Source organism: Pseudomonas sp. NPDC087342 (assembly GCF_044744265.1).
GTDB classification, from domain to species: Bacteria; Pseudomonadota; Gammaproteobacteria; order Pseudomonadales; family Pseudomonadaceae; genus Aquipseudomonas; species Aquipseudomonas nunensis.
In genome coordinates, this window is the sequence record NZ_JBIUXZ010000008.1 from 140,328 (window position 1) to 197,998 (window position 57,671).

The 57,671-nt window shown below is 59.1% G+C and carries 50 protein-coding genes, 4 tRNA genes and 1 pseudogene (1 of these 55 only partly in view); 32 read left to right on the forward strand and 23 right to left on the reverse strand.

The genetic code is table 11. The features are described 5' to 3' along the window. The 4 genes and pseudogenes from ACIOYV_RS18525 to ACIOYV_RS18540 form a co-directional block, all read left to right on the forward strand. A pseudogene (locus ACIOYV_RS18525) lies at positions 1-113 on the forward strand (ureidoglycolate lyase); the annotation flags it as partial. Positions 114-163: 50 nt separating this feature from the next. Beyond that, a complete protein-coding gene (locus tag ACIOYV_RS18530; protein WP_401325811.1) occupies positions 164-1,465 on the forward strand; it encodes a urate hydroxylase PuuD in 1,302 nt (433 codons plus the stop codon). 227 nt (positions 1,466-1,692) lie between these two features. After that, positions 1,693-3,051 carry a nucleobase:cation symporter-2 family protein gene (locus tag ACIOYV_RS18535; RefSeq protein WP_401325813.1) on the forward strand — a complete coding sequence of 453 codons (1,359 nt, stop codon included), beginning with the start codon at positions 1,693-1,695 and terminating at the stop codon, positions 3,049-3,051. A 578-nt stretch (positions 3,052-3,629) separates the two neighbouring features. Next, positions 3,630-4,415, forward strand: coding sequence for an outer membrane protein OmpK (locus tag ACIOYV_RS18540; RefSeq protein ID WP_265044243.1), 786 nt, complete (start codon positions 3,630-3,632; stop codon positions 4,413-4,415). Positions 4,416-4,531: 116 nt separating this feature from the next. On the opposite strand, the gene ACIOYV_RS18545 is transcribed toward ACIOYV_RS18540, so the two are convergent. Together ACIOYV_RS18545 and ACIOYV_RS18550 are read right to left on the reverse strand one after the other, a co-directional pair. Next, positions 4,532-5,704, reverse strand: a complete 1,173-nt coding sequence (locus ACIOYV_RS18545; protein WP_401325816.1) for a patatin-like phospholipase family protein — start codon at positions 5,702-5,704, stop codon at positions 4,532-4,534. A 35-nt stretch (positions 5,705-5,739) separates the two neighbouring features. Further along, a complete protein-coding gene (locus tag ACIOYV_RS18550; RefSeq protein ID WP_401325819.1) occupies positions 5,740-6,672 on the reverse strand; it encodes a lipid A biosynthesis lauroyl acyltransferase in 933 nt (310 codons plus the stop codon). A gap of 118 nt (positions 6,673-6,790) precedes the next feature. Between ACIOYV_RS18550 and minC the strand changes: the two genes are divergently transcribed. From minC to ACIOYV_RS18590, 8 genes are all read left to right on the forward strand, one after another. After that, a complete protein-coding gene (gene minC, locus ACIOYV_RS18555) occupies positions 6,791-7,528 on the forward strand; it encodes a septum site-determining protein MinC (RefSeq protein ID WP_265044240.1) in 738 nt (245 codons plus the stop codon). A gap of 201 nt (positions 7,529-7,729) precedes the next feature. After that, entirely contained in the window at positions 7,730-8,542 is an 813-nt protein-coding gene (gene minD, locus ACIOYV_RS18560; protein WP_054049606.1) for a septum site-determining protein MinD, read from the forward strand. Continuing rightward, entirely contained in the window at positions 8,542-8,796 is a 255-nt protein-coding gene (gene minE, locus ACIOYV_RS18565; protein WP_007898843.1) for a cell division topological specificity factor MinE, read from the forward strand. Before minD ends, minE begins: the two co-directional genes overlap by 1 nt. Before the next feature lie 183 nt (positions 8,797-8,979). Next, on the forward strand, positions 8,980-9,615 hold the full coding sequence (locus ACIOYV_RS18570; RefSeq protein WP_054615679.1) for an RluA family pseudouridine synthase: 636 nt from the start codon (positions 8,980-8,982) through the stop codon (positions 9,613-9,615). Between the two features lie 44 nt (positions 9,616-9,659). Continuing rightward, positions 9,660-10,763, forward strand: a complete 1,104-nt coding sequence (locus ACIOYV_RS18575; protein WP_401325823.1) for a hypothetical protein — start codon at positions 9,660-9,662, stop codon at positions 10,761-10,763. Between the two features lie 76 nt (positions 10,764-10,839). Continuing rightward, entirely contained in the window at positions 10,840-12,129 is a 1,290-nt protein-coding gene (locus tag ACIOYV_RS18580) for a M18 family aminopeptidase (protein WP_401325826.1), read from the forward strand. Positions 12,130-12,383: 254 nt separating this feature from the next. Then, positions 12,384-12,560 carry a hypothetical protein gene (locus ACIOYV_RS18585; RefSeq protein WP_177331444.1) on the forward strand — a complete coding sequence of 59 codons (177 nt, stop codon included), beginning with the start codon at positions 12,384-12,386 and terminating at the stop codon, positions 12,558-12,560. A 77-nt stretch (positions 12,561-12,637) separates the two neighbouring features. Beyond that, positions 12,638-14,803 (forward strand): mechanosensitive ion channel domain-containing protein, encoded by a 2,166-nt coding sequence (locus ACIOYV_RS18590; protein ID WP_401325829.1) that lies wholly within the window; start codon positions 12,638-12,640, stop codon positions 14,801-14,803. Positions 14,804-14,903: 100 nt separating this feature from the next. Here the strand turns inward: ACIOYV_RS18590 and ACIOYV_RS18595 are convergent, their stop codons facing one another. Then, positions 14,904-15,617 (reverse strand): UTRA domain-containing protein, encoded by a 714-nt coding sequence (locus tag ACIOYV_RS18595; protein WP_401325832.1) that lies wholly within the window; start codon positions 15,615-15,617, stop codon positions 14,904-14,906. 360 nt (positions 15,618-15,977) lie between these two features. Between ACIOYV_RS18595 and ACIOYV_RS18600 the strand changes: the two genes are divergently transcribed. From ACIOYV_RS18600 to ACIOYV_RS18625, 6 genes are all read left to right on the forward strand, one after another. Next, a complete protein-coding gene (locus tag ACIOYV_RS18600; protein ID WP_054049595.1) occupies positions 15,978-17,045 on the forward strand; it encodes an ABC transporter substrate-binding protein in 1,068 nt (355 codons plus the stop codon). 145 nt (positions 17,046-17,190) lie between these two features. Next, positions 17,191-17,997, forward strand: a complete 807-nt coding sequence (locus ACIOYV_RS18605; RefSeq protein ID WP_401325834.1) for an alkaline phosphatase family protein — start codon at positions 17,191-17,193, stop codon at positions 17,995-17,997. Further along, entirely contained in the window at positions 17,994-18,839 is an 846-nt protein-coding gene (locus tag ACIOYV_RS18610; RefSeq protein ID WP_054049591.1) for an ABC transporter permease subunit, read from the forward strand. Before ACIOYV_RS18605 ends, ACIOYV_RS18610 begins: the two co-directional genes overlap by 4 nt. Continuing rightward, positions 18,826-19,626: an ABC transporter permease gene (locus ACIOYV_RS18615; RefSeq protein ID WP_054049589.1), complete on the forward strand. Its 801-nt coding sequence runs from the start codon at positions 18,826-18,828 to the stop codon at positions 19,624-19,626. The genes ACIOYV_RS18610 and ACIOYV_RS18615 overlap by 14 nt, the downstream gene beginning before the upstream one ends. Next, complete coding sequence (locus ACIOYV_RS18620; protein ID WP_290025335.1) at positions 19,623-20,612, forward strand: ABC transporter ATP-binding protein; 990 nt, start codon at positions 19,623-19,625, stop codon at positions 20,610-20,612. The genes ACIOYV_RS18615 and ACIOYV_RS18620 overlap by 4 nt, the downstream gene beginning before the upstream one ends. Before the next feature lie 116 nt (positions 20,613-20,728). Next, entirely contained in the window at positions 20,729-21,382 is a 654-nt protein-coding gene (locus ACIOYV_RS18625) for an HAD family phosphatase (RefSeq protein ID WP_054049585.1), read from the forward strand. A gap of 139 nt (positions 21,383-21,521) precedes the next feature. On the opposite strand, the gene ACIOYV_RS18630 is transcribed toward ACIOYV_RS18625, so the two are convergent. Further along, positions 21,522-22,484, reverse strand: a complete 963-nt coding sequence (locus tag ACIOYV_RS18630; RefSeq protein WP_401325839.1) for a zinc-binding dehydrogenase — start codon at positions 22,482-22,484, stop codon at positions 21,522-21,524. Between the two features lie 140 nt (positions 22,485-22,624). Here ACIOYV_RS18630 and ACIOYV_RS18635 point away from each other — a divergent pair, with 140 nt between their 5' ends. Both ACIOYV_RS18635 and ACIOYV_RS18640 read left to right on the forward strand, forming a co-directional pair. Further along, entirely contained in the window at positions 22,625-24,706 is a 2,082-nt protein-coding gene (locus ACIOYV_RS18635; RefSeq protein WP_177332725.1) for a carboxy terminal-processing peptidase, read from the forward strand. 135 nt (positions 24,707-24,841) lie between these two features. Then, on the forward strand, positions 24,842-26,632 hold the full coding sequence (locus ACIOYV_RS18640) for a bifunctional diguanylate cyclase/phosphodiesterase (protein ID WP_401325842.1): 1,791 nt from the start codon (positions 24,842-24,844) through the stop codon (positions 26,630-26,632). Positions 26,633-26,770: 138 nt separating this feature from the next. Here the strand turns inward: ACIOYV_RS18640 and ACIOYV_RS18645 are convergent, their stop codons facing one another. After that, positions 26,771-27,097, reverse strand: coding sequence for a hypothetical protein (locus ACIOYV_RS18645; protein WP_401325845.1), 327 nt, complete (start codon positions 27,095-27,097; stop codon positions 26,771-26,773). 1,049 nt (positions 27,098-28,146) lie between these two features. Here ACIOYV_RS18645 and ACIOYV_RS18650 point away from each other — a divergent pair. Next, the gene (locus ACIOYV_RS18650) at positions 28,147-29,577 is read left to right on the forward strand and encodes a hypothetical protein (protein ID WP_401325848.1); all 1,431 of its coding nucleotides are present in this window, start codon (positions 28,147-28,149) and stop codon (positions 29,575-29,577) included. A 333-nt stretch (positions 29,578-29,910) separates the two neighbouring features. On the opposite strand, the gene ACIOYV_RS18655 is transcribed toward ACIOYV_RS18650, so the two are convergent. The 7 genes from ACIOYV_RS18655 to ACIOYV_RS18685 all read right to left on the reverse strand — a co-directional run bounded on the left by ACIOYV_RS18655 (position 29,911) and on the right by ACIOYV_RS18685 (position 35,410). Next, positions 29,911-30,945 carry an alpha/beta hydrolase family protein gene (locus ACIOYV_RS18655; RefSeq protein ID WP_401325971.1) on the reverse strand — a complete coding sequence of 345 codons (1,035 nt, stop codon included), beginning with the start codon at positions 30,943-30,945 and terminating at the stop codon, positions 29,911-29,913. 76 nt (positions 30,946-31,021) lie between these two features. Continuing rightward, positions 31,022-32,566: a class I SAM-dependent methyltransferase gene (locus ACIOYV_RS18660; protein ID WP_401325851.1), complete on the reverse strand. Its 1,545-nt coding sequence runs from the start codon at positions 32,564-32,566 to the stop codon at positions 31,022-31,024. 147 nt (positions 32,567-32,713) lie between these two features. Further along, entirely contained in the window at positions 32,714-33,121 is a 408-nt protein-coding gene (locus ACIOYV_RS18665; RefSeq protein WP_401325854.1) for a sel1 repeat family protein, read from the reverse strand. Continuing rightward, entirely contained in the window at positions 33,122-33,493 is a 372-nt protein-coding gene (locus ACIOYV_RS18670; RefSeq protein WP_003223109.1) for a hypothetical protein, read from the reverse strand. Beyond that, entirely contained in the window at positions 33,490-33,831 is a 342-nt protein-coding gene (locus ACIOYV_RS18675) for a helix-turn-helix transcriptional regulator (protein WP_054049562.1), read from the reverse strand. The genes ACIOYV_RS18670 and ACIOYV_RS18675 overlap by 4 nt, the downstream gene beginning before the upstream one ends. Positions 33,832-33,935: 104 nt before the next feature. Beyond that, the gene (locus ACIOYV_RS18680; protein WP_054049560.1) at positions 33,936-34,400 is read right to left on the reverse strand and encodes a YkvA family protein; all 465 of its coding nucleotides are present in this window, start codon (positions 34,398-34,400) and stop codon (positions 33,936-33,938) included. A gap of 296 nt (positions 34,401-34,696) precedes the next feature. Next, positions 34,697-35,410 (reverse strand): FKBP-type peptidyl-prolyl cis-trans isomerase, encoded by a 714-nt coding sequence (locus tag ACIOYV_RS18685; protein ID WP_054615693.1) that lies wholly within the window; start codon positions 35,408-35,410, stop codon positions 34,697-34,699. A 271-nt stretch (positions 35,411-35,681) separates the two neighbouring features. Here ACIOYV_RS18685 and ACIOYV_RS18690 point away from each other — a divergent pair, with 271 nt between their 5' ends. Beyond that, the gene (locus ACIOYV_RS18690) at positions 35,682-37,490 is read left to right on the forward strand and encodes a di-heme-cytochrome C peroxidase (RefSeq protein ID WP_401325858.1); all 1,809 of its coding nucleotides are present in this window, start codon (positions 35,682-35,684) and stop codon (positions 37,488-37,490) included. Between the two features lie 28 nt (positions 37,491-37,518). Further along, positions 37,519-38,655 carry a catalase family protein gene (locus tag ACIOYV_RS18695; RefSeq protein WP_401325860.1) on the forward strand — a complete coding sequence of 379 codons (1,137 nt, stop codon included), beginning with the start codon at positions 37,519-37,521 and terminating at the stop codon, positions 38,653-38,655. A 249-nt stretch (positions 38,656-38,904) separates the two neighbouring features. Here the strand turns inward: ACIOYV_RS18695 and ACIOYV_RS18700 are convergent. The 4 genes from ACIOYV_RS18700 to ACIOYV_RS18715 form a co-directional block, all read right to left on the reverse strand. Continuing rightward, positions 38,905-38,981 (reverse strand) — tRNA-Asp (locus tag ACIOYV_RS18700). Positions 38,982-38,995: 14 nt separating this feature from the next. Next, positions 38,996-39,071 (reverse strand) — tRNA-Val (locus ACIOYV_RS18705). Between the two features lie 199 nt (positions 39,072-39,270). Continuing rightward, positions 39,271-39,347, reverse strand: a tRNA-Asp gene (locus ACIOYV_RS18710). A gap of 14 nt (positions 39,348-39,361) precedes the next feature. Then, positions 39,362-39,437 (reverse strand) — tRNA-Val (locus ACIOYV_RS18715). Between the two features lie 159 nt (positions 39,438-39,596). Between ACIOYV_RS18715 and rdgC the strand changes: the two genes are divergently transcribed. The 3 genes from rdgC to sugE all read left to right on the forward strand — a co-directional run bounded on the left by rdgC (position 39,597) and on the right by sugE (position 42,062). Continuing rightward, positions 39,597-40,517 carry a recombination-associated protein RdgC gene (rdgC, locus tag ACIOYV_RS18720; protein ID WP_054049554.1) on the forward strand — a complete coding sequence of 307 codons (921 nt, stop codon included), beginning with the start codon at positions 39,597-39,599 and terminating at the stop codon, positions 40,515-40,517. A gap of 145 nt (positions 40,518-40,662) precedes the next feature. Beyond that, complete coding sequence (locus ACIOYV_RS18725; RefSeq protein ID WP_401325863.1) at positions 40,663-41,628, forward strand: bile acid:sodium symporter family protein; 966 nt, start codon at positions 40,663-40,665, stop codon at positions 41,626-41,628. 119 nt (positions 41,629-41,747) lie between these two features. Continuing rightward, positions 41,748-42,062 (forward strand): quaternary ammonium compound efflux SMR transporter SugE, encoded by a 315-nt coding sequence (sugE, locus tag ACIOYV_RS18730; RefSeq protein WP_010456757.1) that lies wholly within the window; start codon positions 41,748-41,750, stop codon positions 42,060-42,062. Positions 42,063-42,161: 99 nt separating this feature from the next. Here the strand turns inward: sugE and ACIOYV_RS18735 are convergent, their stop codons facing one another. From ACIOYV_RS18735 to ACIOYV_RS18750, 4 genes are all read right to left on the reverse strand, one after another. Further along, complete coding sequence (locus ACIOYV_RS18735; protein WP_054615695.1) at positions 42,162-44,036, reverse strand: MFS transporter; 1,875 nt, start codon at positions 44,034-44,036, stop codon at positions 42,162-42,164. 112 nt (positions 44,037-44,148) lie between these two features. Further along, positions 44,149-45,300: a TDT family transporter gene (locus ACIOYV_RS18740; RefSeq protein ID WP_401325867.1), complete on the reverse strand. Its 1,152-nt coding sequence runs from the start codon at positions 45,298-45,300 to the stop codon at positions 44,149-44,151. Between the two features lie 105 nt (positions 45,301-45,405). Continuing rightward, complete coding sequence (locus tag ACIOYV_RS18745; RefSeq protein ID WP_401325870.1) at positions 45,406-45,717, reverse strand: cupin domain-containing protein; 312 nt, start codon at positions 45,715-45,717, stop codon at positions 45,406-45,408. Positions 45,718-45,751: 34 nt separating this feature from the next. After that, complete coding sequence (locus ACIOYV_RS18750; RefSeq protein WP_401325873.1) at positions 45,752-46,651, reverse strand: LysR substrate-binding domain-containing protein; 900 nt, start codon at positions 46,649-46,651, stop codon at positions 45,752-45,754. 160 nt (positions 46,652-46,811) lie between these two features. Here ACIOYV_RS18750 and ACIOYV_RS18755 point away from each other — a divergent pair, with 160 nt between their 5' ends. Next, positions 46,812-47,561 carry an SDR family NAD(P)-dependent oxidoreductase gene (locus tag ACIOYV_RS18755; RefSeq protein ID WP_401325875.1) on the forward strand — a complete coding sequence of 250 codons (750 nt, stop codon included), beginning with the start codon at positions 46,812-46,814 and terminating at the stop codon, positions 47,559-47,561. Positions 47,562-47,603: 42 nt separating this feature from the next. Here ACIOYV_RS18755 and ACIOYV_RS18760 read toward each other — a convergent pair whose 3' ends face one another. Continuing rightward, positions 47,604-48,788, reverse strand: a complete 1,185-nt coding sequence (locus ACIOYV_RS18760; protein ID WP_401325878.1) for an MFS transporter — start codon at positions 48,786-48,788, stop codon at positions 47,604-47,606. Between the two features lie 91 nt (positions 48,789-48,879). Between ACIOYV_RS18760 and ACIOYV_RS18765 the strand changes: the two genes are divergently transcribed. Beyond that, complete coding sequence (locus ACIOYV_RS18765; protein WP_401325881.1) at positions 48,880-49,422, forward strand: TetR/AcrR family transcriptional regulator; 543 nt, start codon at positions 48,880-48,882, stop codon at positions 49,420-49,422. 193 nt (positions 49,423-49,615) lie between these two features. Continuing rightward, a complete protein-coding gene (locus tag ACIOYV_RS18770; protein ID WP_401325884.1) occupies positions 49,616-53,086 on the forward strand; it encodes a NahK/ErcS family hybrid sensor histidine kinase/response regulator in 3,471 nt (1,156 codons plus the stop codon). Positions 53,087-53,212: 126 nt separating this feature from the next. Here ACIOYV_RS18770 and rmuC read toward each other — a convergent pair whose 3' ends face one another. Both rmuC and ACIOYV_RS18780 read right to left on the reverse strand, forming a co-directional pair. Then, positions 53,213-54,577: a DNA recombination protein RmuC gene (gene rmuC / locus ACIOYV_RS18775; RefSeq protein WP_163910401.1), complete on the reverse strand. Its 1,365-nt coding sequence runs from the start codon at positions 54,575-54,577 to the stop codon at positions 53,213-53,215. A 175-nt stretch (positions 54,578-54,752) separates the two neighbouring features. After that, positions 54,753-55,076, reverse strand: a complete 324-nt coding sequence (locus ACIOYV_RS18780; protein ID WP_054049535.1) for a hypothetical protein — start codon at positions 55,074-55,076, stop codon at positions 54,753-54,755. Positions 55,077-56,039: 963 nt separating this feature from the next. Here ACIOYV_RS18780 and ACIOYV_RS18785 point away from each other — a divergent pair. The 3 genes from ACIOYV_RS18785 to ACIOYV_RS18795 all read left to right on the forward strand — a co-directional run. Then, positions 56,040-56,264: a hypothetical protein gene (locus ACIOYV_RS18785; protein ID WP_003214941.1), complete on the forward strand. Its 225-nt coding sequence runs from the start codon at positions 56,040-56,042 to the stop codon at positions 56,262-56,264. A 274-nt stretch (positions 56,265-56,538) separates the two neighbouring features. Further along, on the forward strand, positions 56,539-57,021 hold the full coding sequence (locus tag ACIOYV_RS18790) for a hypothetical protein (RefSeq protein ID WP_054049533.1): 483 nt from the start codon (positions 56,539-56,541) through the stop codon (positions 57,019-57,021). A 146-nt stretch (positions 57,022-57,167) separates the two neighbouring features. Next, on the forward strand, positions 57,168-57,671 hold the start of the coding sequence (locus tag ACIOYV_RS18795) for an OmpP1/FadL family transporter (protein ID WP_401325888.1). It continues 768 nt past the right edge of the window; only the first 504 of its 1,272 coding nucleotides appear in the window; it begins with the start codon at positions 57,168-57,170; the stop codon falls past the right edge of the window.

Here is a 57,671-nt window from a genome sequence, read left to right on the forward strand (position 1 = left end):
CGATCGAAAAGCGGGATGACTTCCTGGTGGTTGATCGCAGTGGCACAGGCAATAACTGCGATGAGCATTTTTTCAAAGAGGATGAGCGTTTGATCCTCGCCCCCCACCAATAAGAGAAGGTCTGATCACTCGACAACAGAGTGACAGGCGAGAGGTAAAGACTGTGGAAGCACATCTGTTGGAATGGCTGAACCTGAGCGTGCGCTGGGTTCACATGATTACTGGCGTGGCCTGGATCGGTGCGTCGTTCTATTTCGTCTGGCTGGAAAACAACCTCAATCGGGTCAACCCGAAAAGTGGTCTGGCGGGCGATCTGTGGGCGATCCATGGCGGCGGTATCTATCACCTGGAAAAATACAAACTGGCTCCACCGACCATGCCGGACAACCTGCACTGGTTCAAATGGGAAGCCTACTTCACCTGGATGTCGGGGATCGCGCTGCTGTGCGTGGTGTTCTACTCCAATCCGACGCTGTATCTGCTGGCACCGGGCAGCACCCTGAGCGGTCCTGAAGGTGTGGCCATCGGTATCGGCTCGCTGTTCATCGGCTGGTTCATCTACTCCTTCCTGTGCGACTCGGCCTTGGGCAAACGCCCTGCCCTGCTGGGTTTCATCCTGTTCGTGCTGATCATTGGCGCCGCTTACGGCTTCAGCAAAGTGTTCAGCGGTCGGGGTGCGTACCTGCACGTCGGCGCGATCATCGGCACCATCATGGTCGGCAACGTGTTCCGCATCATCATGCCGGCGCAACGCGCCCTGGTCGCGGCGATTGCCGAGAACCGCACACCGGATCCGGCGCTGCCGGCCAAAGGTTTGCTGCGTTCGCGACACAACAACTACTTCACCTTGCCGGTGCTGTTCATCATGATCAGCAACCACTTCCCGAGCACCTACGGCAGCCAATACAACTGGCTGATCCTGGCCGGGATCGCGGTGCTGGCGGTGTTGGTGCGTCACTACTTCAACACCCGTCACGACAGCCACAAGTTTGCCTGGACCCTGCCGGTCGCCGCTGTCGGCATGATCAGCCTGGCCTACGTGACTGGCCCGGCGCAGATGCCGAGCGCACCGGAAGTGGCCAAGGCGTCTGGCACCATCGAGTACCAGCCGTTGCCGGAAACCGCCCTCGGCGGTGGCGCCAAACCTGCTGAAGCCAAGCCTGCCGCGCCTGCCGCTGCACCGGCCCAGGCGTCGAATCAGGGCCCGGCGTTCGACAAGGTGCACAGCGTGATTCAGGAACGCTGCGCCGTGTGTCACTCGGCCAAACCGACCAGCCCGCTGTTCAGTGCAGCCCCGGCCGGCGTGATGTTCGACACCCCGCAACAAATCCAGCAATTGGCCCCGCGGATCCAGGCGCAAGCCGTCGCCAGCCAGATCATGCCACTGGGTAACATCACACAGATGACCCAGCAAGAGCGTGACCTGATTGGTGCCTGGATCAATCAGGGAGCCCAGACCAATTAAGTAAAAAGCCATTGTGGCAGTAGGGCTTGTGTGGCGAGGGGGCTTGCCCCCGTTCGAGCGCGAAGCGGTCGTAAACCCTGCGGATGCGGTCCCACAGACGGAACGCAACTGCTGAGTTTGGGGCTGCTTCGCGGCCCAACGGGGGCGAGCCCCCTCGCCACAGGCCCGCTCCCACAGGTTTGCCTGTTGCACAAAATCACAAGAATAAAAAAGATCCGAGGTGTTGCATGTCCGAGCTATCCGAAGCGCGCATCCCCGACGCACCCGCCATTCAGCGTTTGCCCCTTTTGCAACTGATCCTGGTCGGTCTGCAACATGTTCTGCTGATGTACGGCGGTGCCATCGCGGTGCCGTTGATCATCGGACAGGCCGCTGGCCTGAATCGTGAAGAAATCGCCTTCCTGATCAACGCCGACCTGCTCGTCGCCGGCATCGCCACCATCGTGCAATCCTTGGGCATCGGCCCGATGGGCATTCGCATGCCAGTGATGATGGGCGCGAGTTTCGCCGCGGTCGGCAGCATGGTGGCCATGGCTGGCATGCCGGGTATCGGTTTGCAGGGGATCTTCGGCGCAACCATCGCCGCCGGATTCTTCGGCATGCTGATCGCGCCGTTCATGTCCAAAGTCGTGCGTTTCTTCCCGCCACTCGTGACCGGCACGGTCATCACCTCGATCGGTTTATCGCTGTTCCCCGTCGCCGTGAATTGGGCCGGCGGCGGTGCTGGCGCGACGCAATTCGGTTCCCCGATTTACCTGGCCATCGCCGCGCTGGTGCTGGCGACCATTCTGTTGGTCCATCGCTTCATGCGCGGTTTCTGGGTCAACATTTCCGTGCTGATCGGCATGTGCCTGGGCTACGTCGTCTGCGGTCTGATCGGCATGGTCGACCTCAGCGGCATGGCGCAGGCGCCGTGGCTGCAGATCGTCACCCCGCTGCACTTCGGCATGCCGAAGTTTGAACTCGCACCGATTCTTTCCATGTGCCTGGTGGTGGTGATCATCTTCGTCGAGTCCACCGGGATGTTCCTCGCCCTCGGCAAAATCACCGACCGCGAAGTCTGCCCACGCATGCTGCGTCGTGGTCTGCTGTGTGATGCCGCCGCCTCGTTCTTCGCCGGTTTCTTCAACACCTTCACCCACTCCTCCTTCGCGCAAAACATCGGCCTGGTGCAGATGACCGGCGTGCGCTGCCGCTCGGTGACCATCGTCGCCGGTGGCTTGCTGGTGGTGTTGAGCCTGTTGCCGAAAGCGGCGTTCCTGGTGGCGTCGATTCCGCCGGCGGTACTCGGTGGTGCGGCGATTGCGATGTTCGGCATGGTTGCCGCCACCGGCATCAAGATCCTGCAAGAAGCCGACATCGGTGATCGTCGTAATCAGTTGCTGGTGGCGGTGAGCATCGGCATGGGCCTGATCCCGGTGGTGCGTCCGGAGTTCTTCGCGCACCTGCCGATGTGGATGAGCCCGATCACCCACAGCGGCATCGCCATGGCGACCTTGAGTGCGCTGGCGTTGAACCTGCTGTTCAACATTCTCGGTGGACGTGACCGCGCCGCGATAAACGACTGCGCCGCCCACACGCACTAACTGGAAAAACACAAACCCCCTGTGGGAGCGGGCTTGCTCGCGAAAGCGGTGTGTCAGAAACACATGAGTCGACTGATCCGACGCTTTCGCGAGCAAGCCCGCTCCCACAGGGTCAGCACTGCCTGCGCCTCAACAATAAAAACAAGAGGAAGCAACAGATGATTTCTATCCTCTCAAGCCTGTCGTTCAACGACGCCAGGCCCACTACCGCCAACCGTGCCCCAAACCTGTCGTCGGTGCGCTGTTGCGGGGCACTTGAGACCTGGCCAAGGAGTCAGTATTCTCCGCGGCCGCCCGAATCTGGTCTAAAAAAAAGCCCGGATTTAATTCCTGACCAAAAAGCCAACTTATCCCGGCTCTGGCCAGTACCAAGGCACCCCCGAATCGCTCTCAATCGACTGTTTTCGAACAGCCGAACGGGAGTTTTTTTGCTTTTCGAAAGCCTTGGCTCAGCTCTTGCTAACAGCATCAAAGCTGACCGATTGGATGAATTTTTACAGCAGCAACAAAAGGCGCCACACCAGAGCGCCGACCTAAGAAAAAAAACGTGGAACCACCTACTTTTTGGGAGCAACCGAATGAAACGTACGTGCACCAGCCTGATGCTTGCGGGATCTTTGCTGGCCGGGGGCCAGGCAATGGCCGGCGACCTGCTGCAATGGCAAAACAACAGCCTGACCTACCTGTATGGCAAGGACTTCAAGGTCAACCCGCACATTCAGCAGACCGTCACCTTCGAGCACGCCGATGGCTGGAAGTACGGGGATAACTTCTTCTTCGTCGACAAGATCTTCTACAACGGCGACAAGGATTTCAACGTCGGCCCGAACACCTATTACGGTGAGTTCAGCCCACGTATTTCCCTGGGCAAAGTCCTCGACCAGAAGATCGAGTTCGGCCCGATCAAAGACGTCCTGCTGGCGATGACTTACGAGTTCGGTGAAGGCGATACCGAGTCTTACCTGATCGGTCCAGGCTTCGACCTGGCGATTCCAGGCTTCGACTACTTCCAGCTGAACTTCTACCAGCGTCACACCGAAGGCCCGCGTGCGGGTGACAACGTCTGGCAGATCACTCCGGTCTGGTCCTACACCATTCCAGTGGGCGACTCGAACATCCTGATCGACGGTTTCATGGACTGGGTGGTCGACAACGATTCGAATTCCCACGGCGACTACCACGCCAACCTGCACTTCAACCCACAGGTCAAATACGACTTGGGCAAGGCGCTGAATTTCGGCGAGAAGCAGTTGTACGTCGGTGTGGAATACGACTACTGGAAAGACAAGTACGGGATCGACGACACCCGTGCGTTCACCACCAATCAGAACACCACGAGCTTCCTGGTGAAGTTCCACTTCTGATCTTAAAAGCTTCGCGGGCAAGCCTCGCTCCTACAGGATTGTGTCGTTCGCTGATGATGTGAACGACACAAACCCTGTAGGAGCGAGGCTTGCCCGCGAAGGCTACACCGCTAATCTCAAGCCGGAATCACAGGCTCCGCCAACCCGAGAAACCGACACAACTCATCCCGCTTGGCCAACGCATCTCGTCGCCCGAGATCAATCAACTCGCTGCAATACCCCGCCTCGAACAGCAGATAACTCAACACCCCCGCCCCACTCGTCTTCGTCGCCCCCGGTCCGCGCAGGAACAGGCGCAGCGCCGCCGGTAATTCCTGGCGATGTCGCGCGGCGATTTCGTCGATCGGCTGGCTCGGTGAAATCACCAGCACCTCTACCGGCGCCACGCCCAACGCACGGGTCGGCGTACCGTCCGGCATCAAGTGGCTGAACTGGTTGAGTCGTTGCAGCAGCTCGATATCGCTTTCCAGGCTGTCAATGAACGTGCTGTTGAGCATGTGCCCGCCGATCTGCGCCAGGGTCGGCTGCTGGCCGGTATAGGCCCGTTGCAGCGGTTGTTCCGGATCGACCCCGCGCGGGTTGCCGCTGACGCCCACCACCAGCACCCTGCTCGCGCCCAGGTGTAGGGCCGGACTGATCGGTGCCGACTGACGCACCGCGCCATCGCCGAAAAACTCCTCGCCGATTTTCACCGGGGCGAACAACAGCGGAATCGCCGAGCTGGCGAGCAAGTGGTCAACGGTCAATTGGGTCGGCACACCGATCCGGCGATGGCGTAACCAGGCGTCGATGGTGCCGCCGCCCTGATAGAAGGTGACGGCCTGGCCGGACTCGTAACCGAACGCAGTCACCGCCACCGCCTGCAACTGCTTCTGCGCGATGGCCTCGGCGATGCCGTGCATTTGCAGTTTGTCATTGAGCAGGTCACGCAGCGGCGAACTGTTGAGCAACGCCACCGGCACCTGGGCGCCGATGCCGAGCAAACTGTGGCTGACGAAGCGGCTGGCCTGATGGATCACTCCCGGCCAGTCGCTACGCAGCACCAGATGACTGCGAAAGCCTTGCCAGAACGCGGTCAGGCGTTCGATAGCACTGCGGAAGTCCAGCGCGCCACTCGCGAGGCTGACCGCGTTGATCGCCCCGGCCGAGGTGCCGACGATCACCGGAAATGGATTGTCCGCGCCCACCGGCAGCAATTCGGCAATCGCCGCCAGCACCCCCACCTGATACGCCGCCCGAGCCCCGCCGCCGGAAAGAATCAACCCTGTAACCGGTTCAGCTGGGCTCATCGCAACACTCCATGGTGCCTAAAGGGATCGCTGGTTCAACCGCGTTTTGCGTACAACTTGGGCTCGCCCGGCGGACGGCTCTTGAAGCGGCGATGAGCCCAGAGGTATTGCTCCGGGCATTCGCGCAAGGCGCCTTCGACCCACTGGTTGATGCGAATGCAATCCGACTCGTCGGTCTCGCCGGGGAAGTTATCCAGTGGCGCGTGAATCACCAGCCGATAACCGCTGCCGTCCGCCAATCGTTCCTGGGTGAACGGCACCACCAGCGCCTTGCCCAAACGGGCGAATTTGCTGGTAGCGGTGACTGTCGCGGCCTGAATCCCGAACAACGGCACGAAGATACTTTGCTTGGCGCCGTAGTCCTGATCCGGTGCGTACCAGATTGCCCGACCGGCGCGCAGCAACTTGAGCATGCCGCGCACGTCGTCGCGCTCCACCGCCAGCGAGTCGAGGTTGTGCCGCTCACGGCCACGTCGCTGGACAAAGTCGAACAACGGATTTTTGTGTTCGCGGTACATGCCGTCAATCGTGTGCTGCTGCCCGAGCAGCGCCGCGCCGATTTCCAGGGTGGTGAAATGCAAGGCCATCAGAATCACGCCCTTGCCGTCACGCTGGGCTTTTTTCAGATGCTCCAGGCCTTCGACATGCGCCAATTTGGCCAGGCGCTTGCGCGACCACCACCAACTCATGGCCATTTCGAAGAAAGCGATGCCGGTGGAGGCGAAGTTTTCCTTGAGCAGACGCTTGCGCTCGGCAGCGGTTTTTTCAGGAAAACACAGTTCCAGATTGCGCTTGGCAATGCGCCGTCGGTCGCCGGCCACTCGATACATCAGCGAGCCCAAGACACGACCGATAAACAGCAATGCCGGATACGGCAACTGGACAATCAGCCACAACAGCCCCAGCCCGCACCACAGCGGCCAGAAACGCGGAGAAAGAAATGCTGTACGAAAACGCGGGCGATCCATTAAAGGTTCCGGAAAGACAATGGCCGCGCATTCTACATCGTTCGACCCGGCTTGCGGCTCGCGGGCGTTCTCGTTATAAGTCTCGGCACTTTTAGTGACAAGCCGTTGTATGCCGACCATGAGCCAAACCGAACCGCTAGACCAAGATCCCGTGTTCCAGTTGAAGGGCAGCATGCTCGCCATTACGGTGCTGGAGCTGGCCCGCAACGACCTCGAGACCCTCGATCGGCAATTGGCCGCCAAGGTCGCCCAGGCGCCGAATTTCTTCAGCAATGCGCCGCTGGTGCTGGCCCTGGACAAACTTCCGGCCAGTGAAGGCGCCGTTGATCTGCCGGGCCTGATGCGCGTTTGCCGTCAGCACGGCCTGCGCACCCTGGCGATCCGTGCCAGCCGCATCGAAGACATCGCCGCCGCCATCGCCGTCGACCTGCCGGTGCTGCCGCCGTCCGGCGCCCGTGAGCGTGCGCTGGACCCGAACGAAGGCGTGGTGGTGAAAAAACCGGAAAAACCACCGGAGCCAACCGTCAAACCGACGAAGATCATCACGTCGCCAGTACGTGGTGGCCAGCAGATCTATGCCCAGGGTGGCGATTTGGTAGTGATTTCCTCGGTCAGTCCGGGGGCGGAACTTCTCGCCGATGGGAACATCCATGTATACGGCCCGATGCGCGGTCGTGCACTGGCCGGGGTCAAAGGCGACTGGAAAGCCCGGATTTTCTGTCAGCAAATGAGCGCTGAACTGCTGTCCATCGCCGGCCATTACAAGGTTTCCGAGGACCTGCGACGCGATCCGTTGTGGGGCTCGGGCGTACAAGTCAGCCTGTCGGGCGACGTGTTGAACATCATTCGGCTTTAACGGATACTGCCGCATTTTCCAAGCATCTCTAAAACGTAGCGAAAACGGCTCAAACGAAGTAGGAAAAAGGCCGAAAGCAGTGTTTACCGAAGGTACGCGCCGCCCAGGACCGGATTCCAGCCAAGGCTGTCCGACTGCAGTAGTTTTTCAAGAGATGTTTTTCAGGGGCTAAAAGTCCTTTTTCCTTAGGGGTGAAACACCTTGGCCAAGATTCTCGTGGTTACATCCGGCAAGGGTGGTGTGGGTAAGACCACCACCAGCGCCGCTATCGGTACCGGCCTCGCACTGCGCGGTCACAAAACAGTTATCGTCGACTTCGACGTCGGTTTGCGGAACCTCGACCTGATCATGGGTTGCGAGCGCCGCGTGGTGTATGACTTCGTCAATGTGGTCAACGGCGAAGCCAACCTGCAACAAGCCCTGATCAAAGACAAGCGCCTGGAAAACCTCTACGTACTGGCCGCCAGTCAGACTCGCGATAAAGACGCGCTGACCGTCGAAGGCGTGGAAAAAGTCCTGATGGCGTTGAAAGAAGATTTCGACTTCGTGGTCTGCGACTCCCCGGCCGGCATCGAGAAAGGTGCTCACCTGGCCATGTACTTCGCTGATGAAGCGATTATCGTGACCAACCCGGAAGTGTCCTCGGTACGTGACTCGGACCGCATGCTGGGCCTGCTGGCCAGCAAGTCGCGTCGCGCCGAACGCGGTGAAGACCCGATCAAGGAACACCTGCTGTTGACCCGCTACAACCCGCAACGCGTCAGCGACGGCGAAATGCTCGGCGTTGAAGACGTGAAAGAGATTCTGGCCGTGACCCTGCTGGGCGTCATTCCGGAGTCCCAGGCGGTGCTGAAAGCCTCCAACTCGGGCGTGCCTGTGATTCTCGACGACCAGAGCGATGCCGGTCAGGCATACGGCGATGCGGTCGACCGCCTCCTTGGCAAAGAAAAGGAACATCGTTTCCTCGATGTGACGAAGAAGGGCTTCTTCGAGCGCCTGTTTGGAGGTAAATAATGAATCTTTTTGACTTCTTTCGTGCCAGTAAAAAGGTTAGTACCGCGTCGGTAGCGAAAGAGCGTCTACAGATCATCGTGGCGCATGAACGCGGCCAGCGCAGTACCCCGGACTACCTGCCAGCCTTGCAGAAGGAACTGGTGGAAGTGATCCGCAAGTACGTCAATATCGGGTCCGATGACGTGCACGTCGCCCTGGAAAACCAGGGTAGCTGCTCGATTCTGGAACTCAATATCACCCTGCCAGATCGCTAGTCGATCCAGCGGGAGCCACGGCGGCTCAGGCCTGCGCCCCGTGTAGGAGCGAAGCTTGCTCGCGAACCCAGGCAACTCGGTGTATTTGACACACCGAGTTGACGCGATTCGCGGGCAAGCCTCGCTCCTACAGGGGGCGCTGGGTTCTGAGCCGCCGTTGGCGTTTGTTACGAGGCTGTTTTAATGCCGTTGTCCAATGTCCACATCCTCCATCAAGACGACGCCGTCCTGGTGGTGAACAAACCGACCCTGTTGCTCTCCGTCCCTGGCCGGGCCGATGACAACAAGGACTGCCTGATTACCCGTCTGCAGGAAAACGGTTACCCGGAAGCGCGAATCGTCCATCGGCTGGACTGGGAAACCTCCGGCATCATCCTGTTGGCCCGTGACCCGGATACCCATCGCGAACTGTCTCGGCAATTTCACGACCGCGAAACCGAAAAGGCCTACACCGCCCTGTGCTGGGGTCAGCCGGAACTGGACAGCGGCAGCATTGACCTGCCCCTGCGCTACGATCCGCCGACCAAGCCACGCCATGTGGTGGACCACGAATTCGGCAAGAACGCCCTGACCTTCTGGCGCGTGCTGGAACGTTGCGGCGACTGGTGCCGCGTGGAACTGACGCCGATCACCGGCCGCTCCCACCAGTTACGCGTGCACATGTTGTCCATCGGTCACCCGCTGCTGGGCGACGGGCTGTACGCCCACGAACAAGCCCTGGCGGCCTGGCCACGCCTGTGCCTGCACGCCAGCATGTTAAGTTTCACCCATCCTCAAACCGGCGAACGCTTGCGCTTCGAATGTCCGGCCCCGTTTTAAGCGCTGCCTGAGCAGTTGCCCGCTTTAAAAGGATCCCCATCCGGATGAGTTTTAGCGATTTTCTGGAAACACCCGTCAAAAAAACCCGTCACCAACTGCTTTACCTGATCTACGGCGATCAGGATGTTTACCGGCGCGAAGCCAAGTTCAGCATCCTGACCGCACTGTCCCATGTGAAAAATGCGAAATTCCCGCGCATCCGGATTCTCACGGATCGCCCTCAAGACTATGCCGGCTGGCCGGTTGAAACCGTGTTCCTGAGCCAGGACATCTTGACCCGCTGGCAGGGCGAAAACGGCTACCACCATCGGCGCAAGGCCTGCGCCATTGCAGCCGGCCTGAAGCTCGCGGAAAAGACCCTGTTCGTCGATACCGACACGCTGTTCACCAGCGACCCGAACCGGGCCTTTCGCAAGATAAAGCCCGGCCAGTACCTGATGGATCGCTTCGAGTACGACTGGCAATACGTCTGCGAGCGCCCCGAATATCAGAAACTCGGTAAGTGCCTGGACGCCCACGGCGTCACCCCGGACAACGGCTTCAAGCTGTACAACAGCGGTTTGTGCGGCGTGACCCAGCGCGACGGCCCCCTCCTCGACGAATCCATCCGGTTGATCGACGAATGGACCCGGGACGGTTTCGATATCCACACCATCGAACAGATTGCTTTGTCGTTCGCCATGCACGGCAAACCCGTAGGGGAAGCGAAAAAGTACATTTATCACTACTTCGCGGAGAAGCGTTTCTTCCACGCGATGCTGGCTTATTTCTTCGATCGGCATGGCGAACAGTTCAACCTTGAACTGATCGAACTGTGCCGCGATGTGCCACGGATCAAACCGTTCCCATCGTCTTGGCAACGGTTAAAAATCAAATGGAAGTTGCGCAACCAGAGCGGCGCCCTGCGCAAGGTCGGTCGCGACCTGTTGTATGGCAGCGCCGCACCCGAGGGCCCGTACTATTCGGCCTGCCGCCATGAATGGTGGGAATGCGCCACACGGGAGATTCTGCGTTGGGACCAGAGCCGTCAGAAAAAGCTGCTGAGCACCCGCAGTCTCTGGCCGGAGCAACTGCCCAAACCGGAAAAACCCGAAGATGAACGGGTGATCATGCAGTACCTGAAAAAACGCGTCGCGGCCGCCGGTTGATACCGGCGGCACATGCCGTGCCCAAAGCCCCAGGCCAATACGTTAAACTGCCGCCCATTGCTGTCTGGAGTTTCTTATGCGCGAAGAGTTGAACCAAGGCCTGATCGACTTCCTCAAGGCCTCCCCTACCCCGTTTCATGCCACTGCCAGCCTTGTTCAGCGCCTGGAAGCGGCGGGTTTTTCGCGTCTCGACGAGCGCGAGCCGTGGACCATCGAAAGCAGCGGTCGTTACTACGTCACCCGTAACGATTCATCGATTGTCGCGTTCAAGATGGGCCGTCATTCGCCCCTGCACGGCGGTATCCGCCTGGTCGGCGCCCACACCGACAGCCCGTGCCTGCGGGTCAAGCCGCAACCGGAACTGCAACGCCAGGGTTTCTGGCAACTGGGTGTCGAAGTCTATGGCGGTGCGTTGCTGGCGCCGTGGTTCGACCGCGACTTGTCCCTGGCCGGCCGCGTAACCTTCCGCCGCGACGGCAAGGTCGAGAGCCAATTGATCGACTTCAAGGCGCCGATCGCCACCATTCCCAACCTGGCCATTCACCTCAACCGTGAAGCCAACATGGGTTGGGCGATCAACGCCCAGACCGAATTGCCGCCGATCCTCGCGCAATTTGCCGGTGACGAGCGCGTGGATTTCCGCGCCGTGCTCACCGACCAACTCGCCCGCGAACACGGCCTCAACGCCGACGTGGTGCTCGACTACGAGCTGAGCTTCTACGACACCCAAAGTGCGGCGGTCATCGGCTTGCATGGCGATTTCATCGCCGGCGCGCGCCTGGACAACCTGCTGTCGTGCTACGCCGGTCTGCAAGCGTTGCTGACCACCGAAACCGACGAAACCTGCGTGTTCGTGGCCAACGATCACGAAGAAGTCGGTTCCTGCTCGGCCTGCGGTGCTGACGGCCCGATGCTTGAACAGACGTTGCGTCGCGTGCTGCCTGAGGGTGATGAATTCGTACGCACCATTCAGAAATCCCTGCTGGTCTCGGCGGACAACGCTCACGGCGTGCACCCGAACTACGCGGAAAAGCACGACGCCAACCATGGTCCGAAACTCAACGCCGGCCCGGTGATCAAGGTCAACAGCAACCAGCGCTACGCCACCAACAGCGAAACCGCCGGGTTCTTCCGCCATCTGTGCATGGCCGAAGAAGTCCCGGTGCAAAGCTTCGTGGTGCGCAGCGACATGGGCTGCGGCTCGACCATCGGCCCGATCACCGCCAGTCACCTGGGCGTGCGCACCGTGGACATCGGCCTGCCGACCTTCGCCATGCACTCGATCCGCGAACTGTGCGGCAGCCACGACCTGGCACACCTGGTCAAAGTGCTGAGCGCGTTCTACGCCTGCCTCGAGTTGCCGTAACCCGGGAATTGTGAAGACCTATGTGGCGAGTGGGCTTGCCCACGTTGGGTCGCGAAGCGGCCCCAAAACCTGCAACCGAGGTGTATCAGGTACACCGAACTCAATGGTTTGACGACTGCTTCGCAGCCGAACGGGGGCAAGCCCCCTCGCCACAATGGGTTTACTGGGCAACTGACTCATTTCTGATACACCCCACCACCGGTCGCCAAAAAGCCACCTAGACTTAAATCATTCCTTACGACAAGGCTGTCGCCATGATCTCGATGTCTTCGTTCCACGCCATGCTGATCCCCATTCTCACCGGGATGATCATGCTGGCCATCGGCTTTAACTTCCGTGACAAGAATGCCGGCGTCTTCGCCATGTGGCTCGGCATGCTGTTGATCCTCGCCACGGTTGTTTACAAGATCCTGGCCAAACTCAACGAATAAATCCGCGCGCCCGCTCGCATTGATTTTGACGGGCTCGTACACTCGGCCGATCCGCTCTTCCCGAGGTTGACCGCCTAGTGTTCGCTCGTCTTTTCGCCCTGCCGTATTTCCTCCTTGTCTGCCTCATGACGCTGCTGCCGATGGCGCCTGCCCAAGCGGTCAGTTTGCCGGGGCTGCTGAATAACTCGGCGAAAACCCAGCCCGAAGCTCAGGAACCCCTGGGGCAATCCCTCGACGAAGTCATCAAGTCCCTGGAAAACGACCAGCAGCGCACCAAGTTACTGGCCGACCTGAAGAAGCTGCGCGACGTCACCAAAAAGGCTCAACCGGCCTCCGAAGAAGGCGTACTCGGCCTGATCGGGGGCACCTTGGCCAGTTTCGAAAAGCAGTTTTCCGGGGTCGACAGCCCAATCACGCGCTGGTCCGACGAGTTCGATCTGGCCAAGGAAGAACTCTCGGCACTGATGCTGCCGGCCAGTGAATGGCTGCCGATCATCTTTGCCTTCGCCATGATCCTGATGGTCTGGAGCCTGCTCGCCGCCGCGCTGATCTGGGTCAGCCATCGGGTGCGCATGCGTTTCGGCCTGACCGAAGAACTGCCGCAACACCCCAAGGCCCTCGACATGCTGCGCTTCGCCTTGCGCAAGCTCGGGCCGTGGCTGATTGCGCTGGTGATGACGGTCTACATGACCTACGCGCTGCCCTCGTCCCTGGGCAAAAGCCTGGCGATGGTGCTGGCCTATGCGCTGGTGGTCGGCACGTGTTTCTCGGCGATCTGTGTGATTGCGTTCTCTGTGCTCGACGGGCCGCACCGCCATCGCGCCTTGTACATCCTGCGCCACCAGGCCTTCCGGCCGCTGTGGCTGATCGGCAGCTTCGCCGCGTTCGGTGAAGCGCTGAGCGATCCGCGCCTGGTGGCCAGCCTCGGCAGTCACCTCGCGCACACCGCCGCAACCATCGCCAATGTGCTGGCAGCGCTGTCCACCGGGTTGTTCATCCTGCGTTTCCGCCGGCCGATTGCGCACTTGATCCGCAACCAGCCGTTGTCCCGGCGACTGACCCGCCGTGCCCTGAGCGACACCATCGATATCCTCGGCACCTTCTGGTACGTGCCGGCGCTGGTGCTGGTGTGCATTTCGCTGTTCGCCACCTTCATTTCGGCGGGCGACACCAGCACCGCGTTGCGCCAGTCGCTGATCTGCACGGTGCTGCTGGTGTTGTGCATGGTCATCAACGGATTGGTGCGCCGCCACTCGCTCAAACCCCAGCGTGGAGTGAAGCGCCACGCGTTGTATTCGGATCGCCTGAAAAGCTTCTGCTACACCCTCGCCCATCTGTTTGTGTGGCTGGTATTCATCGAGCTCGGCCTGAGGGTCTGGGGCATGTCGCTGATTGCCTTCACCGAAGGCGAAGGGCATGAAGTCAGCGTCAAGTTGTTCAGCCTCGCCGGCACGCTGATTTTCGCCTGGCTGATCTGGATCCTCAGCGACACCGCCGTGCACCACGCCCTCACCCGCTCGCGCAAAGGCCTGGCGAATGCCCGGGCGCAGACGATGATGCCGCTGATCCGCAACGTGCTGTTCGTGGCGATCTTCATCATTGCGCTGATCGTCGCGCTGGCAAACATGGGCATGAACGTCACGCCACTGCTGGCGGGTGCCGGTGTGATCGGTCTGGCCATCGGTTTCGGCGCGCAGTCGCTGGTTGCCGACTTGATCACTGGCCTGTTCATCATCATCGAAGACTCTTTGGCCATCGACGACTACGTGGACGTCGGCGGCCACCTCGGCACCGTCGAAGGTCTGACCATTCGTACCGTGCGCCTGCGGGACATCGACGGCATCGTCCACACCATTCCGTTCAGCGAAATCAAAAGCATCAAGAACTACTCGCGGGAATTCGGCTACGCGATCTTTCGGGTGGCGGTGCCCTACAACATGGAAATCGACGACGCGATCAAGTTGATGCGCGAAGTCGGTCAGAAGATGCGCACCGATCCGCTGCAACGGCGCAACATCTGGTCGCCGCTGGAGATTCAAGGTGTGGAAAGTTTCGAGTCCGGCAGCGCGATCCTGCGCGCCCGGTTCAAGACCGCGCCGATCAAGCAGTGGGAAGTTTCGCGGGCGTTCAACTTGTCGCTGAAACGGCATCTGGATGAGGCGGGGCTGGATCTGGCGACGCCTAGGATGAGTATTCAGGTGGTGACGGCGGGTGGTGGCCCACAAAAGGAACAGCCTTTGTAGGAGCGAGGCTTGCCCGCGAAGACGGTCTATCAGCCAACATCAATGTTGAATTGAAGTCCCTCTTCGCGGGCAAGCCTCGCTCCTACAGGGGATCAAATGCTCAGACGACGTCGACCCCCACATGAATCGCATCATGCCGCCAAAACTCCAGATCACAATCGATCAGCCGCTCATGCTGATCGTAGTTAACCCGGGCAATCCGCAACCCCGGGCTCCCCACCGACACCCGTAAAGCCGCCGCCGCATCCACCGACAACGACGTCGGCACGATCTCGAAGCGCACCCGCCCGTAGTGCAAATCGTAGTGCCGCGCATACAGCTCGGTAATCGACTGATTCAAATCAAAGTCCAGAATCCCCGGGAAAAACTGCGGGTTCAGATAGTGCTCCACGTACAACACCAATCGCCCATCGATGCGCCGGGCCCGGCATATCTGGATCACGCTCGACAACGCCGGCAACTGCAACCACGCACACACCGCCGCCGACGCCGGTTGCAGGCGCGCGGAAATCACTTCGGTGGATGGCACACGGCCCTGCGCACTGACCATCGCGTGGAAGTGGCTGCGCTGCATCAGGTTATAGGCCAGGCGCGGCGGCGAGACGAACCAGCCACGGCGCTCCTCGCGATAAATCTGGCCCTGTGCTTCCAACTGCAACAGCGCCTCACGCACGGTGATCCGCGTGGTACCGAACAACTCACTGAGCTTGCGCTCGGCCGGCAACTTGCTGCCTGCCGACAACAAGCCGTGGTCGAGCTGCTCTTGCAGCACCTGGCCAATCGCTGTCACCGCTTTTGTTGCCTCGTCGCGCATCAACGTTACCTATCTGGACTAGACCAGCACTGTTTCGGGGCAGAACCGCACGGTAAAACCCGCTTATCCAACATTCTGCAAGCCTAGGCAGTGCAGATGACTGAGAGATGACAGCTGCCAAACGGTCATCCCGAATCTGCCTGCAAACCTTGCAATACATCGGCCAAGTCCCTTGCCCTGCGGGCGTTTAACCATGGTCTACGCTTACCGGGCACCCGCCAATTCCGGGCAAATAAAAGTCCTGTTCGGCGACGATCGACATGAAAGTGTCATGCAGCCCCCTTAAATTGGCTCAGGTATTGCTGACCTAGACCAACACAACCGCAATCGCAGCGTTGAAAACGCCCAAAGGAGCTTCGGATGAAACAGCTTTTCCTGGCATCACTGTTAGGCTCGACCATTGCCATGTGCACCGCCGCCATGGCTGCTGATACGGATTTGAAAACCCTCGAAGCCGCTGCGAAAGCGGAAGGCGCAGTCAACAGCGTCGGTATGCCCGATGACTGGGCCAACTGGAAAGGCACCTGGGATGACCTGGCCAAGAACTACGGCCTGAAACACATCGACACCGACATGAGCTCGGCCCAGGAAATCGCCAAGTTCGCCGCTGAAAAAGACAACGCCAGCGCCGACATCGGCGACGTCGGTGCCGCCTTCGGCCCGATCGCGGTCAAGCAAGGCGTGGTGCAACCGTACAAGCCAAGCACCTGGGCACAAGTCCCGGACTGGGCCAAGGACAAGGACGGCAACTGGGCGCTGGCCTACACCGGCACCATCGCATTCATCGTCAACAAGAAGCTGTTGCACGGTTCCGAAGCACCGACCAAATGGGCCGACCTCAAGACCGGCAAATACAAGGTTTCCATCGGTGACGTGAGCACCGCCGCCCAGGCTGCCAACGGTGTACTGGCTGCAGCGCTGGCCAACGGTGGCGACGAGAAGAACCTGCAGCCTGCCCTGCTGCTGTTCGCAGACATCGCCAAGCAAGGTCGTCTGTCGATGGCCAACCCGACCATCGCCACCATGGAAAAAGGCGAGATCGAAGTCGGCGTGGTCTGGGACTTCAACGGCCTGAGCTACAAAGCCAAGATGGCCAACCCGGATGACTACATCGTGCTGATTCCGTCCGACGGTTCGGTGATTTCTGGCTACACCACCATCATCAACAAATACGCGAAGAACCCGAACGCCGCCAAGCTGACCCGCGAATACATCTTCAGCGACGCCGGCCAGATCAACCTGGCGCGCGGCAACGCCCGTCCGATCCGCGCCGAACACCTGCAACTGCCGGCCGAAGTCAAAGCCAAGCTGCTGCCGAACGAGCAGTACAAAGGCGTGACCCCGATCAAGGACGCGGATGCGTGGGAGAAGACTTCCAAAGCCCTGCCGCAGAAGTGGAACGAAGAAGTCATCGTCGAAATGAAGTAATGCTTCAGATCTTGTAGGAGCGAGGCTTGCCCGCGAAGAGGGACTGACATTCAGCATTGAAGTTGGCTGAAAGTCCGCCTTCGCGAGCAAGCTTCGCTCCTACAGGTTTCGCTGAAATCCATTGTTTTTCGGAGTCATCGCCCCTATGAAGCACAACGTCATCCTTGTCGTGCTCGACGGTCTCAACTACGAGGTCGCGCGCCACGCCATGGGGCACCTGCAGGCTTACGTTGGCGCAGGACGCGCGGCGCTCTACAAACTGGAATGCGAACTGCCGGCCCTGTCCCGACCGCTGTATGAATGCATCCTGACCGGTGTTGCGCCGATCGACAGTGGCATCGTCCACAACGGCGTCTCGCGCCTGTCCAACCAGCGCAGCATCTACCACTACGCCACCGACGCCGGCCTCACCACCGCCGCCGCGGCTTATCACTGGGTCAGCGAGTTGTACAACCGTTCGCCGTTCGTGGCGGCCCGGGATCGCCACACCAACGACCCGACATTGCCGATCCAGCACGGGCACTTCTACTGGAGCGATCACTACCCCGATTCGCACCTGTTCGCCGACGCGGAAAACCTGCGCCTGCGGCATGCACCAAACTTTCTGTTGATCCACCCCATGAACATCGACGACGCCGGGCACAAGCACGGCCTCGACACCCCGCAATACCGCAACAGCGCGCGCTTCGCCGACATCTACCTCGCGGATTACCTGCAAGGCTGGCTCGATGCCGGCTACCAGGTGCTGGTGACCGCCGACCACGGCATGAACAACGACCGCTCGCACAACGGCCTGTTGCCGGAAGAACGCGAAGTGCCGCTGTTCGTCCTCGGCGACGCCTTCAGTTTCAACGCCGGCGCCACGCCGACACAGACCGAAATCTGCGGCACCGTCTGCGAACTGCTGGGTGTGGCCCACGACAAACCTGTGTGCCGGGAGCTGCTCAAGTGAATTCCATCTCTCGCGGCAAATGGCTGGCAGCCTTATGCCTGGTGCCCTTCGCACTGTTCTTTATCGTGTTCGAAATCGCCCCGCTGGTCTGGGTGATGATCAACAGCCTGCAATCGGAAGAGTTCGGTTGGGGCGTCGAAAACTTCACCAAGATCTTCAGTTCGAAGTTCTACTTGCAGGCGATCCAGTACAGCCTCGAGATCAGTTTCTGGTCCAGCGTGTTCGGGATCATCATCGCAGTGCTCGGCGCCTATTCCCTACGCCGGGTCGACTCGAAACTGCGCAACTTCGTGAATGCCTTCGCCAACATGACCAGCAACTTTGCCGGCGTGCCATTGGCCTTCGCCTTCATCATTCTGCTGGGCTTCAACGGCAGTTTCACAATCATGCTGAAACAGGCCGGGATCATTCAGGATTTCAACCTGTACTCGAAAACCGGGCTGATCATTCTCTACACCTACTTCCAGATTCCTTTGGGCGTGTTGCTGCTCTACCCGGCCTTCGACGCATTGCGTGAAGACTGGCGTGAGTCCGCCGAACTGCTCGGCGCCAACGGCTGGCAGTTCTGGCGTCACATCGGTTTGCCGGTGTTGACCCCGGCGCTGCTGGGGACCTTCGTGATCCTGCTGGCCAACGCCCTCGGCGCCTACGCCACGGTCTACGCCCTGACCACCGGCAACTTCAACGTGCTGCCGATCCGCATCGCGGCAATGGTCTCCGGCGATATTTCCCTCGATCCGAACCTGGCCAGTGCCCTGGCCGTGGTGTTGGTGGCGTTGATGACCCTGGTGACCATCGTGCATCAGCTGCTGTTGAAGAGGAGCTACCATGTCTCGCGCTGAATTAGGGCCGGTCGGTGTCTACCACCGGGTCGTGGTGTATTTGCTGTTCGCCATTCTGTTGCTGCCGCTGGCCGGGACGCTGATCTACTCGATCGCCAGCAGTTGGTCGGCGACGATTCTGCCCAGCGGCTTTACCTTCAAATGGTACGTGCAACTCTGGAGCGATCCGCGCTTTCTGCATGCGTTCGGGCAGTCATTGCTGGTGTGTGTCGGCGCGCTGATTCTGTCGGTGGTACTGATTCTGCCGCTGCTGTTTGTGGTGCATTACCACTTCCCGAAACTCGATGCGCTGATGAACATTCTGATCCTCCTGCCCTTCGCGGTGCCGCCGGTGGTGTCGTCGGTGGGGCTGCTGCAACTCTACGGTTCCGGGCCGTTTGCGATGGTCGGCACGCCGTGGATCCTGATCGGTTGCTACTTCACCGTGGCACTGCCATTCATGTACCGGGCGATCACCAACAACCTGCAAGCGATCAATCTGCGCGACCTGATGGACGCCGCCCAATTGCTCGGTGCCAGCACCTTTCAAGCGGCGTTCCTGGTGGTGCTGCCGAACTTGCGCAAGGGCTTGATGGTGGCGTTGCTGCTGTCATTCTCGTTCCTGTTCGGCGAGTTCGTGTTCGCCAACATCCTGGTCGGCACGCGCTACGAAACCCTGCAGGTCTACCTCAACAACATGCGTAACAGCAGCGGCCATTTCACCAGTGCGCTGGTGATTTCCTACTTCTTCTTTGTGCTGGTTCTGACCTGGGCGGCCAATATCTTGAACAAGGACAAAAGCGAATGAGCTATGTCAGCGTCCAACACCTGCAAAAAAACTACGCAGGCACCACGGTGTTCAGCGACATCAACTGCGAAATCCAGAAGGGCGAATTCGTCACCCTCCTCGGCCCGTCCGGTTGCGGCAAGTCCACCCTGCTGCGGTGCATTGCCGGGCTGACTTCGGTGGATGGCGGCAAGATCCTGCTGGATGGCGTCGACATCGTGCCATTGAGCCCACAGAAACGCGGGATCGGCATGGTGTTCCAGAGCTACGCACTGTTCCCGAACATGACCGTGGAGCAGAACGTCGCCTTCGGCTTGCGCATGCAGAAGGTCAACGCCGACGACAGTCAGAAGCGCGTCGCCGAAGTGCTGAAACTGGTGGAGCTGAACGACTTCGCCGGCCGCTATCCGCATCAAATGTCCGGCGGTCAATGCCAGCGCGTGGCCCTGGCCCGCTCGCTGGTCACCCGTCCACGGCTGTTGCTGCTGGATGAACCGTTGTCGGCCCTGGACGCACGGATTCGCAAGCACCTGCGCGAACAGATCCGTGCGATCCAGCGCGAACTCGGCCTGACCACGATCTTCGTCACACACGATCAGGAAGAAGCCCTGACCATGTCTGATCGCATTTTCCTGATGAATCAGGGAAAGATCGTACAAAGCGGCGATGCCGAAACCCTCTACACCGCGCCGGTGGATGTGTTCGCTGCCGGTTTCATCGGCAACTACAACCTGCTGGACGCCGACGCCGCCTCGAAGCTGCTGCAACGGCCGATCAGCCACCGCATCGCGATTCGCCCGGAAGCCATCGAACTGAGCCTGAACGGCGAACTCGACGCACAGATCCGCAGCCACAGCCTGTTGGGCAACGTGATTCGCTACCGGGTCGAGGCCCGGGGCGTGGAATTGGTGGTGGATGTGCTCAACCGCTCGGCGGCCGATCTGCACCCCGATGGTCAGCGTCTGGCGCTTTCCATCGATCCGACGGCCCTGTGTGAAGTAGCTTGAAAGCAGCCGCAAGCTGCAAGCGACAAGCTTCAAGCTGTAGACTGCTGACCACCTAAATCCACTTCTTGCAGCTTGAAGCTTATAGCTTGAAGCTGTTCTCGGAGAGAACCAAACAGATGGCCCTGGCAATTTTTGATCTGGACGAAACCCTGATCCACGGCGACTGCGCCACCCTCTGGAGCGAACAGATGGGCCGGCTGGGTTGGGTCGATCCCGAGTCGTTCATGCGGCAGAACAACGAACTGATGGACGCCTACAGCCACGGCAAACTGCGGATGGAGGACTACATGACCTTCAGCCTGGAGCCGATGATCGGGCGCACGCCGGAAGAAGTCGATCACCTGGTCGGCCCGTGGGTGGAGGATTTCATCGAGCCGATAATCTTCAGCGACGCCACCAAAACCATCGCCGCCCATCGCAAGGCTGGGGATCGGATCCTGGTGATCTCGGCGTCGGGCACGCACCTGGTGCGGCCGATTGCCGATCGTCTGGGGATCGACGAGATCCTCGGCATCGAACTGGAAGTGGCGCATGGGGTTTATAGCGGGCACACGGTCGGCACGCTGACCTACCGCGAAGGCAAAATCACCCGGTTGCTGGAATGGCTGGATGCCGAAGAGGAAAACCTCGAAGGCGCGAGCTTCTATTCGGATTCACGCAACGACTTGCCGTTGTTGCTGAAAGTGGATTTCCCGCACGTGGTGAACCCGGATCCGGTGTTGCTGGAGCATGCCCAGAAGGCCGGCTGGCCGATCCACCTCTGGAAATAACCGAGAACCCGGGACGCTCCTCGCCCCTGTAGGAGCGAGGCTTGCCCGCGAAGAACGATGACGCGGTCTGACAGATACACCGTGTCGTCTCATTCGCGGGCAAGCCTCGCTCCTACGGGGATTATGTGGACCCAGGGAATCAGGTCAGACTTTCGTCAATCACCAACACCAACTTCCCCGCCACCGTATTGCTCGCCAATTCCGCAAACGCCGCTTCGGCATCCTTGATCTTGAACGTCTTGGCCAATTGCGGCTTCAACCGCCCTTCTGCAAACAACGGCCACACATGCTGGCTCAGATCACTGAACACATCTGCCTTGAACTGATCGTCACGGCTGCGCAACGTCGAGCCCAGCAGCTGCACACGCTTGCCCAGCACCTGCGCCAGATCCAGCTTCGCCTCGCGGCCGCCCATCAGACCGATCAGCACCCAGCGACCATCCAGCGCCGTCAACTTGAGATTCAGCGCAGCGTAATTGCCGCCCACCGGATCCAGGATCACATCGAACGGCCCCAGATCGCTCAAGCTCTCCAGATCCCCGGTGCGCACCACCCCGCCCTGGGCTCCCAGAGCTTCGCAGTAGGCCAAACGCTCGGCGGACCCGACGCTCACCCAGCACGGGTTGCCAAACGCCTTGCACAACTGAATGGCGGCTGAACCGATTCCACTTGCCCCGGCGTGCAGCAGAACTTTCTCACCGGGTTTGAGGCCGGCCAGATGAAATAAATTTAACCAAACAGTCGCATACACTTCGGGCAACGCTGCCGCCTCGGCCAACGACAAACCTTCGGGCACCGGCAGCACATGCCGTCCGTCGACAACCACTTCTTCGGCCATCCCGCCCCCGGCCAGCAAGGCGCAAACCCTGTCCCCCACCTGCCAGGACGAGCCCGCGCCGACCTCGCTGATCACCCCGGAACACTCTAGACCGAGCACCTGACTGGCTCCCGGCGGGGGCGGATAAAGGCCCGCCTTCTGTAACAAATCTGCGCGATTGAGACCCGCTGCCGCCACTCGAATGCGAACTTGTCCTACATCACAGGTAGGACTCGGCTCTTCAACCCACTCCACTTGACCGTCAACGCCTTGCAATGCTTTCACAGTGCCTCCATAGTGAGTCTGGACTGAGCCCGTAGCGGTAGCGCCGGGCTTTCTTGCATTATGTGACCGGCCCTTTGTGGAACCGGCGACTTCAAAGACGGCCTAATATGCGTGATCAATTGTCCCCGCGTCGAATCAGCATGAAGCAACTGTTTCCCAGCACCGCCCTAGCCCTATTTATTGGTATCGGCCTTTTGCCGATGTCGAGCAATTCGTTTGCAGCCAATAGCTGGGACAACCTTCAGCCTGATCGTGACGAAGTTATCGCCAGCCTGAACGTCGTCGAGCTGCTCAAGCGCCACCACTACAGCAAGCCGCCGCTCGATGATGCGCGCTCCGTGATCATCTACGACAGCTACCTCAAGCTGCTGGATCCATCGCGCAGCTACTTCATGGCCAGCGACATTGCCGAATTCGACAAGTGGAAAACCCAGTTTGACGACTTCCTCAAAAGCGGCGACCTGAACGCCGGGTTTACCATCTACAAGCGCTACCTGGACCGCGTCAAAGCGCGTCTGGACTTCGCCCTTGCAGAGCTGAACAAAGGCGTCGACAAGATCGACTTCACCGCCAAGGAAACCTTGCTGATCGATCGCAAGGATGCCCCGTGGCTCAAGTCCACCGCCGAACTCGACGACCTGTGGCGCAAACGCGTCAAGGACGAAGTCTTGCGGATGAAGATCGCCGGCAAGGATTCCAAGCAGATCCAGGAAACCCTGACCAAGCGCTACAAAAATCAGTTGTCGCGTCTGGACCAGACGCGTCCGGAAGATATCTTCCAGGCGTACATCAACACCTTCGCCATGTCCTACGACCCGCACACCAACTATCTGTCGCCGGATAACGCGGAAAACTTCGACATCAACATGAGCCTGTCCCTCGAGGGCATCGGCGCCGTGTTGCAGAGCGATAACGACCAGGTGAAAGTCGTGCGTCTGGTGCCTGCTGGCCCGGCCGACAAGACCAAAATGGTGGCCCCGGCCGACAAGATCATCGGTGTGGCCCAGGCCAACAAAGAGATGGTCGACGTGGTCGGCTGGCGCCTGGACGAAGTGGTCAAGCTGATCCGTGGGCCGAAAGGCACCGTGGTGCGCCTGGAAGTGATTCCGGCCAGCAATGCGCCAAACGACCAGACCAGCAAAATCGTGCCGATCACCCGTGAAGCGGTGAAGCTTGAAGATCAGGCTGTGAAGAAGTCGGTCCTCAACCTGAAACAGGACGGCAAGGACTACAAGCTCGGCGTCATCGAGATCCCGGCCTTCTACCTGGACTTCAAGGCATTCCGTGCTGGCGATCCGGACTACAAGAGCACCACTCGCGACGTCAAGAAACTGCTGACCGAGTTGCAGAAAGACAAAGTTGACGGCGTGGTCATCGACCTGCGTAACAACGGCGGCGGTTCTTTGCAGGAAGCCACCGAGCTGACCAGTCTGTTCATCGACAAAGGTCCGACCGTACTCGTGCGTAACGCCGACGGCCGGGTCGATGTGCTGGAAGATGAAAACCCGGGCGCGTTCTACAAAGGCCCGATGGCGTTGCTGGTCAACCGCTTGTCCGCCTCGGCTTCGGAGATTTTCGCCGGCGCCATGCAGGACTATCACCGTGCACTGATCATCGGCGGCCAGACCTTCGGTAAAGGCACCGTGCAGACCATTCAGCCGCTGAACCATGGCGAACTGAAACTGACCCTGGCCAAGTTCTACCGGGTTTCCGGCCAGAGCACCCAGCATCAGGGCGTACTGCCGGATGTGGATTTCCCGTCGATCATCGACACCAAGGAAATCGGCGAAAGCGCCCTGCCGGAAGCCATGCCGTGGGACACCATCAAGGCCTCGATCAAACCGGCGACCGACCCGTTCAAGCCATACATCGCCGAGCTCAAATCCGAGCACGACGTACGTTCGGCCAAAGACGCGGAGTTTGTGTTCATCCGCGACAAGCTGGCCCTGGCTCAGAAGCTGATGGAAGAAAAAACCGTCAGCCTCAACGAAGCCGATCGTCGCAAGCAACACGCCGACATCGAAGCCAAGCAACTGGTCATGGAAAACATCCGTCGCAAAGCCAAGGGCGAAGAACCGCTCAAAGAGCTGAAGAAAGAAGACGAAGATGCCATCGCGGCCGAGCCGGACAAAATCAAACCGGAAGACGATGCCTACCTGAGCGAAACCGGGCGGGTGCTGCTGGATTACCTAAAACTGAGTAACCAGGTAGCCAAGCACTAAGATGATGGCAATTTAATGCTGACGCTCTCCGGAGCGTCATCAAACAGTCATCATTCTGTCGTGAAATACAGGACTGGGAGCGCCTCTTGAATCAAGAGTCCGCTCCCAGTCCTTTTTTTATCGCCAGAGAACGCCATGACCACGACCGAACAGCTGAGTGCCTTGAGTTCAATACTGGCTCAAAGCGGTTTGCACAGTCTGTTCCAGCCGATCATCTCCCTCTCTGAACGACGAATCGTCGGCTACGAAGCCCTCAGCCGTGGCCCCTCCAACAGCCCACTGCACTCCCCCATCGCCCTGTTCGCCGTGGCCCGTCAGGCCGGGCGTCTCAGTGAGCTGGAAATCGCCTGTCGCCAAAGCGCCTGCCGCCGCTTCAACGAACAGCAACTGCCGGGCAAGTTGTTCCTCAACGTATCGCCGGAATCCCTGCTCGAAACCTCGCACCAACCGGGCCGCACCCTGCAACTGCTGCAGGACTTCGGCATCCCGCCGAGTCAGGTGGTGATCGAACTCACCGAACAAACCCCGACCGATGATTTCCAGCTGCTGCAAAACGCTTTGCATCACTACCGGGCGATGGGGTTTTCGATTGCACTGGACGACCTCGGCGCGGGTTATTCGAGTTTGCGGCTGTGGTCCGAGCTGCGGCCGGACTACGTCAAAATTGATCGGCACTTCATCGACGGTATCCACCAGGACGCGCTCAAACGCGAATTCGTCGGCTCGATCCTGCAAATCGCCAAGGCCTCCCGCGCGCTAGTGATCGCCGAAGGCATTGAGTTGCCGGAGGAACTCGCGATACTCACCGAAATGGGCGTCGACCTGGTGCAAGGCTATCTGCTCTGCCGCCCCCAGGAACATCCGCCACGGGATGCACGGGCGCTGATGCCCAAGCAGGAAAGCACCGTGGTGGCGCTGAACGACGAAGGCAGCGACCTCAGCGCCCTGCTCAACGACCAACCCGCCGTGGCCCGCGACACCCCGACCGCGACCGTACTCGAAGCCTTCCGCCGCCAAGCCAACCTGAACTCACTGGCGGTGCTCGACGAACAAGGCCAACCGTGCGGCATCGTCCACCGCCACTCGCTCTCCGACGCCCTGCTCAAGCCCTTCGCCACCGACCTCTTCGCCCGCAAACCCATCAGCCGCCTGATGAACGACGACTTCCTCGCCGTCGAAATGAGCCAATCCCTGCAACAAGTCAGCCGCCTCATCACCAGCCGCGCCCGACAACGCATCGAAGAAGACTTCATCATCACCCTCAACGGCAGCTACCTCGGGCTCGGCCGCGTCATCGACGTCCTCAAACTGATCACCGAACTCAAAATCCAACAAGCCCGCTACGCCAACCCGCTCACCCTGCTCCCCGGCAACGTACCCATCCAACAATGCCTGACCCGCCTGCTACAACAAGCGCGGGAATCGGTAATCTGCTACGTCGACATCGACAGCTTCAAACCCTTCAACGACATCTACGGATATGGCCGTGGGGACGAAGTCCTACTGTGTCTGGCGCAGTGTCTGAATGATCGCGTAGACCCTTCCCGCGACTTCGTAGGACATATCGGCGGGGATGACTTTTTGCTGGTGCTCGGGCCGGAGGATTGGCGCAAACGTTTGAACCAGCTACTGGATGATTTTCACAGCCAGTGTCGGCGGTTCTATCGCGCTGAGCATCTTGAGGCTGGGTGCCTCATCGCGCCGAATCGCCAAGGTGTAAGGCAGGAGTTTCCACTGCTGTCGCTGTCCATCGGCGTGGTGCACCTGCACCCCGAAGCCTGTGGACAACTCGATGCGAGTCAATTGGCAGAGATGGCGTCACAAGCCAAACACCACGCGAAGAACGTGCCGGGGTATAGCGTGCATGTGATTGATAGCCTTGCGGTGCCTGGACGAGAGGATGAACTGCTGATGGGACAGCGGTGATCGACCTGACGCGTTCGCGGGCAAGCCTAGCTCCTACGGGGTTTAGCGTAATGCCCAATTTTTGCAACCAACACAAAACCCTGTAGGAGCGAGGCTTGCCCGCGAAGACGCCAGATCAAACACCCGAGATCTGTAAAACTATTCCGCCGAAGGCATCGCCCGCAACCGCCGCCCCAACACACCCAACACATCACACCCATCCCGCAACGGAATGGCACACAGCAACGCAAAGTCACTGAGAATGAAGGACTCACACTCAATCGACCCACGCATAGACATGTTCTCCAGCACCTGAGTAACCGCACGAATTCGATAATTGGCAGCGTCATACAAAACATCAAGCGGCGCATGGGTATCCACGAACAAGGTCGGCATGTCGTCGCAATTGCTGGTGAGCGCCATGAAGCGGCTTTTGGGGTGGGGAGTTGGTTTTTCGTAAGGAGGATCGGGGTGCAGTGTTGTCATTTTTAAAACCTTAAAAGTGTGATGGAAACTGCCATCCACCCTCCTACAGGTTAGGGTGGCAGCTATGCGCGGGGTAGGAATATCGAGACTTTTAAGGCAAAACTCGACCACACCGAAGCGTGCCCGCACACAGCCGCCGCAACGAATCTTACGGACGCAATTCAACGGCCGCAATCAAGCATCGACGCCAATGTCACCTTACAAGTCTTGAAGGGTTCCTACGCCCTTGTCGCTGAATACACAGCGACCACCAAAGCCTACCGATCGAATCCACCGCGCACCAGTTCACCAAAACCGCCGCGACTTGAAGGAAACTTCCGAAGACCTTGCCCGGAATATTCGCTCAGTAACGGTGCGAACGACTTTGCTACAGCCCAGCCCTATTTTTCCATTATTTGGAGTGACCGCTTTCGGCCAAAAGCGGTCATCGGGTAAATGCATGGTGACCTCACAGCGGTTCTACTGCGTGAAGCTCGCAGCCAAATCGTACGCCAGTAAAATCGCCAGTTTGACAGGCTTCGGTTGCTGATCCCAACCCTGAGAAATGGCGAGCGTATCGAAGTTGCACCAATCCGTCGCAGAGCCACAGCTATCACATTTCATGTCGCAGAAAATTGAGCACCTGCGACAGACTCACGCGATACCGCAAAACTTTACCCAGCGGTGCGAGCGAATCGTCACAGAGCTTAGGAGTTAAGCGACTATAGCTATCGACCCAAAGCTAAAGATCGGCATCGGAAGCAGTGGGTCAACATTCATACCTTTACAGATAGCGCAAACTTAAGCCCGTTCTAAATACGGCGCTCTTCGCAGTTTCGACGCTTTCAGCAGATAGATAATCTGGAGCGCTTTGAACCGCGACCGCACTTGTGGCGTAAGAAGCGCGGTTGAGCCTGATTGCATTGTGGAGGTCCGTGAGGTATCTGGTCACAGTCTTAAAGCTGCAATACGCATTCGGATTGGATTCCCAATCCGACACGGCAGATGTATTGGATGTCTGAAAACGGTAACATACTGCTTTTTAGCCTCACATTGTGCAAGGAATAGCTATGGGTATGGTAGAAGTCCTTTTGCTGGCAGCAGTGAGGGAGATTTCGGGAGAGAGCGTGGATCTCGTTGCTGTCACTAGACGAACGCTTAATTCCCTACTCGATGAGAAATCATTATTTGAGAAGTTGCCAGAAAATATAAGCGTAAATTTTATACCCAAGAAGAACGGGCGCAATTCATTAGAAATAACAACCAATTCATTCAAAGAGTATTACGAGCATCGTGCGCTTATTCTATATGATGGTGTTGCGGCGGCAGCTTTGGGTAGATGGTCATATATTTACAAGTGTAAAGGCGTAAGAGTTTATTTGTTCGAGTCAGGGGATATTAGCGTACTCACCCCACACTGTAAGATTGATGAGTACGGTTTTTCGCTAGCCAACGAACTATGTGACGCGCCTTTTGAATTTCGGGTGTCAACCCTCTCGCAGGCTGGCCTAGTTAGTGACCTATTTGAAATGATATTCGATCGTGATCCAAATTTTCTACCGGAGCCTTATGTCGGGATGGGTCTGATCAAAATGGTCACTAACATCCGCAGCAAATTCATCAAAGATTACTATCTGGAATATGTATTGACGCCACCAGACGTTGATATCCTCTCTGACTTTTCCACGCAGGTCAGGCGCGAGCTTTGGGACGTGTGTTTCTCTCGCGATTTTGAGAGAAAAGTAGGCCCTAACCTTCATAGCCAAGCCATCGAGCTGCTTATGGGGGCAGGTATTAGTCCGGAACCAGAACAGATTCTATTTTATTTGCAAAGCGTCAGGAGGGATTCATCTCCTGAGATGTTGTTCCGCCGAATGGATGAGCTGGAAAGGGCAATTCACGGCCGCTTCAATCAGCTCTCGCAGGATTTAAAGAGTCCAGAGTTCTGGAACTCTCTTGGCGATAAACAAAAGCGGCAGATTTCTGAGGTTACACGATATTACCAGCGTCGTCCGAGCGCGAAGACAGCGGGTGACGTGGTACTTGAAATACTTAGGATATTTAAGATGCAGGTCGAGGACAGAGGGTTATGGAAAGAGCTCTGGGAGGGCGCGAAACCAAAGCATGAACGCAGTGTTCAGAATCTGTTCTTCAGCAGTGCGGTCAGTTTCTGTGAGGCTTACGATTTGGATATTTCGCCAGAATCCAATGGAGGCAACGGGCCTGTGGATTTTAAAGTGTCAGGCGGTTGGTATGACAAAGTAGTCGTTGAGTTTAAGCTGTCGACCAACTCCAGTGCAGTCCATGGATATGAAACTCAGCTGGAACTCTACAAAGAGTCGGAGGGGCTTGTGTACGGTATTTTCGTGTTGATTGATGTTGGGAGGCTGGGTGACAAGCTCACAAAAATACATGAAATTCAAGATGCTAATGGTGATACGGCTTCGGATGTCATCTATATCGACGCTCGACGAAAAGCTTCTGCGAGCAAAAGACGATAATACTTTAAACTCTGGTAGTCCTAAGGATTAAGAGCTGTTGTCTAGCAGGAAACCGACCCCGCCCCTCTGCCGCAAGCGCTAAGGATATCGCTCTGCCAATATCAGAGCTTGACCCTGGCTGGGTGCGCTCGATTGCCTCCTTTTGGCCGGAAGCGGGGCTTGCGAGCGTCCGCTAATGGCCGGTTGCAGCCTTTCGCAAAGGCTACATCGGCTCAAGGCGGTCGCCCCCAAACAAGCGAGCTAGCAAGCTGCTCAGGTATAGCAGCGGTGCCGGCAGCTACCTTAGTGCCCACCAACAATCCCTAGACGCCAGCAGTCAATAAAACTGTCCATTTAGCCGCGTGGCGACTGCGCCAGAAACTCATCAATCAACGAAATAACCTGCCCCTGAATCACCTCCCGCGCTCTCCCACCCTCCCCATCCCCACAAATAATCCCATCCCCAGGCACATCGCCTTCAAGCATCGCCACCGCCCCAGGCTTACACACCGCCATAAAACTAAAGTGACTAGCATCACTAATCTCAACATAACGCGTCGACGCTTGCGGCAAACGCTTAACCAAATCAGCAGACTCCAACTCAGCAGGAAGCTCTTCAGACGGCACACCCGCCGCAATCACCAACGTCGGAACCGGCAACTTCGCGAGACTTTCATCCGTCATCCCACGCGATAACCCCAAGTCCAATGAAACAACGGCAGTAACACGTTTATCGCGCAGGTCGGCAGCCAACCGAGCCTTCGATGCCGGAGTGCTTGCGGGGTTCATCGCTTGATAGGCGGTACAACTGGCCAACTTCGAATGGACGACGCAGTCCTTGGCAAACCGATCAGGATCAAACCGCGCCCCGGCGATTTCCATGACGGTCCACCCGCCAAGCGAATGCCCCACAGCCGCAATTCGATCCTTCGCGACCACACCAAATCTTTCCGGCTGAGCCGTGACTGCGTCGATAGCTCGACTGAGGTCAGCAGGTCGTTGCCATAGTTGTGCGGCGGCTTGGGGGTTGCGGTCTCGGCTGGTGGTGCCGGGATGGTTGACTGCCGCGACGATGTAACCCTTGTGGGCGAGTGCGCTGGCCAGCCATGTCTGGTTGATCCAACTACCGCCGTTACCGTGGGAGATCACCACTAATGGGTGTTCGCCGGCAGTCGGTGGTGCGTTGGGCACGGCGAGGGCGCCGACGAATACGGGGTTGTCGCCGAACAGTTGCGGGGTGGCGGCGCTTGCGGTGGGGTACCAGACGACCATTTCCACCGGCCGCTGGTTTTGCGGGTCTGGCAGCGTGGAGGCCTGGAAGCCGACGGAGTCAGCGAGTGCGCTGGTGGTCAGGCCTATCAATAACAGGGCGCAGAGAGCTGTTTTCAATGTTTTATCTTCCTTGATTGGATTTAACTCATTAACACCTGACATCCGCTGTCAGGTGCATCAATGACGCTGCGGGTTAAATGATGCCCAACGCCTTAAGAATCACCAGCGAATCCACGGCAAACGCTTCAGCCTGTTCGGTCAGTTCGGCAATATTTTCTTCAGCCGTGGTCAGCGCCTTACCATCCTTGAGCAGACCTTCGCCATGTTCGTTGATGACGTTCCAGGCCAGTTGCGCCCATTCCGCCGGGTGTTTTTTGCCTTGTTTGATCGATATCAGGAACAGCTGCTGGAAGCGGCTGATCGGCACACCGCCGCCCGTTACCGGGCTGGCCAGGACCTGGATTTTGTTGCTGAGCAGCGAGCGTTTGCAGAGCTGCAAGTTGAGGGTGCTGCAGCGTGCCTGTACCAGCTTCTCGGCCGCTTCGCTCTGGCACGGTGCCGCTGCGTTCATCCCTACCAGCACAGTGATGGCCTGCACCAGATCGTCGTAAGACATCGAGGGCACCGCCCCTGACAACTGGCGCAACGTCTTGGGCATATAGCCGCTGGCCGCCAGCGCTTCGAGTACGGGGCCATATACTTCTGCCTGTAGCGACGCTTCGCCTGCCGGCCCCTTGACGGTATCGGAGACACTGTCTGCCGCCTGCAGCAGGACAAAACGAGTATTGAACATACCTTGGCGCTGTTCCGAAGCGGACAGTCGGTTGGCACCGCGCACGTACACATCTCGGCGGAAATTCTGATTGACGAAGTAGTCACGCGCTTGTTCGCGCACGATCGGATGATCGATGCTCTCCAGAAAGTCCATGCCTTCTGCACTCAAGTTGAGCGGATCGACCGTATCCAGTGGCACGGCCGTCGTGGCGAAGTCGAGTTTGGCCGGGGCCAGGGCTTCGACCACGTCGGTGAAGTACATGCAGTTCCAGTCGCGGTTGAAGTATTCGTGGGCGACGTACTGCCGATCCTGGCCTTTGATGCTCTGCAGCTTGGCGTTCAGGTTCGGGGCCGAGGCGGCGTAGTTAGGGTTGGCCGCCAGCAGCGCTTCGGAGAATTGCAATGCGGCGTCTATGCGCTGGTCCGGGCTTTCGGAACGGTTTGTCCCGAAGCGGTCGTGCAGGCTGAACAGATGACGCAATGGCGCCAAAGGCGACCAGCCGGGGAAGCAGTTGTAGCTGATGTACAGCAGACCACCTGGCTTGAGGTGACGACGGGCGAATTCGACGATCAATTTTTGATTGTCGCGACTGACCCACGTCCAGATGCCGTGCAGGCTGATGCTGTCGAATTGCGGCAAATCATGACGGGCCAGCAGTTGCTCGAAGCTGTCGTCATACAGTTGCGCATCGCTGCCCCAGCCAGTCGCAAGCGCATTGGCATGAGCCGCCTGGCCCGGATGGAAGTCAGTGCCTACCCAGGCCCCTGGATTGGCTGCGGCATGGATATTGATCGAGACGCCCTGGCCAAAGCCCAATTCGCAGTGATTGCCCTCGGTTGTCTCCAGGCTGGCAAAACCGCGCAACAACAAGCAATAGCGCAGGAAGACTGGATTGATTTCACGGCTGTAGCTGTAGGTGTAGCCTTCGTCGGTGAAATACCCTTCATTCCAGGCATTGCTCATGCTCGTATCCTTTTACTTCGAGAGAGAAAGTTTGCCTTTATAAGGGGTAGTCATTGCGTGCGACAAGCGTAAAGACGCGGGCGGGTGTTTTTCGTGAACGATCGTAGGATTCACCCCGCCGCGTCTGCTTTTTGAACAATCGGCGGATCACTGCGAATCGCTATCGCTCGGCAACCCTTTCAATTTGATCTCCGCCAACGGATGTCCAGCCTTCAACGCAATCCGCCAAAACCGCGCCGCTTCCACCGGGTCCGGCGCTTTGCTCGGCGTGCCCGCCAAACTGATCACGCCAATCTGATACGCCGCTTTGCCATCCCCCGCCAACGCTGCCAGGCGCAGCAAGCGCAGGCCTTCCTCGCGGGCACCAAGGCCAACGCCGCGAAAGGTCAGGATGTGGCCGTAGAAGCTTTGCGCGCCGACGTCGCCGAGGTTGGCCATGCGGGCGAATTGGCCTTCGAGCCATTTCCAGCCTCGGGGCTGTCGCACGAACCATGACCAGTGAAACAGCCTACGGGCCAGTCGGTAACCGGCCCACGCCTTGAGTCGTAAAAACACTCAGGCCTCCGCGGATTCGGGGTACTCGTATTCGAACACCCGCACCACTTCCGAGGCGTGCCACGAAGCAGCGGCGACACCGTCGGATGGGCCGGAGAAGCGTCCCAGGCGTTCGACGCATTCGAAGAAGCCGGTGCGCGGCAGACGGCTGGCGCCCTGGCTGATCACCAGCGAGCTGCGCAGGGGCTGCTCGGCTTTGGCGTCGAGTGCGGCGAGGTGTTCAAGGGCAGCGGTGAGGGTTTGCATTGCCGGTGTGGGCAATTGCAAACGCTCGAGCAGTGCTCGGTAGGTCAGTAGATGACGCTGGCGGCGCGCCTGGTCCAACTCGCCCAATAACCCGTCCCAATGTTGACGACTGATGCGTACGCTCACGATTCATCCCTCCACCCTGGCACCGTCAATTCCCAGGCCAGGCTGCGGCGAATCGCAGCGTCGGGTAGACGCTCGCCACTTTCGATCAAGGCCAGATAAGACGGGCTGATGCCTACCGTGCGGGCGAGCGCCTCAATGGCGATGCCCTTCCCTTCGCGCAAACTGCGGAGTTGATCCAGACCCGGAAGAATCTGGTCTGGTGTTGCCGTCGGACGCTCTGGAGCGGCCCGCGGCGGTTGTGGATCGATGCCTGCTGCTTTCAGTAGAGCCTGATACTGAGCCCATGGCAAAACCGCATATTCGGGCTCGCCTTCGCGTGTGATTATCTGAATATCCATGACTTCCCCGTAGGACAACGACACTTAGCGAGTCGGCACTTTTCCCTTGAAGTGTAATCCTAACAGCGGCCAAGGTCGCGGGGGCATCAATCTATGGACGAAACTCAATCAATCCGGTCTTTTTTTGGCGCTTGGAGCTGAAGTTGTTCCGGGGTATCGGGCAGTCGTTCGACCACTGCGAGCTTCTCCGGCAACTGCCGATTGCGCCAGGCGCGGAAGGCGTTGAGCTCGTCGTCGAGGGTTTTCATCACCCAGGCGAGCACGGCGATGTCGTCGAGCATGCCGAACACGGGGATAAAATCCGGGATGGCGTCGAGTGGACTGAGGAAGTACATCAGGCCAGCCACGACGGTCAGGATCGATTTGCGGCTGATGGCCCGGTACTCGCCGCGCCAGTAGGCCAGGCACAGGGCCTGCAACAGGCGCAGGTCATCCTTGAGTTTGCCCAGGCGGCCACCTTCGCTGGCGCCTTTGCTGGCCACGGCGAACAGCAGGGTCGGCAGGCGACCTCGGGCGAGAAGGCGTCCGGCCAATGGCAGGAAGCGAGCGAAATTCCAGGGTGCTTTCATCTTTTCCTCCCGCTGAAATGTTATCCACACAAATTGTGGATAACCTTGTGAACAGAGCTGCATTTCACGGCTGAGAGCCCCGTTTTATAAGGGCTCAACTCAGATCGGGCGTTTTTTACTCACATAAAAAAACCCAAGATTTCATTGACTTGGCGGTCCGGTGCGGCTAGCCCAAGCGCTCACACTGGCTATGACTCCAGCCTACAGCATCCGTTCGCTTTCTTTGCGCTTTGCCAAATGCCAGATACAACAACGCCCCGCTGAATGCGAGGCGTTGTTTTTGTAGCAGACGTCGATTACTTGGCGGCGTCTTGTTTCGCTGGATCTTTGATTGCCAGCAGTTCCAGGTCGAATACCAGCACCGAGTTGGCCGGGATTGCCGGGCTTGGGCTTTGCGCGCCGTAAGCCAGGTCGCTAGGAATGTACAGCTTGTACTTCTCGCCGACGTGCATCAGTTGCAGGCCTTCGACCCAACCCGGGATCACACCGCTGACCGGCAGATCAATCGGGCTACCGCGATCAACCGAGCTGTCAAAGGTAGTGCCGTTGGTCAGCTTGCCGGTGTAATGAACAGTCACTACGTCGGTCGGCTTAGGCTGAGGGCCGTCGGCTTTTTTCACGACTTCATATTGCAGACCGGATGCAGTGGTCACTACACCGGCTTTCTTGGCGTTGTCTTCGAGGAATTTCTTGCCAGCGGCTGCCGACTCTTCGCTCATTTTCGCCATGCGTTCTTCTGCACGCTTTTGCAGTGCTGCGAAGGCCTCAACCAGTTCGTCGTCCTTCAGCTTTTGTTCTTTCTTGCCGACGGCATCTTCGATGCCTTGGGCTACGGCCTTGGAATCCAGATCATCCATGCCTTCCTGAGCCAGGCTCTTGCCCATGTTCAGGCCAATCCCGTAGGAAGCTTTTTGCGCCGGGGTTTTCAGCTCTACGCTGGTCTGCGAATCACAACCCGCAAGTACCAGGCTTACCAGGGCCACCGCCGCCGCCAACCGATGCTGTTTCATGCTATTTCCTTGTTCATGCGCCTAAAGGGCAATCGAATAAAGCCGCGAGCTTATCAGGCGGCCACGACCAATGGCTACCGGCATGAGAGCAGGATACTGCTGATAAGTTCAGGTCTTTTAAAGCATTTCGGGAATGAGCTGGATGAAGTTTCTGTCATCTTCTTCTTATAGACGTCGATGCCGGATCCCACAACATCTGGCGTAATGGCCACTTGCCGCCACCCATGGAGCTGAGGCATAAGAGAGCTAAAAATCGACAAGGATGTTTATCTTGCGCCTCTTATCCCGCTTGCTGGTTCTGACCGTTGTGCTGCTGGTGCTCGGGTTGGCCGTGGTTCTGTACTACGTGGCCAATCCGAAGCTGCCCGACTACTCCCCCGCGCAACAGGTGCATTACCTGGAGCAGTGGAGCGCGGCTGATCGTCAGACTTACTACTTCACCCCCCAGGGCACCCAGGTCAAAGGCCTGCGTTACGACTGGTTCGAGGCGCTGGAACTGCCGTTTTCGCAGCAGCGATTCGCCGCCCCTGAATACCTCGCGCGTTTCGGTTTTCTGATCGATCCCGCGCAGAAAGCCACGCCGAACAACCCGGGCAACTTGCCCGTGGGCTTTGCCCGACACCAGAATCCCGGCAGCCAGGAGCAATTCCTCGACATCACCTGCGCCGCTTGCCACACCGGCGAACTTCGCTTCAAAGGCCAAGCCGTGCGGATCGATGGCGGCACGGCGCAGCATGTGCTGCCGTCCAGTGTGCCGACCTTGCGCGGTGGCAGTTTCGGCCAGGCATTGGTCGCCAGTCTTGTGTCGACGTATTACAACCCCTGGAAATTCGAACGTTTCGCACGCAACGTGTTGGGCGCGGACTACGACGCCGGGCATCAAGCCCTACGCGAAAACTTCAAAGACTCACTCGATACCTTCGTGAAGGTCGCGTGGAACGACACCCATCGCGGACTCTATCCGACCGAAGAAGGCCCCGGCCGCGCCGATGCGTTCGGACGCATCGCCAACGCCACCTTCGGCGATGCGATTTCCCCCGCCAACTACCGCGTGGCCAATGCGCCAGTGGATTATCCACAGCTGTGGGATATCTGGACTTTCGACTGGGTGCAGTGGAACGGTTCGGCGCAGCAACCGATGGCGCGCAATATCGGCGAAGCACTGGGTGTCGGCGCGACATTGAATTTCTTCGACACCAACGGCCAGCCGCTGCAAGGCGATGCTCGCTACCCTTCGAGCGTGCGCGTGCGCGACCTGAATCTGATCGAAGAAACCCTGCAACGCCTCAAGCCGCCCGCTTGGCCAGAGGATGTGCTGGGCAGCGTCGATAAACCCTTGGCCGCTCAAGGTCGCGCGTTGTTCGCCGAGAACTGCGCCGGTTGCCATGTGCCGCGGGTGAAGCCCGTCGACGGACGCGACGTGCAACAACTCAAACTGATTCCGGTCGCCGCCATCGGCACCGACCCCACCGCTGCCGACAATATTGCCGACCACCGTTTCGACCTGACGTCGCTGCAATGGGACCCGGCGGAGCTAGGGCAACTGGACGTGCAATTGCACCCCAAACCCACCGAGCCGCTGGACTTGAGCAAGCTCTCAGTGGCCAAGGGGCTGGCCTACGTCACCGCGTTCGTCGAGAACCGGGCGTACCGCGAGGCCAATGTCACGCCAGCAGAGCGACCGAAACTGGATGGTTTCGGCTTGCCGATCGGTGTTCAGGAACTGCGCGCCTATAAAGCCAGACCATTGGCCGGCGTGTGGGCCACGGCGCCGTTCCTGCACAACGGTTCGGTGCCGAGCATTTATCAGTTGCTCTCGCCTCAGGACGAGCGCGCGACCACTTTCTATAAAGGCAGCTTCGAGTACGACCCTCGGCATCTTGGTTATCGCACCGAGGCCTTTAACAACGGCTTTGTGTTCGATACGCGCGTCACCGGCAATCACAACAGCGGCCACGAGTTCCGCGCCGGTGAGCGTGGCAACGGCGTCATCGGCCGCTTGCTGCAACCGCAGGAACGCTGGGCGCTGCTGGAATACCTGAAAGTCCTGGGTGGTCCGCTGGAGGCGCAATTGCCATGAACCCTGTCTCCGTCAAAAGGATTTGCTCATGCTGATTACGCTTTGGCTGCGCCTCGGCGCCTTCCTCGGAAAACTTCTGCTTTGGCTGCTGGGCCTGGGGCTATTGGGTTGGGCATTGGCCACTGCGTGGTTTGCCTGGCAGCACAGTGGCGCGGTGTCCGCCGACGAGCAGATCCCGGCCGGTGAAGCGGCGATGACTCAGGACATCATCCAGACCGCCGTGCGCATCGTCGATCAGCACCGTGAAAGCACCCGCTATCTGCGCGATGCCCATGCCAAGGCGCATGGCTGTGTGAAGGCAGAGGTTCAAGTGTTGCCGGATCTGGCGGCGGAACTGCGTCAAGGTGTGTTCAGCGAACCGGGCAAAACCTGGCAAGCCACCGTGCGCCTGTCGAATGGCAACGCCTATCCGCAGTTCGACAGCATGCGCGATGCCCGGGGCATGGCGATCAAGTTGCTCGATGTGCCCGGCAAATCGTTGCTGGCCGATCAGGTGAATCGTCACGAGCAGGACTTCGTGATGTTCAGTCATCCGAATTTCTTTGTCAGCGATGTCGCCGAGTACCGTCAGAATGTGGCCGCGCAGGCTGACGGCAAATCGGTGATGGCGTTCTTTCCGGGTTGGGATCCGCGCACGTGGCAGGTGCGTCATTTGTTTATTGCCTTGGCAACGCTCTCCCCTGCCCCGGACAGTCCGACGCAGACTACGTACTTTTCGGTTTCGCCCTACAAGTTCGGGGAAGCCAATGCCAAGTTCCGGGTGATGCCGGATCCGGGAAGTTGCCCGGTCTATAACCTGCCGAAGCAAAATCAGGACCTGCCGAACTTCCTGCGCAGTGCGCTGAATCAACAGTTATCCACAGACCGCGTGCCGGCGTGCTTCGTCCTGCAGATCCAGCGCCAGGATGCGAACAAGTACATGCCGATTGAGGACACGAGCATTGAATGGCGCGAGAGTGATGCGCCGTTCGAGACGGTCGCGAAGATCAACGTGCCGGCCCAGGATTTCGATACGCCGGCGTTGAATCTGCAATGCGATAACCAGTCGTTTAACCCGTGGTTCGGGCTGGAAGCGCATCGGCCGATTGGCGGGATTAATCGTCTGCGCAAAGCGGTGTATGAAGCGGTAAGCGATTACCGCCACAGCCGCAACGCCGAGCAATAACAGACACAGCGCCCCTGTAGCAGCTGGCGAAGCCTGCGTTCGGCTGCGCAGCAGTCGTAAGATCTGAGTGCGAGTTCTGCCTGGCACACCGCGGTGCCTGATTTCACGACTGCTTCGCAGCCGAACGCAGGCTTCGCGAGCTGCTACGGGGTCACCGTTTGGTTTGCCAAATCCCAGACGACAAAAAGCCCGCATTAAGCGGGCTTTCTGTGTGGTGACCTGGCGTTCAGCGTTCCAGGTTACCGAATATGGCGCAGCGGACGGGACTCGAACCCGCGACCCCCGGCGTGACAGGCCGGTATTCTAACCGACTGAACTACCGCTGCGCGTAGCGTGAAAGTGGTGGGTGATGACGGGATCGAACCGCCGACATTCTGCTTGTAAGGCAGACGCTCTCCCAGCTGAGCTAATCACCCTTTACCTTCGTTGCGGGGCGCATTGTGCCACAGATTTTCATAAAGTGTTGATTTAATTGAATATTTTTTCAAATAAATCTGAAAACCGGTGAAACGACACGACCTGCGGGAACAACGTACAAACTTGGGGCAGAAAAAAACCCGCGTGAGCGGGCTTTTCCGTGGTGACCTGGCGTTCAGCATTCCAGGTTACCGAATATGGCGCAGCGGACGGGACTCGAACCCGCGACCCCCGGCGTGACAGGCCGGTATTCTAACCGACTGAACTACCGCTGCGCGTAGCGTGAAAGTGGTGGGTGATGACGGGATCGAACCGCCGACATTCTGCTTGTAAGGCAGACGCTCTCCCAGCTGAGCTAATCACCCTTCGCTTCGGTGTGGCGCGCATTCTACGGAGCACCCCAACCTCTGGCAAGCACTTTTTTAATTAATTTTCTCAGGCCTTCCAAAGGCTTAGAGAAGGGTTGGCCTATGGCGCCGCGAAGAGAATAATGCCCCCCTTTGTATAAAGGAGAGACTCGCCCCATGTGGTTCAAAAACCTGCTTATCTATCGCCTGACCCAAGATCTGCCTTTTGATGCCGAGGCGTTGGAAACTGCACTGGCGACCAAACTGGCGCGTCCTTGTGCAAGCCAGGAGTTGACCACCTACGGTTTCGTCGCGCCATTCGGCAAGGGCGAAGATGCTCCGTTGGCCCACGTCAGCGGCGACTTCCTGCTGATCGCTGCCCGTAAAGAAGAACGCATTCTGCCGGGCAGCGTCGTGCGCGACGCGGTGAAGGAAAAGGTCGAAGAGATCGAAGCCACGCAAATGCGCAAGGTCTATAAGAAGGAGCGTGATCAGATCAAGGATGAAATCATCCTGGCTTTCCTGCCGCGCGCCTTTATCCGTCGCTCGTCGACTTTCGCCGCCATTGCGCCGAAACAAGGCCTGATCCTGGTCAACTCGGCCAGCCCGAAACGCGCCGAAGACCTGCTGTCGACCCTGCGTGAAGTAGTCGGCACGCTGCCGGTACGTCCGCTGACCGTGAAAATGGCCCCGACCGCCACCATGACTGACTGGGTCAAAACCCAGAAAGCCGCGGACGACTTCTTTGTACTGGACGAGTGCGAACTGCGCGACACCCACGAAGACGGCGGCATTGTGCGTTGCAAGCGTCAGGACCTGACCAGCGAAGAAATCCAGCTGCACCTGAGCACCGGTAAAGTGGTGACCCAGTTGTCCCTGGCCTGGCAGGACAAATTGTCGTTCATGCTCGACGACAAAATGACCGTCAAACGCCTGAAGTTCGAAGACTTGCTGCAGGATCAGGCGGAACAGGACGGCGGCGAAGAAGCCCTCGGCCAACTCGACGCCAGCTTCACCCTGATGATGCTGACCTTCGGCGATTTCCTGCCGGCGCTGGTTGAAGCGTTGGGTGGCGAAGAGACCCCACAAGGCATCTAAAGCCTTGTGATTACTAATGTGGGAGCGAGCTTGCTCGCGATAGCGGACTGTCAGCCGACACAGATGTTGACTGTTATATCGCCATCGCGAGCAAGCTCGCTCCCACAATGGTTTTTGGTGCAACTTAAATAATAAGGATCAGGCCATGCGCGCCCTCGCCGCTTTAAGCCGCTTCGTCGGCAACACCTTCGCCTACTGGGTGCTGATTTTCGCCGTCGTGGCGTTCTTGCAGCCTGCGTGGTTCATTGGCCTGAAAGGCGCCATCGTGCCGCTGCTGGGGCTGGTGATGTTCGGCATGGGCCTGACCCTCAAGCTCGAAGACTTCGCCGAAGTCGCTCGCCATCCGTGGCGTGTGGCTCTGGGCGTGGTCGCTCATTTCGTGATCATGCCGGGTATGGCGTGGTTACTTTGCCAGGTGTTTCACCTGCCGCCGGAAATCGCGGTCGGCGTGATTCTGGTCGGCTGCTGCCCAAGCGGCACCTCGTCGAATGTGATGACCTGGCTGGCGCGCGGGGATCTGGCGTTGTCGGTGGCCATTGCCGCCGTCACCACCCTCCTCGCCCCGTTGCTGACCCCGGCGCTGATCTGGCTGCTGGCTTCGGCGTGGTTGCCGGTGTCGTTCATGGAGTTGTTCTGGTCGATCCTGCAAGTGGTGCTGCTGCCGATCGTGCTCGGCGTAATTGCGCAACGGGTGCTCGGCGACAAGGTGCGTCACGCGGTAGAAGTGTTGCCGCTGGTGTCGGTGGTGAGCATCGTGATCATCGTCGCGGCGGTGGTGGCGGCCAGTCAGGCGAAGATTGCCGAATCCGGCCTGCTGATCATGGCGGTGGTGATGCTGCACAACAGCTTTGGCTACTTGCTGGGTTACTTCACCGGGCGCCTGTTCAAGCTGCCGCTGGCCCAGCGCAAGTCGTTGGCACTGGAAGTCGGCATGCAGAACTCCGGTTTGGGCGCCGCGCTGGCCAGCGCGCACTTCTCGCCGCTGGCGGCAGTGCCGAGCGCGTTGTTCAGTGTGTGGCACAACATTTCCGGGGCGCTGCTTTCGACGTATTTCCGTCGGATGAGCGAGAAAGAAGACCGGGAAATCGCCGCGCGAGAAGCAACGGAGTAAGCGCCAAACTTGATCCCCGGGTTAAGGATTGGCACTCTATGGCGCAACGCGAGGACGACCTCGCGGCTCGATCGAGTCATTAATCTGGGGACGACCCCGTCAATCGATGGAGGTCTTTCATGTCCTGGATCATTCTGTTTTTCGCCGGCCTGTTCGAAGTCGGCTGGGCCGTCGGCCTGAAATACACCGACGGCTTCAGCCGCCCGCTCCCCACCGCCCTCACCGTCGCCGCCATGGCCATCAGCCTGGGTTTGCTCGGCCTTGCCATGAAGGAATTGCCGCTGGGCACGGCCTATGCGATCTGGACGGGTGTGGGTGCGGTGGGCACGGTGATCGCCGGGATTATTCTGTTTGGGGAATCGATGGCGTTGTTTCGGTTGGCCAGTGTGGCGTTGATTATTGCCGGTTTGATTGGGCTTAAGGTTAGCGCCTGACCTTTAGATAGCCTTCGCGGGCAAGCCTCGCTCCTACAGGAAATCGCATTCCCCTGTAGGAGCGAGGCTTGCTCGCGAAGAGGCCCTCAATCACACCAACTACCTAACGGCCCCACGCAACTCCCCCACCATCGCCTGCAACTTCGCCGGCTCCGCCACTTCAACCGCCACCGCCGGCCCTGCCACGATGGTCACCCGCGACCACAACCGGCGGAACAAACCCTTGCCCGGATCGCGGCTGAAGAAACTCCCCCACAACCCTTGCAACGCCAGCGGAATCACCGGCACCGGTGTCTCTTCGAGAATCCGCGTCAGCCCGCCCCGGAACTCATTGATCTCACCGTCAGCGGTCAATTTTCCTTCAGGGAAGATGCACACCAACTCGCCATCCTTCAGATACTGAGCAATCCGCTTGAAGGCCTTTTCGTAGATCTGGATGTCTTCCTGACGTCCCGCGATCGGAATCGTCCCTGCCGTGCGGAAGATAAAGTTCAGCACTGGCAGGTTGTAGATTTTGTAGTACATCACAAAGCGAATCGGCCGACGCACCGCGCCGCCAATCAGCAAGGCATCGACAAACGAAACGTGGTTGCACACCAGCAACGCCGCGCCTTCGTCGGGAATCAGGTCGAGGTTGCGATGCTCCACGCGGTACATGGAATGGCTGAGCAGCCAGATCATGAAACGCATGCTGAACTCGGGAACGATGCTGAAGATGTAGGCGTTGACGCCGATGTTCAGCAGCGACACCACCAGGAACAATTGCGGGATCGACAGTTTCACCATGCTCAGCAACACGATCGAGACAATCGCCGACACCACCATAAACAATGCGTTGAGAATGTTGTTGGCCGCGATCACCCGCGCCCGCTCGTTCTCGGCCGTGCGCGATTGAATCAGGGCATACAGCGGCACGATGTAGAAACCACCGAAAATCCCCAGCCCGAGGATGTCGATCAACACCAGCCAGGTGTGGCCGAAACCAAGGACTTCGATCCAGCCATGGCCGGTCACGCTGTCGGGAATTCCACCGGAATGCCACCACAGCAGCAAGCCAAACACCGTCAGGCCAAACGAGCCGAACGGCACCAGGCCGATCTCGACTTTGCGCCCGGAGAGTTTCTCGCAGAGCATCGAACCGAGGGCGATACCCACCGAGAACACGGTCAGGATCAGCGTCACCACGGTTTCGTCGCCGTGCATCCATTCCTTGGCGTAGGCCGGGATCTGCGTCAGATAAATCGCCCCGACAAACCAGAACCACGAGTTGCCGACAATCGAACGCGACACCGCTGGCGTCTGCCCCAGGCCCAGCTTCAAGGTGGCCCAGGACTGAGTGAAAATATTCCAGTTCAGGCGCATCTCGGGGGATGCGGCCGCCGCGCGGGGAATGCTGCGGCTGGCCAGGTAACCGAGCACCGCCACACCGACAATCGCCGTGGAGACGATGGGCGCGTAGTGACCGGACGACATCATGATCCCGGCACCAATGGTCCCGGCGAGGATCGCCAGGAACGTGCCCATTTCCACCAGGCCGTTGCCGCCCACCAGTTCCTCTTCACGCAAGGCTTGCGGCAGGATCGAATACTTCACCGGCCCGAACAGCGCCGAGTGGGTGCCCATGGCGAACAACGCCACCAGCATCAGCGACAGGTGATCGAACATAAAGCCGACCGCGCCGACCGCCATGATCGCGATTTCGCCAAGCTTGATCAGACGAATCAGCGCGTCCTTGGCGAATTTTTCCCCGAACTGCCCGGCCAGCGCCGAGAACAGGAAAAACGGCAGGATGAACAACAACGCGCACAGGTTGACCCAGATCGAGCGGTCACCGTCGATGGTCAACTTGTACAGAATGGCGAGGATCAACGACTGCTTGAAGATGTTGTCGTTGAAGGCCCCGAGGGACTGTGTGACGAAAAACGGCAGGAAACGCCGGGTGCGGAGCAAGGTGAACTGTGAGGGGTGACTCATCTTCCGTGTTTCCCTGATGTTGGGTAGCTGATGTTAGGTAGAGAGCGGCGTGGATGTTGTTATTCGAATATCGAACGCCGATCCAGGCCACACATTACCTAATCTTTGCAGGTTATTTCTTTAATCCTGCAATGCACGGCGAGACAAACAGCTCGCCACGCCACGCGCCCTGCACGGTGCGCTTGCCGACAATCAGCCACATCACCGCCAGCAACGCCACCAGCACACAGCCGAAGACACTGAAAAAGGTGAGGTTCAAGGTGCTGGCCAGTTTCAACGTTGCCAGAGAATAGACGCCCAGCGGGAAAGTGAAACCCCACCAGCCAAGGTTGAACGGGATGCCGGCGCGCAGGTAGCGCACGGTAATCAGCACCGCGATCAGCATCCACCATAGCCCGAAGCCCCACAGCGTGATCCCGGCCACCAGCCCAAGCCCGTCGGCGATTTCACCCATGCCCGGCAAGCCATTGGCGGCGAAGATTGCCGGGGCATCGGCGCCCAGCAGCAACATGCCCAGCGCGCCGGTGCCGATTGGGCCGAGCGCCAGCCAGCTCGAGGCGGCCATGTTTTCGTGAGGCAGTTTATGCAGCGCCATGCGCAGCAACAGAATTGTCAGAATGCTGAACGCCACCGGTAGGGAAAATGCCCACAGCACGTAGCTGGTCACCAGCACCACCAGTTGCGCATGGGCCTCGGCCAGGTGCGGCGCCAACAGGCCACCGCTGGCGGCCGCCACTTCTGCCGCGACCACGGGCAACAACCAGACAGCGGTCATTTGGTCGATGCTGTGTTCCTGGCGGGTGAACATCATGTACGGAATCAGCACCCCGCACGCCAGGGACATCGCCACATCCAGCCACCACAGCACTTCGGCCACATGAATCACCCCGTCACCCCAACGCGGCAAACCGAATACCAGGACGCCGTTGATGATGGTCGCCAGGCCCATGGGAATGGTGCCGAAAAACATCGAAACCGTTGAGTGACCGAAAATCCGCCGCGCTTCATCGAAGAACAACAGCCAGCGCGCGGCGTACAGCCCGGTGAACAACACAAACAGAAAGATGTTGAACAGCCACAAGCCCTCGGCCAGCGCATGCAGACCGGGGATCGCGACGGGCACTTGCGCCAGCGCCAACGCGAGTACGCCCGTGCCCATGGTCGCGGCGAACCAGTTCGGGGTGAATTGGCGAATGGCTTCCAGCGGACGCGGAAGAAGACTTAAAGGTTTGTAACCGGGCTTGGCAGCATTGGGGCAGATCATGGCGAACTCCTGTCCTCTGATGAGGTAGAGCCCATGGTAGATCCGGATCGAATATCTATATAACGGGTAATATCTCTAACTGTTATCTGTTTTGCCGATATATGGTCAGACGCTGCCTTCTGACTCGATCACCAAAATCCGCGCCGCGCCGACGGGATGCGCCACATGCGCGGTGCCCACCGACGCATAAAAAATATCGCCGACCTCGAGCAAGGTTTGCCGCTCGACGCCCTCTTCGCGGTAATGCATTTGCACTTGTCCATCGAGCACGACAAACACTTCCTGACCATCATTGACGTGCCATTTGTACGGCTGGTCGGTCCAGTGCAAACGCGTGGTGATGCCGTTCATGTTGGCGATGTCCAGCGCGCCCCAGGCACGTTCGGCGGTGAAGGATTTGCTGCGGATGATCTTCATGGGGCGGTCCGTCGAATGAGTGGCGAGGCCAAGGCTAACTCAAACCGGCGAACAACTGCGCCAGCCAATCGATAAATACCCGCACCCGGTTGCTCAGGTGTCGGTTCGGCGGGTACAGCACATGAAACGGATAGCGCGGCGGGCGCCAGTCTTCAAGGATCGGCACCAGCTCGCCGCGCTCGATGTGTGCCTGCACGCCGTAGGTGAAGGTGTGGATGACCCCAAGTCCGGCCAGCCCTGCGGCCAGGTGCGCATTGCTTTCGTTGACACTGAATCGCCTCTGGCCGCGGATCTCCAGTTTTTCGCCATTGCGTTCGAACCGCGCCGGCATCACGCGCCCGGTGCGGGCCGAGTGGTAGGTGATTATGTGATGGTTTTTTTCCAGGTCGCGCGGGTCGGACGGCGTACCGAAACGTTCGAGATAGCCCGGCGTCGCACAGGTGACCCATGACGACGTCCCCAACGGACGCGCCGCCATGGAAAGCTCATCCAGCGGCCCGCCGCGAATCACGCAGTCGACATTTTCACTGATCAAGTCGACCTGCCGGTCACTGACGCCCATTTCAATCTGGATATTCGGATAACGCGCATAGAAATCCGGCAGCGCGGGAATGATCAGGAGCGTCGCCACCGAACCACCGACGTCCACGCGAACCTTGCCTCGGGATTGGCCCTGGGCGCAGGCGAAACTGTTGTCCAGGTCATCCAGCTCCACCATCAACTGCATGGCGCGCTCGTAATAAGACATGCCATCGGCCGTGACGGTAAGCCGGCGCGTGGTGCGCTGCAGCAGCCGCACGCCGAGATGTTCTTCCAACTCGGCGACCAATTTGCTGACCGAGGTTTTCGGCAAACTCAGGGAGTCAGCGGCTTTGGTAAACGACCCGGCCTGCACGACGCGGGCAAACACGCGCATGGCCAACAATTGATTCATGACGAACACCTCAGGTGAGAGGCCCTGAGTATTGTCCACAACCATGTACAAACAAACCCGATTCTGGCGATTTTTCTGCTGAATCTTGAGGCATACAGTGGGTTCAACGGCGCACAACCTGGCCGACCAATTCCTACATGACTCAGCGGAGATTCACACAATGAGCAGCACCCTCAACGGCAAAATCGCATTGATCACTGGCGGCACCACCGGCATCGGCCTGGCCTCGGCCCAAGCCTTTGTCGATCAGGGCGCGACCGTCTTCATCACCGGTCGCCGTCAGGCAGAACTGGATGCGGCGGTGGCCTCCATCGGCCACAACATCACCGGGATTCAGGGCGACGTGTCGAACCTGGCCGATCTTGACCGGATCTTTGCCGTGATCAAAGACCAGGCCGGCGCGCTGGATATCGTCTTCGCCAACGCCGGCGGCGGTGACATGCTGCCACTCGGTGCAATCACCGAAGAACACTTCGACCGGATCTTCGGCACCAACGTCAAAGGCCTGCTGTTTACCGTGCAGAAATCCGTGCCCCTGTTGAAGGACGGCGGCTCGGTGATCCTCACGGCGTCCACCACTGCCACCAAAGGCACGGAAAACTTCAGCGTCTACAGCGCCAGTAAAGCCGCGGTGCGCAACTTTGCCCGCTCTTGGTTGCTGGATTTGAAAGCACGCAAGATTCGCGTCAACGTCATCAGCCCCGGCCCGATTCATACGCCTGGCTTGACCGGAATTGCGCCGCCGGATCAGCAGCAAGGCTTACTGGACTTCCTGACCAGCCAGGTTCCGATCGGTCGTCTCGGCGAGCCGGGCGAAGTGGGGAAAGCGGCGGTATTCCTGGCGTCGGATGACAGCAGCTTCATCAACGGGATCGAGCTGTTTGTGGATGGCGGTTTCGCGCAGATTTGATCGGCGCAAAAAAACGCGGCGCCTTGATGGGCGCCGCGTTTTTTATGATTGGCAGACTTTCAACGATCGTTGGCGCAGCAATGTCGCCAGCGCACCCACGGCCAGGACGATCAACACCGCGCCATAACCATCGGTGGTCGCGATCAATCCAAAGGTGCGGGTCAGGTTTCCGGCCAGCAATGACGGCAAGCAGAACGCCAGATAGCTGAGCACGTAAAACGATGACATCAAACCGGCCCGTTCATGGGGCAAGGCCAGCGATACGAGGCTGCGCACGGCACCGAGGAAACCGGCGCCGAAGCCGCAGCCCGCCACCAGCGTACCGATGAAAAACAGCGGCAGGCTGGCGATGTGAACCGCCGTCAGGATCAGCACAATGCCAGCCGGCAACAGACTGGCGCCCAGGCGCAGGACCTTGTCCGCCGGCCGATTGCGCAGGGTGTAGATCATTAACGCACCGGTTACCGACAATGCGGCGACGGTCGAGCCGCCAATCAGGTTGGAGGTCGAGCCGGTGGCGGTGCGCACCAGCGACGGTGCCAAGGAGGCGAAGAAACCACCCAGCGCCCACACCGCCGTGTTGATCGGCAACACCGCCCACAATGTACGCCGCGCCTGCACCGGCACATGCAAGGTCGGGCGCAGCGAAGCCCAGACGCCAGGCTGCGGACTGACAGTTTCCGGCAGGCGCCAGACGTACAACGCCTGCATCGCAAACAGCGCAAGCAGCACCCAAAAGGTCAGCTGTAATGGCAGCGGCGCGAATTCGGCCAACAAGCCGCAACCCATCGCCCCGACGGCCATGCCCAACAATGGCGCAACACTGCTGATCAGCGGCCCGTGCTGGCGGTGAGTATCCAGCAACGCAGCGCTCAACACGGCGGTGGCCATGCCTGTCGCAAACCCCTGAAGGACCCGGGCGCTGATCAGCCAGGTGACGCTGTCGGCATTGATAAACAGCAACATCGCCAAAATGTTCAGCACTGTCGCGGTGAAGATCACCGGTTTTCGCCCAAGGAAATCCGAGAGTGAACCGACGGTCAGCAGCGCCACCAGCAAGCTGAGGGCATACACGCCGAAGATCAGGGTCAGGGTCGCGGCGGAAAACTGCAGTTGATCCTGATACAGGTGATACAACGGCGTCGGCGCCGTGGAAGCGGCGAGAAAACTGAGTAAAGTGATCGCCAGAAACCACAGGCTGGAACGATTTGATGCTGGATGAGACATGGGCACACTCCGCAAAAGCTAAGTTTTTGCTTTTGCGGAGTGTGCTACTGACCAGCGCTTAAAGCAAATTCTTTGTGTTAAGGTCCGATCCATGGCTATTAAAGAAGGTTTACGCCCGGGCGGCAGAAGCGCCCGGGTGCAAGAGTCGATTCATTCGGCGGTCCGCGCGCTCCTCGAAGAGCAGGACCGCGCGAGCGTGACCGTGCCGCAAATCGCCGCGCGCGCGGGGGTGACGCCGTCGACAATTTATCGGCGTTGGGGTGATTTGTCGGTGTTGCTGGCCGACGTCGCCCTCGCCCGCATGCGCCCCGACAGTGAGCCGGCCAACACCGGCAGCCTGCGCGGTGATCTGCGTGCCTGGGGCGAGCAGTATCTGGATGAGATGAGTTCGGAACTGGGTCGCAACCTGTTGCGCGACATACAGTGCAGCTCTACGCCGGGCTTTTGCGTGGCGATCATCGGCGGGCAATTGCAGACTATTCTGGATCGCTATCCGGATCAGCCGCTGCCGAGCGTTGATCGCCTGATCAACCTGATCTCGGCACCAACGGTGTTTCGCGTGCTGTTTTCGGCGGCGCCGCTGGAGGTTGAGGAATTGCATCGGTTGATTGAGATTGCGTTGAGTAAGTACTGACGCCTTCGCGGGCAAGCCTCGCTCCTACGGATTTTTACCGTCTGTAGGAGCGAGGCTTGCCCGCGAAAGCGTCCGGTAGATCACCTGCGACACCCCGCCACGCCACGACCTTGGTCGACACTGACGAACCCGTGCCATCGTGCGAGACTGTCTGTCCGGGCCTGAACCCCGGTGTCTTTTGTCTGGAGTTTCCATGTCGCTGTCCAGCGGGCTGATCGCCGCCGTTGCCCTGGCCTATATGGCCATCATGTTCGCCATCGCCTTCTACGGTGACCGTCGCAGCGCGCCGTTGCCGCCGCGTGTGCGTGCCTGGGTCTACAGCCTCTCGCTGGCCGTCTATTGCACCAGTTGGACCTTCTTTGGTGCCGTGGGCCAGGCCGCCGAACAGCTCTGGTCATTCCTGCCGATCTACCTCGGGCCGATCCTGCTGCTGGTGTGCGCGCCGTGGGTTTTGCAAAAAATGGTGATGATCAGCAAGCAGGAGAACATCACCTCCATCGCTGACTTTATCGCCGCGCGCTACGGCAAATCGCAATCGCTGGCGGTGGTGGTGGCGCTGATCTGCCTGGTCGGCGTGTTGCCCTATATCGCTTTGCAGCTCAAAGGCATCGTGCTCGGCGTGAACCTGTTGATCGGCGCCGGGGCCGACGCCATGGGCACCCGCGCTCAAGACACGGCGTTGATTGTCTCGCTGGTATTGGCGCTGTTCACCATCGTGTTCGGCACGCGCAACCTCGACGCCACCGAACACCACCGGGGCATGGTGCTGGCGATTGCGTTCGAGTCGCTGGTCAAGCTGTTCGCTTTTCTCGCGGTCGGCGCGTTCGTGACCTACGGCTTGTACGACGGTTTCGACGATCTGTTCGACCAGGCCATGCTTGCCCCGCGCTTGGAGGAATACTGGAAAGAAACCATCAACTGGCCGTCGATGGTGGTGCAGACCGGCGTCGCGATGATGGCGATTATCTGCCTGCCCCGGCAGTTCCACGTCACAGTGGTGGAGAACATCGAGCCTCAGGATTTACGTCTGGCCAAGTGGGTGTTCCCGGCCTATCTGGCATTGGCGGCATTGTTTGTAGTCCCGATCGCTCTCGCCGGCCAGATGTTGCTGCCGAGTTCGGTACTGCCGGATTCTTTCGTGATCAGCCTGCCCCTCGCCCAGGCACACCCGGCGCTGGCATTGCTCGCATTTATCGGCGGAGCTTCGGCGGCCACCGGCATGGTGATCGTGGCCAGCGTGGCGCTGTCGACCATGGTCTCCAACGACATGTTGCTGCCGTGGTTGCTGCGCCGCAATAACGCCGAGCGGCCATTCGAAGTGTTCCGCCAGTGGATGCTTTCGGTACGCAGGGTCACCATCGTGGTGATTTTGCTGCTGGCGTACGTCAGCTATCGCCTGCTTGGCTCGACTGCGAGCCTGGCGACCATCGGCCAGATTGCCTTCGCCGCCGTGACTCAATTGGCCCCGGCCATGCTCGGTGCGCTGTACTGGAAACAGGCGAATCGTCGCGGTGTTTTTGCCGGCCTCGCCGCCGGGACATTCCTGTGGTTCTACACCTTGATCCTGCCAATTGCCGCCCACAGCCTCGGCTGGTCGCTGAACAGTTTCCCCGGCCTGGCGTGGCTGCACAGTAACCCGCTGAACCTGCCGATCACCCCGCTGACCCAAGGCGTAGTGTTGTCATTGGCGGGCAACTTCACACTGTTCGCCTGGGTCTCGGTGCTGTCGCGCACGCGGGTATCCGAGCATTGGCAGGCTGGGCGATTCATTGGTCAGGAAATCAGTGCCCGACCCAGCGCCCGCTCGATGCTGGCGGTGCAGATCGACGATTTGCTGCAACTCGCCGCGCGGTTCGTCGGTGAAGAACGTGCGCGCCAGAGCTTTATCCGCTTCGCCTATCGCCAAGGCAAAGGCTTCAACCCGAACCAGAACGCCGACGGTGAATGGATCGCTCATACCGAACGCTTGCTGGCCGGTGTCCTCGGCGCTTCTTCGACCCGCGCGGTGGTAAAAGCTGCCATCGAAGGTAGGGAAATGCAGCTGGAGGACGTAGTCCGCATCGCCGACGAGGCGTCGGAAGTGTTGCAGTTCAACCGCGCGCTGCTGCAAGGCGCGATCGAGAACATCACCCAAGGCATCAGCGTGGTCGACCAATCGCTGAAACTGGTGGCCTGGAACCGGCGTTATCTGGAGTTGTTCAACTACCCGGATGGCTTGATCAGCGTTGGCCGACCGATTGCCGACATCATTCGCTACAACGCCGAGCGTGGGCTGTGCGGCCCCGGCGAAGCGGAAGTGCATGTCGCCCGACGCCTGCACTGGATGCGTCAGGGTCGTGCCCACACCTCCGAGCGACTGTTCCCCAACGGCCGTGTGATCGAGCTGATCGGCAACCCGATGCCCGGCGGCGGTTTCGTCATGAGTTTCACCGACATCACCGCGTTCCGCGAGGCCGAGCAGGCGTTGACCGAGGCCAACGAAGGCCTGGAACAACGGGTGACCGCGCGGACTCACGAGCTCTCGCAACTCAACGTCGCCCTGACCGAAGCCAAAGGCACCGCCGAATCGGCCAACCAGTCGAAAACACGTTTCTTGGCGGCGGTCAGCCATGACTTGATGCAACCGTTGAACGCCGCACGATTGTTCTCCGCCGCCCTGACCCATCAGGACGACGGCTTGTCCAGCGAGGCGCAGAAACTGATCCATCACCTGGACAGTTCGCTACGCTCGGCCGAGGACTTGATCAGTGATTTGCTGGACATTTCCCGCCTGGAAAACGGCAAGATCAACCCCGATCCCAAGCCGTTCGTGCTCAATGAGTTGTTCGATATCCTCGGCGCCGAGTTCAAGGCGCAGGCGCAGGAACAAGGGCTTAAATTCCGCCTGCGCGGCAGTACCTTGCGCATCGACAGCGACATCAAGTTGCTGCGACGGATCCTGCAAAACTTCCTCACCAACGCCTTCCGTTATGCCAAAGGCCCGGTGCTGCTGGGCGTTCGCCGGCGCAAGGGCGAACTGAGCCTGGAAGTCTGGGACCGTGGGCCAGGAATTCCGGAAGACAAGCAGCAAGTGATTTTCGAAGAATTCAAACGCCTCGACAGCCACCAGACTCGCGCCGAGAAAGGCCTGGGTCTGGGCCTGGCGATTGCCGACGGCTTGTGTCGGGTGCTGGGCCACACCTTGCGCGTGCGCTCCTGGCCGGGACACGGCAGCGTATTCAGCGTCAGCGTGCCATTGGCCCGGGCGCAGACGAACGCGACGAGCAACGTGGTCGAACTCAATGGCAAATTGCCGAGCGGCGCGCAGGTGCTGTGCATCGATAACGAAGACAGCATTTTGATTGGCATGAACAGCCTGTTGACGCGCTGGGGTTGCCAGGTCTGGACTGCGCGCAATCGTGAGGAATGTGCTGCGTTGCTCCGTGACGGGATGCATCCGCAGTTGGCGTTGGTGGACTATCACCTGGACGACGGTGAGACCGGCACCGAGTTGATGGCGTGGCTGCGTACCCGTTTGGGCGAGCCGGTGCCGGGGGTGGTGATCAGTGCGGATGGGCGACCGGAGACGGTGGCGCAAGTGCATGCGGCGGGGCTGGATTATCTGGCGAAACCGGTGAAACCGGCGGCGTTAAGAGCGTTGTTGAGTCGGCATTTGCCGTTGTGATACGGCAGGCTTAAGCCCTGCTGTGGCTGATCTGACGCCTTCGCGAGCAGGCTCGCTCCCACAGTTGATCGCGTTCCATTGTGGGAGCGAGCCTGCTCGCGAAGCTTTTGGTTTTTAGCTTTTCGGTTACTCCGGCAACTCCGCCAACCCATCCACATCGGTCATCGCCCGTTCGAGCAAATCCGCCGGCAGGCTCTTGCTCGCTCGCGCGCCCAACAGCTTCAGTTGCTCGCTGCGGCTGACCAGGTTGCCGCGCCCTTCTGTCAGCTTGTTGCGCGCCGAGCTGTAGGCTTTATCCAGTTGCTGCAAGCGATTGCCGACTTCGTCCAGGTCCTGAATAAACAACACGAACTTGTCGTACAGCCACCCTGCCCGCTCGGCGATTTCCCGGGCGTTCTGGGTCTGGCGCTCCTGCTTCCACAGGCTGTCGATAACCCGCAACGTCGCGAGCAACGTAGTCGGGCTGACGATCACGATATTGCGGTCAAACGCTTCCTGGAACAGCGTCGGCTCAGCCTGCAACGCCGCGGAAAACGCCGCTTCGATCGGCACAAACAACAGAACGAAATCCAGGCTGTGCAGACCGTCGAGGCGCTTGTAATCCTTGCCGGACAGGCCTTTGACGTGATTGCGCAGGGACAGCACGTGCTGCTTGATCGCGATCTGGCCGATGGCATCGTCGTCGGCAGCGACGTATTGCTGATAAGCCGTGAGGCTGACCTTGGAGTCGACCACCACTTGCTTGTCGCCGGGCAGATAAATGATCACGTCCGGCTGGAAACGCTCGCCGTCCGGGCCCTTGAGGGTGACTTGAGTCTGGTACTCGCGGCCCTTCTCCAAGCCGGCGTGTTCAAGCACGCGCTCGAGAATCAGCTCGCCCCAGTTGCCCTGGGTTTTCTGTCCTTTCAAGGCACGGGTCAGGTTGGTGGCCTCATCGCTCAAGCGCAGGTTGAGCTGTTGCAGGCGCTCCAGTTCCTTGGCCAGGGAAAAGCGCTCACGGGCTTCGGCTTGATAGCTTTCTTCAACGCGTTTTTCGAACGACTGGATGCGCTCTTTCAGCGGATCAAGCAACTGTCCGAGGCGCTGCTGGCTGGTTTCGGCGAAACGCTGCTCGCGCTCATCGAAGATCTTGCCCGCCAGCTCGGCGAACTGCGCCCGCAATTCATCCCGTGAGCCCTGAAGGTCGTTGAGACGTTGCTGATGGCTTTCCTGTTGTTCGCGCAGCTCCGCGTTGAGGGAAGCGGTCTGCGCGTCCAGGCGACGCAACTCAGCCTCTTTGCCGGCACGTTCGATATTCCAGGCGTGGGCCGCGTCGCGAGCGTCATCGCGTTCGATTTGCAGCAGTTCGACTTCACGGCGCAGCGCGGCCAGATCAGCTTGCTTGGTGGAGTTTGCCTGGCTCAGGTCACCGATTTCGTCGCGGCACGCATCGAGTTGGGCATTCAGGCCGTCCTGGGCCAATTGGGCCATGGCCAGTCGCTCTTCCAGCAGCGCCATGCCGGCCTGCCCTGCACTCGCGCGGCGCTGGATGTGCCAGGCCAGCGCCAACAATGGCACTGCTGCGCCCGCCAGACCGAGCAAAATGCTGGTCAAGTCCATAGCCATAGCGACTCCTGCCGATGAGATAAAGCCTGAAGGTTAACCAAGGCGTCAGGTCTTGGACAGCTCAGTCTTCGATCAGCCCCAGTTCCTGCTGGGCGCGGCGGTCACCGGCGCGGGCGGCCTGACGCAGCAGGTCGTGGCCGATGCGCCGATCCCGGGCGTTGCCACATTCGCGGCACATCAACTGACCCAGACGACTCTGCGCGGCCACTACGCCTTCGCGAGCCGGTTGCTTGAGCAAACGTCCGGCGAAATGTTTGACCTTGTGGTTATCGCCCAGGCGCGGGCTGTCCAGTAGCCACTCGGCCACACGCATGGAAAAGCGCTTGGGTGGGGTAACAGTCGGGGGCGTTGCGGTAACAGCGGTTGATACTGAGCGAAACTTCATAAAGCACTGTAGGGCAGATCGGAAGGCGCGCCACTCTACTCTTTTTTTCTTACAGGTAAAGTCGAAAAAAACCCGGCACGCCCGTCCTAGAGCAAGCGCTTGGGACAATCCACAGAAGCTGTGGATAACTCAGTGGACAACCGCCCTTGAACTCTCGCAAAGCCCTGTGGAATGGGGCTCGCAGTCAAACTGACGATTTTTTCACCAGTAAAAAAAAGCGATGTTTTTCATTGACTTAAATTTTCATTACAGGCACCCACTGCGATTGAAGCCAAGGTGACAGTGGCGTGACAGGCTGCGCAACTTATGTGCACAAGTACCTTTGCGACGGTTATATCGATGCGCTTTTTCGGCGCGTTTTGCAGCCAAGGCCTGGGGATAAGCCTTGGCAGCGAGGCGACCGACGGCAAACGCCTGGGCCATTGCAGGGCAACGTCGTTGTTTTCAGCCTATAATCACGCCCCCGGAAGCGACTGACTGGCCGCACCAACAATCTTTTTTGCTAACACACTTCCTTTCTCAAATTCAATCCGTTAGTATCCGCGGCGTTAGTACCAAGCTGAAAGTCAATTCTGGTCGAACAAATCCCCCCGGTCAGCCTTCCCGTAGAGAGAAGCCTCCACCGACAAAGCGGGATCGACCACCTCGATGGTTTCCAGGTAAACCTTGCGTCGACACTGCCTTTGAAATGAATGCAAAGGGTGTTGCGAAGCTCACTTACTCTGACCGAACCAGCCTGCAAATTGATCAGGATCTTCACCCCGGGCCCCGAACCTTTGCCCTTGATGTGTTGCCTGCCCTCCTAAGTACCTACCTGCCAGCCCAAGCGCGCCAATTATCAGCGCTTCAAACTGGCTGCTTTGTTCCAGTCGGGTTCTTCGTTCGACCAATGGTGGTCGTCGTCACTGGAACGTTTTAATTTTGCACGGCTCTTATCCGTGTCGCTTGTAGGAACACCTAATAATGTCTACTCAAATCCACACTCAGGATGCCATTCGCACCCTAACTAACGCTTTTGCCCCAATGAACTGCCTGATCATGGCCGCTCGCAAAGGCTGCTTCAGCTTCACTCTGGTCAACGAACACGGCATCGCCCGTCACAGCGAACGCCTGTACCCCGATCAATACTCCAGCGCTGAACCGCTGCAGGCCGTGATCGATCGTACTCGCCAGGCACTGGTTGCCTGAGACGCCAGAAAGACTGAAAACCTCAAAAGCCCTGCTCAAAAAGCGGGGCTTTTTATTGCCTGATATTTCTCTTTCCTCGCTGTGCGCCTAAGCACTAACCGATATAACGGTTATAACTGGCTGCCGGAAATATTTTAAAAACAGTCCTTTACGGCGCGAATATGACACTACACTTCAACTCAAGCGGCTTGATCCGCTTCCGGCGAGCCTGATTCGATTCACTGCTGCCAAGCCCCTTCAGGTATCGCCGCCCATTTCATGTTTCGAGGGCTTTATGGGTATCGCTGCCAGCGAACTGTGCCGTTATGTGATCCGCCCGACCTTGATTTACCTCGGGCGCCATAGCGCAACTGCCGAATCCCTGTTGCTGGGCATCGCCGCCAGCCAGTCCGCCCTTGGCTCGGCCCTGCATGACCGCCGTGGACATGGCCTGTATCGAATTGCCGAGCCCCGTCACCGGGCGTTGTGGGATCACTACCTGGCCCTCGACCCTGAGCGAGCGAGCCTGGTGCGTGGCCTGGCCAGTCAGCATGCTTTTTTGAGCAGTCCGCACCTGGAATTGACCGTTAACCTGCGTTACGCCACCGCCATCGCCTGGCTCTTGGTAGAAGAGCAAAACACTCCCCTCCCCGATCCCGATGATTTGCTGGGCATGGCCCGAATCTGGCGCCAGACCTTCCAGCCTCAGGGACGCCTGCGCGATTTCACCTGCGCCTGGCAAACTTGTGTTTCATCGATGAATCAAGTCGCTTGCTGACCTCCCCGTTTCACAAGATCTCGCAACAGGACGCGAATCTGGTCTGATTGTCCTACAAAACCGCTCTAACTCAACCCATACAGGCTATAGCGCTGGGACGAAAATGTTGGTAATTTTCGCCCCGGTGATCACCAGGAGTTCTAATAATGAAAAAAGTCATGCTCAAAACCACCCTTAGCCTCGCCGTTACCTTGGCATCCACCCAGCTCTTCGCAAGTGGCTTCGCCATCAACGAACAAAGTATTAGCGGGATGGGTACAGGTTTTGCTGGGCGATCTTCCTCTGCCGATGACGCAAGCACCATTTTTGGCAACCCTGCCGGCATGTCCCGCATCAAGCGCGAACAAGTCACCGGCGGCGCTGCAATGCTCGACGCACACACCGATATCAGTAAAGCCAGTTCCAGCCCGAACAGCGGCAGCAACCACGGCGACATGGTGCCGTTCATCGCCGTGCCGATGGGCTACTACGTCAAGCCTATCGATGATCAATGGGCAGTCGGTGTAGGCGTATACGCACCGTTCGGCCTGGTGACCGACTACGAGCACGGCTTCGCCGGCCGTTACTTCGGCAGCACCAGCGACGTTAAAGTCGTGACCCTGCAACCCACCGTGAGCTACGCCTTCAACGACAAAGTGTCGATCGGTTTC

Bases quoted from the DNA above. Each gene is read 5' to 3' on its own strand.
- ACIOYV_RS18580 (WP_401325826.1), top strand. From the start codon at position 10,840: ATGCGCGAAGAGTTGAACCAAGGCCTGATCGACTTCCTCAAGGCCTCC.
- ACIOYV_RS18780 (WP_054049535.1), bottom strand. From the start codon at position 55,076: ATGAAGTTTCGCTCAGTATCAACCGCTGTTACCGCAACGCCCCCGACT.
- ACIOYV_RS18570 (WP_054615679.1), top strand. From the start codon at position 8,980: ATGCCGTTGTCCAATGTCCACATCCTCCATCAAGACGACGCCGTCCTG.
- minC (WP_265044240.1), top strand. From the start codon at position 6,791: ATGAGCCAAACCGAACCGCTAGACCAAGATCCCGTGTTCCAGTTGAAG.
- sugE (WP_010456757.1), top strand. From the start codon at position 41,748: ATGTCCTGGATCATTCTGTTTTTCGCCGGCCTGTTCGAAGTCGGCTGG.
- ACIOYV_RS18735 (WP_054615695.1), bottom strand. From the start codon at position 44,036: ATGAGTCACCCCTCACAGTTCACCTTGCTCCGCACCCGGCGTTTCCTG.
- ACIOYV_RS18660 (WP_401325851.1), bottom strand. From the start codon at position 32,566: ATGAGCAATGCCTGGAATGAAGGGTATTTCACCGACGAAGGCTACACC.
- ACIOYV_RS18645 (WP_401325845.1), bottom strand. From the start codon at position 27,097: ATGACAACACTGCACCCCGATCCTCCTTACGAAAAACCAACTCCCCAC.
- ACIOYV_RS18785 (WP_003214941.1), top strand. From the start codon at position 56,040: ATGTCTACTCAAATCCACACTCAGGATGCCATTCGCACCCTAACTAAC.
- ACIOYV_RS18605 (WP_401325834.1), top strand. From the start codon at position 17,191: ATGAAGCACAACGTCATCCTTGTCGTGCTCGACGGTCTCAACTACGAG.
- ACIOYV_RS18595 (WP_401325832.1), bottom strand. From the start codon at position 15,617: ATGCGCGACGAGGCAACAAAAGCGGTGACAGCGATTGGCCAGGTGCTG.
- minE (WP_007898843.1), top strand. From the start codon at position 8,542: ATGAATCTTTTTGACTTCTTTCGTGCCAGTAAAAAGGTTAGTACCGCG.
- ACIOYV_RS18695 (WP_401325860.1), top strand. From the start codon at position 37,519: ATGCTGATTACGCTTTGGCTGCGCCTCGGCGCCTTCCTCGGAAAACTT.
- ACIOYV_RS18755 (WP_401325875.1), top strand. From the start codon at position 46,812: ATGAGCAGCACCCTCAACGGCAAAATCGCATTGATCACTGGCGGCACC.
- ACIOYV_RS18615 (WP_054049589.1), top strand. From the start codon at position 18,826: ATGTCTCGCGCTGAATTAGGGCCGGTCGGTGTCTACCACCGGGTCGTG.
- ACIOYV_RS18675 (WP_054049562.1), bottom strand. From the start codon at position 33,831: ATGGATATTCAGATAATCACACGCGAAGGCGAGCCCGAATATGCGGTT.
- ACIOYV_RS18650 (WP_401325848.1), top strand. From the start codon at position 28,147: ATGGGTATGGTAGAAGTCCTTTTGCTGGCAGCAGTGAGGGAGATTTCG.
- ACIOYV_RS18625 (WP_054049585.1), top strand. From the start codon at position 20,729: ATGGCCCTGGCAATTTTTGATCTGGACGAAACCCTGATCCACGGCGAC.
- ACIOYV_RS18535 (WP_401325813.1), top strand. From the start codon at position 1,693: ATGTCCGAGCTATCCGAAGCGCGCATCCCCGACGCACCCGCCATTCAG.
- ACIOYV_RS18575 (WP_401325823.1), top strand. From the start codon at position 9,660: ATGAGTTTTAGCGATTTTCTGGAAACACCCGTCAAAAAAACCCGTCAC.
- ACIOYV_RS18545 (WP_401325816.1), bottom strand. From the start codon at position 5,704: ATGAGCCCAGCTGAACCGGTTACAGGGTTGATTCTTTCCGGCGGCGGG.
- ACIOYV_RS18635 (WP_177332725.1), top strand. From the start codon at position 22,625: ATGAAGCAACTGTTTCCCAGCACCGCCCTAGCCCTATTTATTGGTATC.
- ACIOYV_RS18640 (WP_401325842.1), top strand. From the start codon at position 24,842: ATGACCACGACCGAACAGCTGAGTGCCTTGAGTTCAATACTGGCTCAA.
- ACIOYV_RS18740 (WP_401325867.1), bottom strand. From the start codon at position 45,300: ATGATCTGCCCCAATGCTGCCAAGCCCGGTTACAAACCTTTAAGTCTT.
- ACIOYV_RS18600 (WP_054049595.1), top strand. From the start codon at position 15,978: ATGAAACAGCTTTTCCTGGCATCACTGTTAGGCTCGACCATTGCCATG.
- ACIOYV_RS18540 (WP_265044243.1), top strand. From the start codon at position 3,630: ATGAAACGTACGTGCACCAGCCTGATGCTTGCGGGATCTTTGCTGGCC.
- ACIOYV_RS18620 (WP_290025335.1), top strand. From the start codon at position 19,623: ATGAGCTATGTCAGCGTCCAACACCTGCAAAAAAACTACGCAGGCACC.
- ACIOYV_RS18585 (WP_177331444.1), top strand. From the start codon at position 12,384: ATGATCTCGATGTCTTCGTTCCACGCCATGCTGATCCCCATTCTCACC.
- rdgC (WP_054049554.1), top strand. From the start codon at position 39,597: ATGTGGTTCAAAAACCTGCTTATCTATCGCCTGACCCAAGATCTGCCT.
- ACIOYV_RS18760 (WP_401325878.1), bottom strand. From the start codon at position 48,788: ATGTCTCATCCAGCATCAAATCGTTCCAGCCTGTGGTTTCTGGCGATC.
- ACIOYV_RS18680 (WP_054049560.1), bottom strand. From the start codon at position 34,400: ATGAAAGCACCCTGGAATTTCGCTCGCTTCCTGCCATTGGCCGGACGC.
- ACIOYV_RS18745 (WP_401325870.1), bottom strand. From the start codon at position 45,717: ATGAAGATCATCCGCAGCAAATCCTTCACCGCCGAACGTGCCTGGGGC.
- ACIOYV_RS18750 (WP_401325873.1), bottom strand. From the start codon at position 46,651: ATGAATCAATTGTTGGCCATGCGCGTGTTTGCCCGCGTCGTGCAGGCC.
- ACIOYV_RS18790 (WP_054049533.1), top strand. From the start codon at position 56,539: ATGGGTATCGCTGCCAGCGAACTGTGCCGTTATGTGATCCGCCCGACC.
- ACIOYV_RS18550 (WP_401325819.1), bottom strand. From the start codon at position 6,672: ATGGATCGCCCGCGTTTTCGTACAGCATTTCTTTCTCCGCGTTTCTGG.
- ACIOYV_RS18725 (WP_401325863.1), top strand. From the start codon at position 40,663: ATGCGCGCCCTCGCCGCTTTAAGCCGCTTCGTCGGCAACACCTTCGCC.
- ACIOYV_RS18765 (WP_401325881.1), top strand. From the start codon at position 48,880: ATGGCTATTAAAGAAGGTTTACGCCCGGGCGGCAGAAGCGCCCGGGTG.
- ACIOYV_RS18770 (WP_401325884.1), top strand. From the start codon at position 49,616: ATGTCGCTGTCCAGCGGGCTGATCGCCGCCGTTGCCCTGGCCTATATG.
- ACIOYV_RS18685 (WP_054615693.1), bottom strand. From the start codon at position 35,410: ATGAAACAGCATCGGTTGGCGGCGGCGGTGGCCCTGGTAAGCCTGGTA.